Annotated in this window: 53 protein-coding genes, 1 pseudogene and 1 riboswitch (2 of these 55 running past the window's edge); of the genes and pseudogenes, 23 read left to right on the top strand and 31 right to left on the bottom strand. The window is 55.5% G+C overall.

Features of this window, described 5'->3' with window-relative positions; genetic code table 11:
* Positions 1-509 (top strand): annotated as a pseudogene (locus ABLV04_RS20500) (iron-containing redox enzyme family protein); it begins 590 nt to the left of the window's first position.
* Here the strand turns inward: ABLV04_RS20500 and ABLV04_RS20495 are convergent.
* Positions 485-1,063: a TetR/AcrR family transcriptional regulator gene (locus ABLV04_RS20495; RefSeq protein ID WP_180265921.1), complete on the bottom strand. Its 579-nt coding sequence runs from the start codon at positions 1,061-1,063 to the stop codon at positions 485-487. The pseudogene ABLV04_RS20500 and the gene ABLV04_RS20495 overlap by 25 nt on opposite strands.
* A gap of 154 nt (positions 1,064-1,217) precedes the next feature.
* On the opposite strand from ABLV04_RS20495, the gene ABLV04_RS20490 reads away from it, so the two are divergent.
* Both ABLV04_RS20490 and ABLV04_RS20485 read left to right on the top strand, forming a co-directional pair.
* Positions 1,218-1,826 carry an HAD-IB family hydrolase gene (locus ABLV04_RS20490; RefSeq protein ID WP_180265922.1) on the top strand — a complete coding sequence of 203 codons (609 nt, stop codon included), beginning with the start codon at positions 1,218-1,220 and terminating at the stop codon, positions 1,824-1,826.
* 24 nt (positions 1,827-1,850) lie between these two features.
* Positions 1,851-2,423, top strand: coding sequence for a GNAT family protein (locus ABLV04_RS20485; RefSeq protein ID WP_165453638.1), 573 nt, complete (start codon positions 1,851-1,853; stop codon positions 2,421-2,423).
* A 37-nt stretch (positions 2,424-2,460) separates the two neighbouring features.
* Here the strand turns inward: ABLV04_RS20485 and oxlT are convergent, their stop codons facing one another.
* The gene (gene oxlT / locus ABLV04_RS20480) at positions 2,461-3,717 is read right to left on the bottom strand and encodes an oxalate/formate MFS antiporter (protein ID WP_050534108.1); all 1,257 of its coding nucleotides are present in this window, start codon (positions 3,715-3,717) and stop codon (positions 2,461-2,463) included.
* A 710-nt stretch (positions 3,718-4,427) separates the two neighbouring features.
* Between oxlT and ABLV04_RS20475 the strand changes: the two genes are divergently transcribed.
* On the top strand, positions 4,428-4,859 hold the full coding sequence (locus ABLV04_RS20475; protein ID WP_032452906.1) for a DUF4354 family protein: 432 nt from the start codon (positions 4,428-4,430) through the stop codon (positions 4,857-4,859).
* A 169-nt stretch (positions 4,860-5,028) separates the two neighbouring features.
* Here the strand turns inward: ABLV04_RS20475 and ABLV04_RS20470 are convergent, their stop codons facing one another.
* Together ABLV04_RS20470 and ABLV04_RS20465 are read right to left on the bottom strand one after the other, a co-directional pair.
* Complete coding sequence (locus ABLV04_RS20470) at positions 5,029-5,313, bottom strand: hypothetical protein (RefSeq protein ID WP_348816136.1); 285 nt, start codon at positions 5,311-5,313, stop codon at positions 5,029-5,031.
* Between the two features lie 42 nt (positions 5,314-5,355).
* A complete protein-coding gene (locus ABLV04_RS20465) occupies positions 5,356-5,706 on the bottom strand; it encodes a hypothetical protein (protein WP_044523307.1) in 351 nt (116 codons plus the stop codon).
* Positions 5,707-6,247: 541 nt separating this feature from the next.
* Positions 6,248-6,346, top strand: a riboswitch (guanidine-I (ykkC/yxkD leader).
* Positions 6,347-6,402: 56 nt separating this feature from the next.
* On the opposite strand from ABLV04_RS20465, the gene ABLV04_RS20460 reads away from it, so the two are divergent.
* The 7 genes from ABLV04_RS20460 (at position 6,403) to atzF (ending at position 16,018) form a co-directional block, all read left to right on the top strand.
* On the top strand, positions 6,403-7,461 hold the full coding sequence (locus ABLV04_RS20460) for a putative urea ABC transporter substrate-binding protein (RefSeq protein WP_032452903.1): 1,059 nt from the start codon (positions 6,403-6,405) through the stop codon (positions 7,459-7,461).
* A gap of 24 nt (positions 7,462-7,485) precedes the next feature.
* Positions 7,486-8,301, top strand: coding sequence for an ABC transporter permease (locus ABLV04_RS20455; RefSeq protein WP_023289736.1), 816 nt, complete (start codon positions 7,486-7,488; stop codon positions 8,299-8,301).
* Positions 8,298-9,074 carry an ABC transporter ATP-binding protein gene (locus ABLV04_RS20450; protein WP_044523302.1) on the top strand — a complete coding sequence of 259 codons (777 nt, stop codon included), beginning with the start codon at positions 8,298-8,300 and terminating at the stop codon, positions 9,072-9,074. Before ABLV04_RS20455 ends, ABLV04_RS20450 begins: the two co-directional genes overlap by 4 nt.
* A 4-nt stretch (positions 9,075-9,078) precedes the next feature.
* Positions 9,079-9,807 (top strand): urea amidolyase associated protein UAAP1, encoded by a 729-nt coding sequence (locus tag ABLV04_RS20445; RefSeq protein ID WP_032454968.1) that lies wholly within the window; start codon positions 9,079-9,081, stop codon positions 9,805-9,807.
* Between the two features lie 10 nt (positions 9,808-9,817).
* A complete protein-coding gene (locus tag ABLV04_RS20440) occupies positions 9,818-10,453 on the top strand; it encodes an urea amidolyase associated protein UAAP2 (protein WP_023289733.1) in 636 nt (211 codons plus the stop codon).
* 166 nt (positions 10,454-10,619) lie between these two features.
* The gene (gene uca, locus ABLV04_RS20435; RefSeq protein ID WP_180265924.1) at positions 10,620-14,225 is read left to right on the top strand and encodes an urea carboxylase; all 3,606 of its coding nucleotides are present in this window, start codon (positions 10,620-10,622) and stop codon (positions 14,223-14,225) included.
* Complete coding sequence (atzF, locus tag ABLV04_RS20430; protein ID WP_101995706.1) at positions 14,222-16,018, top strand: allophanate hydrolase; 1,797 nt, start codon at positions 14,222-14,224, stop codon at positions 16,016-16,018. The genes uca and atzF overlap by 4 nt, the downstream gene beginning before the upstream one ends.
* Positions 16,019-16,060: 42 nt before the next feature.
* Here the strand turns inward: atzF and ABLV04_RS20425 are convergent, their stop codons facing one another.
* A complete protein-coding gene (locus tag ABLV04_RS20425; protein WP_110237706.1) occupies positions 16,061-16,699 on the bottom strand; it encodes a hypothetical protein in 639 nt (212 codons plus the stop codon).
* A gap of 124 nt (positions 16,700-16,823) precedes the next feature.
* Complete coding sequence (locus ABLV04_RS20420; RefSeq protein WP_180265925.1) at positions 16,824-17,489, bottom strand: SDR family oxidoreductase; 666 nt, start codon at positions 17,487-17,489, stop codon at positions 16,824-16,826.
* A 104-nt stretch (positions 17,490-17,593) separates the two neighbouring features.
* On the opposite strand from ABLV04_RS20420, the gene ABLV04_RS20415 reads away from it, so the two are divergent.
* The 3 genes from ABLV04_RS20415 (at position 17,594) to ABLV04_RS20405 (ending at position 20,292) form a co-directional block, all read left to right on the top strand.
* Positions 17,594-18,460 (top strand): LysR family transcriptional regulator, encoded by an 867-nt coding sequence (locus tag ABLV04_RS20415; protein ID WP_180265926.1) that lies wholly within the window; start codon positions 17,594-17,596, stop codon positions 18,458-18,460.
* Positions 18,461-18,681: 221 nt separating this feature from the next.
* The gene (locus tag ABLV04_RS20410; protein WP_085551845.1) at positions 18,682-19,473 is read left to right on the top strand and encodes an HAD-IIB family hydrolase; all 792 of its coding nucleotides are present in this window, start codon (positions 18,682-18,684) and stop codon (positions 19,471-19,473) included.
* A gap of 198 nt (positions 19,474-19,671) precedes the next feature.
* Entirely contained in the window at positions 19,672-20,292 is a 621-nt protein-coding gene (locus ABLV04_RS20405; RefSeq protein WP_105490613.1) for a LysE family translocator, read from the top strand.
* Positions 20,293-20,352: 60 nt separating this feature from the next.
* Here ABLV04_RS20405 and ABLV04_RS20400 read toward each other — a convergent pair whose 3' ends face one another.
* The 9 genes from ABLV04_RS20400 to ABLV04_RS20360 form a co-directional block, all read right to left on the bottom strand.
* Positions 20,353-21,354, bottom strand: a complete 1,002-nt coding sequence (locus tag ABLV04_RS20400) for an HAD family hydrolase (protein ID WP_023289725.1) — start codon at positions 21,352-21,354, stop codon at positions 20,353-20,355.
* A complete protein-coding gene (locus ABLV04_RS20395) occupies positions 21,351-22,364 on the bottom strand; it encodes a BatD family protein (RefSeq protein ID WP_085551847.1) in 1,014 nt (337 codons plus the stop codon). The genes ABLV04_RS20400 and ABLV04_RS20395 overlap by 4 nt, the downstream gene beginning before the upstream one ends.
* The gene (locus ABLV04_RS20390; protein WP_147733452.1) at positions 22,361-23,875 is read right to left on the bottom strand and encodes a tetratricopeptide repeat protein; all 1,515 of its coding nucleotides are present in this window, start codon (positions 23,873-23,875) and stop codon (positions 22,361-22,363) included. The genes ABLV04_RS20395 and ABLV04_RS20390 overlap by 4 nt, the downstream gene beginning before the upstream one ends.
* A complete protein-coding gene (locus tag ABLV04_RS20385) occupies positions 23,872-24,849 on the bottom strand; it encodes a VWA domain-containing protein (protein ID WP_180265927.1) in 978 nt (325 codons plus the stop codon). The genes ABLV04_RS20390 and ABLV04_RS20385 overlap by 4 nt, the downstream gene beginning before the upstream one ends.
* Positions 24,842-25,282 carry a DUF4381 domain-containing protein gene (locus ABLV04_RS20380; RefSeq protein WP_180263413.1) on the bottom strand — a complete coding sequence of 147 codons (441 nt, stop codon included), beginning with the start codon at positions 25,280-25,282 and terminating at the stop codon, positions 24,842-24,844. Before ABLV04_RS20380 ends, ABLV04_RS20385 begins: the two co-directional genes overlap by 8 nt.
* Positions 25,283-26,188, bottom strand: coding sequence for a DUF58 domain-containing protein (locus tag ABLV04_RS20375; RefSeq protein ID WP_165458201.1), 906 nt, complete (start codon positions 26,186-26,188; stop codon positions 25,283-25,285).
* Complete coding sequence (locus ABLV04_RS20370; RefSeq protein ID WP_348816130.1) at positions 26,188-27,192, bottom strand: MoxR family ATPase; 1,005 nt, start codon at positions 27,190-27,192, stop codon at positions 26,188-26,190. The genes ABLV04_RS20375 and ABLV04_RS20370 overlap by 1 nt, the downstream gene beginning before the upstream one ends.
* On the bottom strand, positions 27,189-28,484 hold the full coding sequence (locus ABLV04_RS20365) for an anaerobic sulfatase maturase (RefSeq protein ID WP_032452881.1): 1,296 nt from the start codon (positions 28,482-28,484) through the stop codon (positions 27,189-27,191). Before ABLV04_RS20365 ends, ABLV04_RS20370 begins: the two co-directional genes overlap by 4 nt.
* 96 nt (positions 28,485-28,580) lie before the next feature.
* Complete coding sequence (locus ABLV04_RS20360; protein WP_049014088.1) at positions 28,581-30,170, bottom strand: arylsulfatase; 1,590 nt, start codon at positions 30,168-30,170, stop codon at positions 28,581-28,583.
* A 619-nt stretch (positions 30,171-30,789) separates the two neighbouring features.
* On the opposite strand from ABLV04_RS20360, the gene ABLV04_RS20355 reads away from it, so the two are divergent.
* Both ABLV04_RS20355 and ABLV04_RS20350 read left to right on the top strand, forming a co-directional pair.
* Positions 30,790-32,415: a mechanosensitive ion channel domain-containing protein gene (locus ABLV04_RS20355; RefSeq protein WP_117137008.1), complete on the top strand. Its 1,626-nt coding sequence runs from the start codon at positions 30,790-30,792 to the stop codon at positions 32,413-32,415.
* A gap of 60 nt (positions 32,416-32,475) precedes the next feature.
* Entirely contained in the window at positions 32,476-33,663 is a 1,188-nt protein-coding gene (locus ABLV04_RS20350) for an outer membrane protein transport protein (protein WP_117137006.1), read from the top strand.
* A 252-nt stretch (positions 33,664-33,915) separates the two neighbouring features.
* Here the strand turns inward: ABLV04_RS20350 and ABLV04_RS20345 are convergent, their stop codons facing one another.
* From ABLV04_RS20345 to ABLV04_RS20320, 6 genes are all read right to left on the bottom strand, one after another.
* Positions 33,916-34,539 (bottom strand): LuxR family transcriptional regulator, encoded by a 624-nt coding sequence (locus tag ABLV04_RS20345; RefSeq protein WP_147733449.1) that lies wholly within the window; start codon positions 34,537-34,539, stop codon positions 33,916-33,918.
* A gap of 131 nt (positions 34,540-34,670) precedes the next feature.
* On the bottom strand, positions 34,671-35,183 hold the full coding sequence (locus ABLV04_RS20340) for a fimbrial protein (protein WP_032452877.1): 513 nt from the start codon (positions 35,181-35,183) through the stop codon (positions 34,671-34,673).
* A gap of 10 nt (positions 35,184-35,193) precedes the next feature.
* Positions 35,194-36,252: a fimbrial protein gene (locus ABLV04_RS20335; protein WP_257394955.1), complete on the bottom strand. Its 1,059-nt coding sequence runs from the start codon at positions 36,250-36,252 to the stop codon at positions 35,194-35,196.
* Positions 36,236-38,770 (bottom strand): fimbria/pilus outer membrane usher protein, encoded by a 2,535-nt coding sequence (locus ABLV04_RS20330; protein ID WP_180265930.1) that lies wholly within the window; start codon positions 38,768-38,770, stop codon positions 36,236-36,238. Before ABLV04_RS20330 ends, ABLV04_RS20335 begins: the two co-directional genes overlap by 17 nt.
* A 28-nt stretch (positions 38,771-38,798) precedes the next feature.
* On the bottom strand, positions 38,799-39,476 hold the full coding sequence (locus ABLV04_RS20325; RefSeq protein ID WP_180265931.1) for a molecular chaperone: 678 nt from the start codon (positions 39,474-39,476) through the stop codon (positions 38,799-38,801).
* Between the two features lie 57 nt (positions 39,477-39,533).
* Positions 39,534-40,064 (bottom strand): fimbrial protein, encoded by a 531-nt coding sequence (locus ABLV04_RS20320; protein WP_023289719.1) that lies wholly within the window; start codon positions 40,062-40,064, stop codon positions 39,534-39,536.
* Positions 40,065-40,503: 439 nt separating this feature from the next.
* Between ABLV04_RS20320 and ABLV04_RS20315 the strand changes: the two genes are divergently transcribed.
* Positions 40,504-41,163, top strand: coding sequence for a winged helix-turn-helix transcriptional regulator (locus tag ABLV04_RS20315; protein ID WP_032452874.1), 660 nt, complete (start codon positions 40,504-40,506; stop codon positions 41,161-41,163).
* A gap of 66 nt (positions 41,164-41,229) precedes the next feature.
* Entirely contained in the window at positions 41,230-41,859 is a 630-nt protein-coding gene (locus ABLV04_RS20310) for a helix-turn-helix domain-containing protein (protein WP_032452873.1), read from the top strand.
* A 101-nt stretch (positions 41,860-41,960) separates the two neighbouring features.
* On the opposite strand, the gene ABLV04_RS20305 is transcribed toward ABLV04_RS20310, so the two are convergent.
* Positions 41,961-43,169 carry an MFS transporter gene (locus ABLV04_RS20305; protein WP_105490606.1) on the bottom strand — a complete coding sequence of 403 codons (1,209 nt, stop codon included), beginning with the start codon at positions 43,167-43,169 and terminating at the stop codon, positions 41,961-41,963.
* Positions 43,170-43,272: 103 nt separating this feature from the next.
* On the opposite strand from ABLV04_RS20305, the gene ABLV04_RS20300 reads away from it, so the two are divergent.
* Complete coding sequence (locus ABLV04_RS20300; protein WP_072420183.1) at positions 43,273-44,178, top strand: LysR family transcriptional regulator; 906 nt, start codon at positions 43,273-43,275, stop codon at positions 44,176-44,178.
* A 187-nt stretch (positions 44,179-44,365) separates the two neighbouring features.
* On the opposite strand, the gene ABLV04_RS20295 is transcribed toward ABLV04_RS20300, so the two are convergent.
* From ABLV04_RS20295 to ABLV04_RS20265, 7 genes are all read right to left on the bottom strand, one after another.
* Complete coding sequence (locus tag ABLV04_RS20295; RefSeq protein WP_023289714.1) at positions 44,366-44,794, bottom strand: cell envelope integrity TolA C-terminal domain-containing protein; 429 nt, start codon at positions 44,792-44,794, stop codon at positions 44,366-44,368.
* 142 nt (positions 44,795-44,936) lie between these two features.
* Positions 44,937-46,049, bottom strand: coding sequence for a M20 family metallopeptidase (locus ABLV04_RS20290; protein WP_085551856.1), 1,113 nt, complete (start codon positions 46,047-46,049; stop codon positions 44,937-44,939).
* Positions 46,049-46,804 (bottom strand): glutamine amidotransferase, encoded by a 756-nt coding sequence (locus tag ABLV04_RS20285; protein ID WP_023289712.1) that lies wholly within the window; start codon positions 46,802-46,804, stop codon positions 46,049-46,051. Before ABLV04_RS20285 ends, ABLV04_RS20290 begins: the two co-directional genes overlap by 1 nt.
* Positions 46,805-46,818: 14 nt before the next feature.
* Positions 46,819-47,898 carry a phosphotriesterase-related protein gene (locus ABLV04_RS20280; protein ID WP_180265932.1) on the bottom strand — a complete coding sequence of 360 codons (1,080 nt, stop codon included), beginning with the start codon at positions 47,896-47,898 and terminating at the stop codon, positions 46,819-46,821.
* A gap of 3 nt (positions 47,899-47,901) precedes the next feature.
* Positions 47,902-48,903 carry an ABC transporter permease gene (locus ABLV04_RS20275; RefSeq protein ID WP_023289710.1) on the bottom strand — a complete coding sequence of 334 codons (1,002 nt, stop codon included), beginning with the start codon at positions 48,901-48,903 and terminating at the stop codon, positions 47,902-47,904.
* 18 nt (positions 48,904-48,921) lie between these two features.
* On the bottom strand, positions 48,922-49,668 hold the full coding sequence (locus ABLV04_RS20270; protein WP_072199055.1) for an ATP-binding cassette domain-containing protein: 747 nt from the start codon (positions 49,666-49,668) through the stop codon (positions 48,922-48,924).
* Positions 49,669-50,048: 380 nt separating this feature from the next.
* Positions 50,049-51,071 carry a LacI family DNA-binding transcriptional regulator gene (locus ABLV04_RS20265; RefSeq protein WP_348816124.1) on the bottom strand — a complete coding sequence of 341 codons (1,023 nt, stop codon included), beginning with the start codon at positions 51,069-51,071 and terminating at the stop codon, positions 50,049-50,051.
* Positions 51,072-51,416: 345 nt separating this feature from the next.
* Here ABLV04_RS20265 and ABLV04_RS20260 point away from each other — a divergent pair, with 345 nt between their 5' ends.
* Positions 51,417-52,370, top strand: a complete 954-nt coding sequence (locus tag ABLV04_RS20260) for a substrate-binding domain-containing protein (protein ID WP_023289707.1) — start codon at positions 51,417-51,419, stop codon at positions 52,368-52,370.
* Between the two features lies 1 nt (position 52,371).
* Here the strand turns inward: ABLV04_RS20260 and ABLV04_RS20255 are convergent, their stop codons facing one another.
* Positions 52,372-53,244, bottom strand: coding sequence for a PfkB family carbohydrate kinase (locus tag ABLV04_RS20255; protein ID WP_180265933.1), 873 nt, complete (start codon positions 53,242-53,244; stop codon positions 52,372-52,374).
* A gap of 26 nt (positions 53,245-53,270) precedes the next feature.
* On the opposite strand from ABLV04_RS20255, the gene ABLV04_RS20250 reads away from it, so the two are divergent.
* The 3 genes from ABLV04_RS20250 (at position 53,271) to lysM (ending at position 55,566) form a co-directional block, all read left to right on the top strand.
* The gene (locus ABLV04_RS20250; RefSeq protein ID WP_110237689.1) at positions 53,271-54,116 is read left to right on the top strand and encodes a BtpA/SgcQ family protein; all 846 of its coding nucleotides are present in this window, start codon (positions 53,271-53,273) and stop codon (positions 54,114-54,116) included.
* Positions 54,116-54,760 (top strand): TenA family protein, encoded by a 645-nt coding sequence (locus ABLV04_RS20245; RefSeq protein WP_044523237.1) that lies wholly within the window; start codon positions 54,116-54,118, stop codon positions 54,758-54,760. The genes ABLV04_RS20250 and ABLV04_RS20245 overlap by 1 nt, the downstream gene beginning before the upstream one ends.
* 356 nt (positions 54,761-55,116) lie before the next feature.
* Positions 55,117-55,566, top strand: coding sequence for a peptidoglycan-binding protein LysM (lysM, locus tag ABLV04_RS20240; RefSeq protein WP_023289703.1), 450 nt, complete (start codon positions 55,117-55,119; stop codon positions 55,564-55,566).
* Positions 55,567-55,710: 144 nt separating this feature from the next.
* On the opposite strand, the gene pgtP is transcribed toward lysM, so the two are convergent.
* A protein-coding gene (pgtP, locus tag ABLV04_RS20235; RefSeq protein ID WP_044523233.1) for a phosphoglycerate transporter PgtP crosses the window boundary here: on the bottom strand, positions 55,711-56,233 show its 3' portion. The gene runs 869 nt beyond the window's last position; the window shows 523 of its 1,392 coding nt (coding positions 870-1,392); its start codon lies beyond the right edge, outside the window — the gene reads right to left on this strand; its stop codon occupies positions 55,711-55,713.

Here is a 56,233-nt window from a genome sequence, read left to right as displayed (position 1 = left end):
AAATCTGTGGGATGAGATAGGCCAGGGCAGCACTGAGATCACCCACGTCAATCTGTATAAGGATTTACTGAAGCGGCGGAATATCGCCTTACCGGACAATCATTTTGCCCATCTTTATGAGTGGCAGGGGCTGGCCGGGTATAACGCCTTTATGCTCGGCGGCGTAAATCGTCAGCATTACTACAAATCGCTGGGGGTGATGGCGATGACCGAACTGCTCGACCCGCCGCAGTATGAAAAACTGGTGGCGGGCTGTCGGCGGATTGGGCTTAGCGATCGCGACGTGCATTACTATGCCGAACATATCACGGTCGATATCGGCCATGCGGACGGTTGGCTGAACAATGTGATTGTGCCGATTGGCAAAAAACATCCGGCGGCGATGGAGGAGGTCTACTTTGGCGCCGCGCTGCGCCTGCAAACCTGCAACGATTACTATGATGGTCTGCTGGCGGCGCTGCAGTCGCTGGACGGCAGCATGAGCTCACAGCATACCGCCTTCTGAGTAGATCAGCGCTTTGGCCGCGCTCCAGGCGGTCGTCCCCGGCGGGATCTCCCGGCATTCGGCGGACTCGGCCTGCTGGGCGGCGATGGCGCCATCGATGAGCATCACCATCATCATGGCGACCCGTTCGGCAGGCTCTGGTTTTAATACCCGAGTCAAAATATCGCGGAAGAACTGCCACAGGCGCGATTTGAACCGGGAGCACTGCTCCCGGATCGCTGGCGATGACGCGCCATATTCAAACAGCGCGCGGGTAAACATGCAGCCGTGGAACGTTTCGCAGGTCAACCAGCACTGATAGTAGTCGAACACGGCGAACAGCTTCTCCCGCGCGGTGGCTTTATCCGCGGTGATCTGCGTCAGATCCTGCATAAACTCGCTCTCTTTCTGCCGGAGGATAGCCAGAATGAGCGCCTCTTTATCGGCATAGTAGCGGTAGAAGGTCATTTTGGAGATGCCGGCATGCTCAGCAATCCGCTCGATGCTGGGCGACTGATATCCTTCGCGATTAAACAGCGCGCTGGCGTGGCGGAGAATGTCCGCTTGTTTTGGCTTCATGCGTTTTCCTGTCGAATGGTTCGCTGTCATGACTGCCGGTGACCCGGTTGTCCTGCGACAGCGGTGCATTATGCCGGATCTTGCCGCCAGGCGGGCAAAAAGTAAATCAGCCGCGCCTCGCGCGGCGCCGGTATTGGTGTATAAGGTGACAAGGATGAAGAAGAACATTGCCTTTTTTGACTTCGATGGCACGATAACCCACGAAGATACGTTTACCCCTTTCATTTATCATTCCCTCGATGCGAAAGCCATTCGTCGGGGCAAACTGCGGCTGTTGCCCTATATTCTCGCCTGGAAAATGGGCTGGCTTTCAGCCTCTGCCATCCGGCAAAAAGTGTTTCATTATGCTTTTGCCGGGAAATCGCAATCTGAGATCCTGCAGCGTGGGAACGATCATAGCCTGGCGTTTATTCCCCGCACGCTGCGGGAGAACGCGATGCAGCGTATAGCCTGGCATCAGGCGCGAGGGGACACCGTGGTGGTGGTCTCAGCCTCGCTGGATGTCTACCTTCGACCGTGGTGCCAGCAGCATAATCTTGAGCTGCTGTGCAGCGAAGTGGAATTTCAAAACGGGGCAGCGACCGGAAAGTATCAGGGTGGAGACTGCAGCGGCCTGGCCAAAAAGGCGCGTATCCTGGCGAACTACGCCCTGACCGATTACGAAGCGATCTTCGCTTACGGCGATACGCCGGAAGATTTCGCCATGCTGGCGCTGGCCACCACTCAAATCTATCGCTGGGAGGAGGCACCGCCATGCGGCTAGCGGCGTCAGGCTGCGCAGGTTAAGATGGCGCGCTATTGCCCCTCTCACCAGGAAGAAGAGATGTTGCTACCCCTGACCACCCCCCGGCTGCTGCTGCGCCGGTTCAGAAAGGAAGATCTGCCGTCTTTCAGCCGCTATCGCAACCTGCCGGAAGTGGCCCGCTTTCAGAGCTGGAGCCATTACGGTATGGCAGAGGCGACTGCCTTCTATGAACAACAGCGTTCCCTGGCCTTTGCTGAGGATGAGAGTTGGTTCCAGCTTGCCGTAGAGATCCAGGCCAACGGTGCGCTGGCGGGAGATGTGGGGATCCACTTTTTCGATCAGGGCAGACAGGCCGAGCTGGGGATGACCTTTTCCCCGGCGTATCAGCATCAGGGGTATGCCCGGGAAGCCATACAGGCGGTGATAGCCTTACTCTTTGAACCGTTGGCCCATCACCGGCTGATCGCGGTGGTAGACACCCGCAATACCGCTGCGATCAAACTCCTGGAAGGGCTGGGCTTTCGTCGCGAGGCGCATTACCGGCAGAATATCTTTTTTAAAGGCCAGTGGGGCGATGAGTATCTGTACGCGCTGCTGCGCAGCGAATATCAGTGAAGTGACGGCCTGGCCGTCACTTCTGCCAGGGTTGTCGTTAGCTATGCTGGCGGATAAAGCGCGCGCGCCACGGTTTTAGCACCCACAGCGCGAGGGCGGCGGTGACAAAATCCAGGCCAATGGCGCAGCTGAAAACCACATGCCAGCCGTGGGTGTACTGATAGAGCAACGCCGCCAGCGGGCCGCCGAAGATTGACCCGATGCCCTGAGAAATATACAGCCAGCCATAGTTGCTGGCGGCATGTTCGCTGCCGAAGGTATCGGTGAGCGTCGACGGGAAGAGGGAGAAGATTTCCCCCCAGCCAAAGAACACCACCCCGGAAAGCAGGACAAACAGCAGCGGATCTTCCCGGCACGCCAGCCAGAGCGTCATCGCCACCCCCTCCAGCGCAAAGGCGATAAACATGGTTTGCTCGCGGCCGAAGCGGTCGGAAATAAAACCAAACAGCGGCCGGGTTAAACCGTTGGTGAAGCGGTCTATCGTTAACGCCAGCGGCAGGGCCGCCATGCCAAACACCACCGCCTGGCTAATGCCGAAGTCCTCGGCGAACACCGCCATCTGCGAAGTGACCATCAGCCCGGAAGTCGACATCATCGCCATCATGGCAAACATCAGCCAGAACAGCGGTTGACGCAGCATTTCCCGGGAGGTAAACGATCTGCTGCTCTGCGCCACCGTCTGGCTGACGGGCAAAGAGACAGCAGGCGGCGGCAGCTTCAGTCCCTGACTGGCGAGGAAGCCGACGAGCGCGAAGAGGACCCCGAAGGTCGTCATCGTGTGTTCAAGGCCGTTGGTGGTCAGCGACAGGGAGATGGGGAAGGTGGTTATGATGGCCCCCATCCCGTAGCCCGCCGCCACCGCGCCGGCGGCGAAACCCCGCTGCCGCGGAAACCATTTGACCATCAGGCCGACAACGCCGATGTAGACGATCCCGGTTCCAAGGCCGCCCATGCAGCCATAAACCAGCCACAGCGTCGCCAGGCCATTTACCTGTGCGGAAAGCACCCAGCTCATTCCCGCCATCACCGTGCCGATAGCGATTAGCCGCCGTGGGCCAAATTTCTCCACTAACCGCCCCTGAAAGGGCGAAAAGAAGGTCTGGAGGATGATCAGCAGCGAGAAGGTGACCTGCAGCTCGGGCAGACCGACGCCCAGCTTTGCGGCCAGGGGTTTCGTCAGCAGCGTCCAGACATATTGCGGACTGGAGATGGCGGCCATACAGATCAGGCCCAGCACCAGCTGGCGCCATTTGCCATATTTCGGGGTAACCAACGGTTCGCTGAGTGTCGTCATGTTGTTCTCCGTTTTCAGTTAACAGGTTTCCGTGAAACGCATCCGCCCTGGAGGCTTCACGGAGAGAAGAAGGCGTTGGCGTCGCGACCGCAGGTGGCTATGGGTTGTCGCCTCCTGGCCTGAGATCTTGTCAACATCGCTGTATACAACCGCAGAGCATTAAACGTGCCAGTTAAAATAGTGCTTTATATACAAACAGTTAACATGGAAGTGTGGGAGGGGATGGGATTCAGTATGGTGAACAGGCGGCACTGAGTCGGTGCAAATGGGTCATCGCTGTGCGCTTCACTTATTGATTGGCTCAAGGCCGATGGTAGGTCCAATGGAAAAAGAGGCATGGCATTCAGGCGGGGGACAGGCACCCACCTGTTTATCCTCTTCCTGATCGCTGATTATATTCACGCTATAGATACAGGAGGCGCTAACCTGGTCGGTGCGAACGGCTTTAAATCGCATGCTGATGAAGTTGAAGATAAACCCTGCTTAAACATGACGCAGAAATAAGTGAAAAATAAGTTACAGTTAACAATTTATTAAATTCACATTGGAATTATTTTAATGGTTATTTTCTCAATGCGCTGATTTATAAGTTTAAATATAATGACAGGCTGGATTTTCATCAAATAGTGATGACGGAGAATATCATTGATAATACCAATATCATGATCTATGGTAGCGTTCACTTAATAGTAAATTGAATGAGGTGGGAAATGCATAATTATATTGCCAAAGGTATTGCGCTGGCTGTAGCCATCGCTGCCTCAGGAACGGTGCAGGCTATTGATAAAAAGAATCCTGATCCTTATTTTTCAGGGGTCAAGATTTTTGCCCTAAAGGAGGCCGCCGGAAGTGAATGGGATAGCGTGACCGGCGAGGCGAAGTATCTGGTGACCTATAAAGTTACGCTTGATAACTTCTCTGATAAAAGCATTGAACCTGGCAAAGATAACAAAATGTGCTTCTTTTTGTATGATAAAAATGGCAAGTCATTTATGAGCACGGGTATTGAAATGGAGATGCTGAAAAAATACAAACCCATTGAAAGCCGAACAGGTAACGTGTTCTTCAGCAGCGCCGATCCTGAAATACTGAATATACCTTTTGTCCGTCTCGCTTTCGGTAAAGACTGCTTAACAAAATAACCACCATCCCGAGCGTGGATGATCTGCATTATATGACATTAGCGTAACACCAGGCGTCCGTCAGGTGTTACGAGATGAACATAACATCTGGATGATGAGGGGCGTGCGCGGCAGACATCAACCGTGTCAAGCACTACGCTCATCTGAAGTAGGTCACTCGTATTTCATTTTACGGGGGAGGTGCGTCTGCCGGGAGGGGGATACACTGGCCAGTTATTGGACAATCTTTACGCGTCTTTTTTGCGTCGCTATCCGTGACGCTCCTGATGATTTTTCTCAGTTGGCAAATACCAAAACTCATCGCTAATTTATTATGGTGCTTCGCTTTGCTTACGGTGCCTGTAAAAAGAGAGTGCCCGACAAAACGGCTATCCTGATAAAAAACAGTATCAGCGTGTAACTCGCCAGAAATCACCAGCACTGCTATTAGCAAAAGGTGAAAGGTTTTCATCATTCGTTTCTTGTCAGCTTAACTCTGTCTCTGGTTATCCGGGCATTATGTACACCGTTCAGCAATGGTAGTGACCGACCGATGTATATCCGGGGCATGCGGCGCATAATAAAATTCTACTGAAGTCTGCCTGCCGTTGAAGTTACTGATTTCCACCCACGCGACAGTCGTGTTTTCAGTATTCATCAGGTTGTACTTATCGATGTTTTCAGGAAGGGTGTCGTCATATTCCAGCGATAAATTCGCTTTAGAAGCGGCATAATGAAGGCAATCAATCACCTGATTTTTTCCCTGATTAACGTAATAGGTTTCTTCTTCCGGGTGTATGCCCACATCCCCCAGATCCACACAACCACTTAACAGAAAAAGGGGGGGCAACATCAGCAATATTTTCATGGAATCTCTCTGTGTTAAATAACATTGGCGTGATTTTAACTTGTATTTAACAGGCCAAGCATTCTGAGTTAACGAATGGTGAATTTATTCCACCCCTCTACTTAACGTGGCGCAATATTATCACTGTGCGTTAAAACGCACAAGCCTGCGATTTAGCGTTAGTATGTATTCAACATTTAAATGCTTTACCGTCAGGCGGGTAAAACAGGCGGTAAAAATATGATCCCCGCCTGGCGACGGGACAGGGGAGAAGCGCCTGCGTCATCCCCTCATGTCGAAGCGGCGTAATGGCAAACATTTACCCCGCGCCATGATAATCAGCTACAGGATTCATCCCCCATGATCCCCGGCCGGTTGTTGTCCAGAACGCGGTGGGCTTTCCCTTTGCACCAAAGCCATGCAATGCCCCACTTTTACTCCCCATTTTTGGGAGGCGATGCGCCGGTTGGCGGTAAATTACTGAAAGCACGGCTGTCTGGCTCCTGGCATGACGCTTGCAAGACCATCGGCAGAAAGCAGCGCAACAGACAATTTAGATCACACAATAGCTGGCTAGGGTTCCGGTTCACCGCGGTGAACGTCTGGTCCGAGAGCTGGCGACCTCGGCGAGGTTACACGGCGGGATAAAAGCCCGGGAGACAGCAGCACCGTTGGGTGTCGCGCTGCTCCGTTTCTCGTGCTAACCAGAGGTCCACCATGAAAACATCGCCGCTCCTCCGCTCACTTGTCCTGTCGCTGACGCTATTGACCAGCGTCCCGTCCTTTGCCGCCGTCAAGAAAGAGTTCAACGTCTGCTGGACCATCTACGCCGGCTGGATGCCCTGGGGCGCCATCAGCAATGAAAAGATCATCGATAAATGGGCCAGCAAGTACGGCATCAAAATCAATATTGTTCAGCTCAACGATTACATCGAATCCATCAATCAGTACACCGCCGGGCAGTTTGACGGCTGCACGATGACGAATATGGACGCCCTGACCATTCCGGCGGCCGGCGGTGTCGACAGCACGGCGCTGATCACCGGCAGCTACTCCGATGGTAACGACGGGGTGGTGCTGAAAGGGGCGGATAAAAAGCTCAGCGACCTGAAAGGGATGTCGGTGTATCTCCCGGAGCTGTCGGTCTCCCACTATCTGCTGGTGCGCGGCCTGGAAAAAGCCGGGCTGCAGGAAAAAGACGTCAAGGTGGTGAATACCTCCGATGCCGATATCGTCTCGGCTTTTGGCACCAGCGGCGTGCGGGCGGCGGTGGCCTGGAATCCACAGCTGTCGGTTATCAAAAAGACCCCGCAAACCAGCGAAGTGTTTAGCTCCTCGCAGGTGCCAGGCGAGCTCATCGACATGATGGTGGTCAATACCCAGACCCTGAAAGATAACCCGGCGCTGGGCAAAGCGCTGACCGGCGCGTGGTTTGAAATGATGGCCAAAATGAAGGCCGGCGATACCCAGGCGCTGAGCGCTATGGCCGCCGACTCCGGTACCGATCTCGCCGGCTACCAGGCGCAGCTCAAAACCACTCATCTTTTCTGGACGCCAGCCGACACCCTGGCGTTTATCGCCTCGCCGGATCTGGCGAAAACCATGCAGCGTGTGGCGCAGTTCTCCTTCGATAAAGGTCTGCTGGGCGAGGGGGCGCAGAGCGCGGACTTTATCGGCATGACCTTCCCGGGCAATGTCACGCTCGGCGATGCCGCCAACCGCAAACTGCGCTTTGACGACAGCTACCTGAAGCTGGCCGCCGCGGGCCAGCTGTAATGATTGCCGCCGGGAGACCACGCCATGCGCCACATTAACCGATATCCCCAAAAGGGGATGCGCCTGACGCTGATGCTGCTGCCGTTTGTGCTGCTGATCGCCGCCTGGTTTATGGGATCGGCGGTGCGGCTGGAAGCCAATCCGCAGGACAAGTTGCTGCCAGGCCTGTCGCAGATGGCGGCGGCCATTGACCGGATGGCGTTCACCCCGGACAAACGCAGCGGCGAGTATCTGCTGTGGGCCGACACGCTGATCAGCCTGAGCCGTCTGCTGACGGGCCTGGCCGTCTCGTCGCTGATCGGCCTCGGCATCGGTATCGCCGCCGGCGTCTTCCCGATGTACCGCGCGGCGCTGTCGCCGCTGATGACGGTGGTGTCAATGATCCCGCCGCTGGCAATCCTGCCAGTGCTGTTTATCGTCTTTGGCCTGGATGAGCTGTCGAAAGTGATGCTGATCGTCATCGGCATTACGCCGATGCTGGCGCGCGACCTGGAGCAGCGGGCGCGGGAGATCCCGGCGGAGCTGTTTATAAAGGCGCAGACCCTGGGGGCTAATAGCTGGACGGTGGTGCTGCGGGTGGTGCTTCCTCAGCTGCTGTCGCGGCTGATCGCTTCTCTGCGCCTGCTGCTGGGCTCGGCATGGCTGTTCCTGATCTCCGCCGAGGCCATCTCCGCCACCGCCGGGCTGGGGTATCGCATCTTCCTGGTGCGGCGCTATATGGCGATGGACGTGATTATTCCGTATGTCATCTGGATCACGCTGCTGGCATGGCTGATGGATCTGGCGCTGCGTCAGCTGCACAAAGCCTGTTTCCCGTGGGCGGAAGGAGGCCGGGGATGAGTTTTATCGACATCAAAAACATCTGGCAGGAGTACGGCGACCACGTGGTGCTGGAGCGCATTAATCTGCAGGTGAAAGAGGGCGAGTTTTGCTCAATGGTCGGCGCGTCCGGCTGCGGTAAATCGACCTTTCTGCGTCTGCTGCTCGGTCAGGAGCAACCGACCCGCGGCGCCATCCTGCTCGACGGCCAGCCGCTGGCGGCGGAGCCGGACCGCAGTCGCGGCGTGGTTTTCCAGCGCTATTCGGTGTTTCCGCATCTCAACGTGCTGGATAACGTCGCCATCGGCCTGGAGCTGCCGGCGTCCCCGCTGCTGGGGCGCCTGTTTGGCGGCAGAAAGCGCGAGGCCCGGCAACAGGCCCAGCGAATGCTGGAGAAAGTGGGCCTGGGACACGCCCTGGATAAATACCCGGCGCAGCTCTCGGGCGGGATGCAGCAGCGGCTGGCCATTGCCCAGGCGTTCGTGATGCAGCCGCGGGTGCTGCTGCTGGACGAGCCCTTCGGCGCGCTGGATCCCGGCATTCGCAAGGATATGCATGCGCTGCTGCTCCAGCTGTGGAGCGAAACGCGCATGACGGTGTTTATGGTCACCCACGACCTGGCCGAAGGCTTCAACCTGGGCACGAGGCTGCTGGTGTTCGACAAAGTGCGCATCGACCCGCAGGCGCCCAACGCCTGGGGAGCGCGTATTACCTACGACATCCCGCTCAATGAAGCGCGGATGGCGCAACTGGCCGCCGGTAGCGACACCAACGTTTACGCATTAAGGAGATAAATTGATGACTGAACTGTTTCACTCCACCCCCAGCCTGCGCGAAGAGCGGCTTCCCGGCGGGGCGCACACCTCGCTGATTTTGCGCAAAGGGCAGATCCTGCGCCTGACCGATCTCGACGGCGGGGCAAACGTCAGCATGATGATGCTCAATCCCCATGAGAAAAGTGAGCGGCTCAACCTGCCGGATACCCTCAAAGGACAGCATACCGCGCGCCTGACCGCCGGGCACTGTTTCTACTCCGATATGGGCCGGGTGCTGGCCGGGATCGTCGCCGACAGCTGCGGCTGGCACGATCCGTTCGGCGGGGTCCTCAACGCCGGGGAGACGCACGACAAATATGGCGCCGGACGCTACCAGGAATTACGCAATGGCTTTTACCGCAACGGCGTCGATAACCTGCTGGTGGAGATGGGGAAATGGGATCTCGGTCTGGAAGATCTGCTGATGGTGGTCAACTTCTTCAGCAAAGTGACCGTCGATGACGAGGGGCGCTTTCACTTTGTCTCCGGCAACAGCCGCGCCGGGGACTATGTGGAACTGTATGCCCCGATGGACGTCCTGCTGGTCCTCACCGCGCTACCGCATCCTCAGGATCCGGCCACAGAGTATGCCCCCCGTCCGGTACAGCTGAGCTGGTATCAGGCCGACGATGAAGACGCGGCCACTCAGGCGCTCCTGACCCGCGATGAGAACCTGCGCGCGTTCCGCAATACCCAACTTTTTGCCCTGTAAGGAGGCGTTTATGACCCTTATCACCAGTCACCGACGTCCGGAAGAGGCCGTCTATCGCCATGTGATCCCCGCCGGGGAGCCGTGGCTGTTCGAGGTTAAACAAGGGCAAACCCTGCGTCTGCTCGATCTCGAAGGCAACCAGGCGATTGATACCCTGTTTTACAACGCCGACAACCCGCGCGAGCGCTACGATGCGCAGCGCACGCTGCGCCGCCAGGGTAACGCCTACCTCACCGCCGGCAGCGTGCTCTATTCCAACCTTGGCCGTCCGCTGATGACCATCGTGGCCGATACCTGCGGGCGGCACGATACCCTCGGCGGCGCCTGCGCCCAGGAGAGCAACACCGTCCGCTACGCCCTCGACAAGCGCTACATGCACAGCTGCCGGGATAATTTCCTCTGCGCCTGTCTGCATGATGGCCGTCTGCATAAGCGCGATATCGGCGCCAACATTAACTTCTTTATGAACGTGCCGGTGACGCCGGAGGGCGGTCTGACCTTCGCGGATGGCATCTCGGCGGCGGGAAAATACGTGGAACTGCGCGCGGAGTGTAACGCCATGGTGTTGATCTCCAACTGCCCGCAGCTCAACAATCCCTGCAATGGCTGGAACCCGACCCCCGCCGAGGTGCTGGTATGGAACTGACCCGCTGGCAGCGCTGGCGTTTGCTGGCCTTTCGGCTGTTCGCCGTTCGCGCCGACCGCCTGAACCACACGCCGACGCGCCACCTTTAAGCGCCGGTTCTCCCGGGGACGACCTCAGGGGAAGACGAATTGTTGCGGGACGACCCGCTTCGCTGTGAGTTCCGCTTATGTTTGATACCTTACTGATTGCCAACCGCGGGGCGATTGCCTGCCGCATTCTGCGCACCCTGCGCGCCATGCAGGTGAAGGGCGTCGCCGTTTACGCCGAAGCCGACCTGAGCAGTCTGCACGTCCGCGAAGCGGATGAGGCGCTGAGCCTTGGCGAGGGGCCGGCAGCGCAAACCTATTTAGTCGTAGAGAAGATCATTGCCGCCGCGCGGCAGAGCGGCGCCCGCGCCATCCACCCCGGCTACGGCTTTCTGTCGGAAAACGCCGCCTTCGCCGAGGCCTGTGAGGCGGCGGGACTGGCGTTTGTTGGCCCGACCCCGCAACAGCTGCGAACCTTCGGCCTGAAGCATACCGCCCGCGCGCTGGCCAAAGCGGAGGGCGTTCCGCTGCTGGAAGGCAGCGACCTGCTGGCCGACAGCGAAGAAGCCTGCCGGTCGGCAGAGGCGGTGGGCTACCCGGTGATGCTCAAGAGCACGGCGGGCGGCGGGGGGATTGGCATGCGCGTCTGCCGCGACGCCCGCGAACTGAGCGAGGCGTTTGCCACGGTGCAGCGGCTGGGGCAAAACAACTTCAGCGACGCCGGGGTGTTTCTCGAAAAATATATCGAACGCGCCCGCCATCTCGAGGTGCAGATCTTCGGCGACGGGAAGGGGGCGGTTATCGCCCTCGGCGTGCGCGACTGCTCGCTGCAGCGGCGTAACCAGAAAGTGATTGAAGAGACGCCGGCGCCAAATCTGCCGGACGGGATGGCGCAGGCGCTGTGTAGCGCGGCCATTGCCCTCGGGAAAGCGGTGAACTACCGCAGCGCCGGGACGGTGGAGTTTGTCTACGACAGCGCGGCGCAGCGCTTTTATTTCCTCGAGGTCAATACCCGGCTGCAGGTGGAGCACGGCGTCACGGAGCAGGTGTGGGGCGTGGACCTGGTGCGCTGGATGATCGCCCTGGCGGCAGGGGATTTACCGCCGCTGAGTGAGCTCTCCGCCGGGCTACAGCCCCGGGGGCATGCCATTCAGGCGCGAATTTACGCCGAAGATCCTGGCCGTCAGTTTCAGCCTTCGCCCGGACTGTTAACCGACGTCTGGTTTCCGCCGGCGGACGGCGCTACCCTGCGCATCGACCGCTGGGTCGAGGCCGGCTGTGAAGTGCCGCCGTTTTTTGACCCGCTGCTGGCGAAAGCTATCGTCTGGCGCCCCAGCCGCGATGAGGCGATCAACGGCCTGGCGCAGGCCCTGGCGGAGACCCGCCTGTACGGCGTCGAAACCAACCGCCAGTACCTGCAGCAGATCCTTGGCTTTGCGCCGTTCACCGCCGGGGAACCCTGGACCCGCTGTCTGGAGCAACTGCGCTACCGGGCCGATACCGTGGAGGTACTCAGCGCCGGCACCCAGACCAGCGTCCAGGACTACCCGGGACGTCTGGGGTTCTGGGCGGTGGGCGTACCGCCCTCAGGCCCGATGGATGACAGGGCGCTGCGCCTGGGCAATCGTCTGCTGGGCAATGCCGAGGGCGACGCCGCGCTGGAGATCACCCTTAGCGGACCCACGCTGAAATTTAATACCGCGGTGCAGGCGGTAGTCTGCGGCGCGCCGCTGCCCGTAACGCTCGACGGCATCGACCAGGAGATGGACGGCGTCTTCTCTGTTCCGGCGGGGGCGACCCTCAGGCTGGGGGCGATAAGCGGGCCAGGCGTCAGAAGCTATCTCTGCCTGCGCGGCGGCATTCAAGTGCCGGACTACCTGGGTAGTAAAAGCACCTTTACCCTCGGTCAGTTTGGCGGCCACGGCGGACGGGCGCTGCGCGCCGGCGACGTGCTGCATCTTGCGCCTCCGGCTGAGACCATAGAAGGCGCGGCGCTTCCCGCAGGGTTGCGCCCTGAACTTGCGGAAGTGCGAGCGCTGCGGGTGATTTATGGCCCCCACGGCGCGCCGGAGTTCTTTGCCCCGGCGTATATGGCGACCTTTTTTGCCACCGACTGGGAAGTGCATTTTAACTCCAGCCGCACCGGCGTGCGCCTGATCGGGCCCAAGCCGGTCTGGGCCCGCGACAGCGGCGGCGAAGCCGGGCTCCATCCGTCGAATATTCACGACAACCCCTACGCGGTGGGGGCGGTGGATTTTACCGGCGATATGCCGGTGATCCTCGGGCCGGACGGCCCAAGCCTCGGGGGCTTTGTCTGCCCGGTCACGGTGATCGAAGCCGATCTCTGGCAGCTGGGCCAGCTTAAGGCGGGGGATAAGGTGCGCTTTGTGGCGGTTGACGTCCCCACCGCCCGGCGGCTGGCGGCAGGCCGTCGCGCAGAGCTGGCGACCCTGCAGGCGCAGGACGTTGCCTGGCAGCCTGTGCCGCTCACCTCGCCGGTGGTGATGACCTGCGGCGACGCTGACAAACGCCTGGTGGCGCGCCTCTCCGGCGATACCCATCTGCTGCTGGAGGCCGGTGAGGCGGAGCTGGATCTGGTGCTGCGCTTTCGCATCCATGCCCTGATGCAGGCCCTTGAGGGGCAATCCCGGGACGGGATCATCGATATCACGCCGGGGATCCGCTCTCTGCAGCTCCATTTCCAGCCGGAAACGCTGGCGCTGGAGACACTGCTGGCGTGGGTCCGCGAGGAGTGGGCCACGGTCTGCATGAGCGACGATCTGCAGGTTCCGACACGGGTGGTGCATCTCCCGCTCTCCTGGGACGATCCGGCCTGCCGCAAGGCGATCGACAAATATATGACCACCGTCCGCCCGGACGCCCCCTGGTGCCCAAGCAACCTCGAGTTTATTCGCCGGATAAACGATCTCCCGGATGAGCAGGCGGTGTGGCAAACGGTGTTTGACGCCAGCTATCTGGTGATGGGTCTCGGCGATGTCTATCTCGGCGCGCCGGTGGCCACGCCCCTTGATCCGCGCCATCGGCTGGTCACCACCAAATACAACCCGGCGCGAACCTGGACGGCGGAAAACTCGGTGGGCATCGGCGGAGCGTATCTATGCGTTTACGGCATGGAAGGCCCGGGCGGCTATCAGTTTGTCGGCCGCACCCTGCAGATGTGGAATCGCTATCACGAGGTGGCCGATTTTGCCGGCAAGCCCTGGCTGCTGCGCTTTTTCGACCAGCTGCGTTTCTATCCGGTCTCGGCGGAAGAACTGCTGGCTATTCGCCGCGATTTCCCGCTCGGACGCTACCCGCTGCGCATCGAGCACAGCACGCTGCGGCTGGCGGAGTACCAGCAGTTTCTCTCTCGCGAGGCGCAGAGCATTAGCGCATTTCGCGACCATCAGCAGCGGGCGTTTAACGACGAGCGCGAGCGCTGGATCGCCAGCGGCCAGGCCCATTTCGACAGTCAGGAGAGCGCGACAGAAGAGGCGGGCGATGCGCCGCTGCAGCCGGGGGAGCTGGGGGTGGAAAGCCCGGTATCCGGTAATCTGTGGCAGGTACAGACCGCGGCCGGCAGCCAGGTACGCGCCGGCGATGTGCTGGTGGTGCTTGAGTCGATGAAAATGGAGATCCCGCTGCTGGCGCCGTGCGATGGCAGGGTTCAGCAGGTCAATGTGCAGCCAGGCAGCGCGGTGCGTGCCGGGCAGCGGGTGGCAGTGATTATTGAGGAGAAGGCATGATGCAGCAGACGTTTGATTTACGCCTGGCGACTCTGGCGGCGAACTATCGTAACGGCCACACCACCCCGCGCGCGCTGCTGGCGGAGATCCGCCAGCGGGCGCAAGCGCTGGATCCCGAGTTTAATCTGTTTATCCATCTCCTGAGCGAAGCGGAGCAGGCGCCGTTTCTGGCGGCGCTGGAAGGCCATTCGCCAGACACGCTCCCGCTGTACGGGGTGCCGTTCGCCATCAAAGATAATATTGACCTTGCGGAGATCGTCACCACTGCCGCCTGTCCGGCGTTTGCTTACCGGCCGACGCAAAGCGCGACCATTGTCGCACAGCTGATTGCCCTGGGGGCGGTGCCGGTGGGCAAAACCAATCTCGATCAGTTTGCCACCGGCCTGAACGGGACCCGTTCGCCGTATGGTCGCTGCCGCAACGCGTACCATCCCGCTTATCCCTCCGGCGGCTCCAGCGCCGGCTCGGCGCTGGCGGTAGCCCTGGGCGTCGCCAGCTTCGCGCTGGGGACCGACACCGCCGGCAGCGGTCGCGTCCCGGCCGGGCTGAATAACCTGGTGGGCCTGAAAGCGACGAAAGGGGTGATCTCCACCGCCGGGGTGGTACCGGCCTGCCGCACGCTGGACTGCGTGACCTTTTTCAGCGCCACCGCCGACGAGGCCAGCCAGCTGCTGGCGCTGGTTGCCCGGGCCGATCCGCAGGATAGCTACAGCCGCCGCAATCCCCAGTGGAACAGTCGTCAGGCCTTCGGCAGGCCGTCCGCCGGGTTTCGCTTTGGCGTCCCGCGGGAGCTTAACTTCCTCGGCTGCCGCGCCAGCGAAGCGCTGTTCGCCCAGGCCGTGCAGCGGCTGACGGCGCTCGGTGGGGAAGCCGTGGCAATCGATTTTGCGCCTTTTCTCGCCGCCGCCCGCCTGCTGTATGACGGGCCGTGGGTCGCTGAACGCTATGCGGTGGCTGGCCCGTTGATTGAGCAGCAGCCGGACGCCGTGCTGCCGGTCATTCGCGACGTGCTGGCGAAAGCGCCTGATATCGACGCGACGGCGACCTTTAAGGCGATGTATCAGCTGCAGGAGTATAAAGCGCAGTGCGATGCTATCCTCGGGACGCTGGACTGCGTGCTCACGCCAACCTTTCCGCGGCCGGTAACGCTGGACGAGCTGGCGGCGGAGCCCATCGCCCGCAACGCCGACCTGGGCTACTACACCAATTTTATGAACCTGCTGGACTATGCGGCGGTGAGCGTGCCGTGCGGGTTTATGCCCGACGGACTGCCCTCCGGCGTCACGCTGTTCGGCCGGGCCTTTACCGATCAGTATTTGCTGAGCCTGGCCGACGCCTTCCAGCGCGCGGAGCGGCTGCCGCTGGCAGGCGGCGCGCGGCTGGAGAGCCCGCCGCCTGCGCGCCCCGCGGGCCATGATCGGATGGCCCTGGCGGTATGCGGCGCCCACCTGACCGGCCAGCCGCTGAACGGTCAATTGCTGGCGCGGGGCGGCCGGCTGCTGCAGGCGACCCACAGCGCGCCGCGCTATCGGTTGTATGCCCTCCCGGATGGCAAGCGCCCGGCGATGGTGCGTGACGAGCCAGAGGGGGCTGCGATAGCGGTGGAAGTCTGGGCGATCCCCAGCGCTGAGGTGGGGTCGCTGCTGGCCGCCATCCCCGCGCCGCTGGGGCTGGGACAGATTGAGCTGGCGGACGGCCGCTGGGTGACAGGCTTTATCTGCGAAGCCGGGGGGCTGGGCGCGGCCACCGAGATCACCGCCTGGGGCGGCTGGCGTCAGTGGCTGGCCAGGTAAACGGAACACCCTCTGCGGTAGCGCCGCAGAGGGAACCCTCGCTTATAGCGGGCTGTTCTCATCGAGCCGGGTGACGCTCCAGACGCGGGCGTGCGTGTCATCAATGCGATAGTAGCTTTTCACGCTTGCCGTACCGCCGATGGCGTAGCCCACCAGAGCCACAATGTTGAGCTGATGCCCCTGCTTATCGGTAAACGCATAATATTCATCCAGCACATAGCCGCTGGCGCTAGCCGCTGATTCCAGACGATCGTCCCTGGCTTTCAGGTCCGGGGTATAGTCCGCGATGGTTTTCCCCACAAAGTTTTTGGCGACGTCCTGCTTTTCGTCAACGCTGACGATAAACGCCGCGCTGGCAGGAAAGTGCTGAACCACGTCAGCCAGGGGCGGTTTCGGCGCGGCAGAGGGGAATAACGTGTGATCGATAGTGTAGGCCTGTAGCCAGCAGGAGAATAACGCCGCTTCCGCCGCACGGCCATCCGGGTCGGAAAGTCCGGGCAGCGCATCGACGGTCTCTCCCGCTTTACGCAGCGCAATGAAATCGGCACAGGAAGAGACCCGTGCCTGATTCTGGTCACTCAGCACCAGCGTCAGAGGAGACTGGTTTATCTCAAGCTCGCCCGCCGCCAGCACCGGCGTGCTCAACAATAACGTCACCGCCATACCGATAAAATATTTCATCACATAGCCTCCATGAATATCGACGTATCCTGATCCGAGGTGACAGGGAAAGCAAGCGATGGATGATGTCTTTTCCACATGTCCGGGCGATGCCTCCCGGACGCCGAGCGACGGCCGGGGAAGGTTACTGATGGTGTGGGGCGGGATAAAACGCTTCCGCTGTCCATTGCGCTGATGGCTGGCGGTATTGCTGCCAGAACAGTTCGGCAATCTCCCGGGCTTCGGCGGAACCCGGCGTGACGTACGCCCCCACCGTCACGATGGAAAGATGAATATTCTGCGCTTTTAATAACGGAAAAAGGCCATGCGTCAGGTTAAGCAGCCCGGCTTTGCCGACGCTCAGCGTCAGATACTCCGGATGAGGCTGAGTGGCAAACATCCCGCCAGTCAGCAGGATCGCGCCTTCTCCACGCGCGGCCATCAGCGGAGTGACCGCTTTGATGGCGGCATATACCGCGCCAATATTGGTGGTGAGATCCTGGATGAAGCCTGCCACCGACTGGGTCTCCAGATTACCGTCATGCATGGCCGCGGCGTTGAAGTGCAGCACATCCACGCTGCCGGTCTCCACCTCTACCTCGCGAATGAGTTCCACGATAGTGGTGATATCGCTGGCGTCCGCCACGCGGCCTTCCGCGGCTAATCCAGCCGCTCTCAGTTGGTCGGCCTGCGCCGCCACATAGTTTTTATTTCGTGAGGACAGCACCACCCGGAATCCCTCACCAGCAAATCGTGAGGCCGTCGCCATTCCCATCCCAGGACCGGACCCGATACTCAAAAACGTTTTCATGTGCTTCTCTCACTGTAGTTTGCAGAGCCGCTATGTTAATACCCTGGCAGATCGCTGATAATCAGCCTTATTTTCAAATGATTAATGTGCTGGGTGCAGGAATCATGTTCGATGATTTTGAAGAGCTGATGGCGTTTGTCTGTGTGGCCGAGACAGGGAGTTTTATCGGGGCCAGCCGCAGGCTGGCTCGGGATGCGTCGGTCATTTCCCGCCGGGTTAGCCACCTCGAGAAAAAACTGGGCGTCCGGTTGCTGGTGCGCACTACCCGTAGCGTAACGCTTACCGAAGCCGGAACCTGGTTTTTGCAGCGTGCCCGCGCGGCGCTGGATGAGCTCAGCGCCGCCAGCCGGGAGGTGGGGGACTTTGCTGCCACCCCGCAGGGAACGTTGCGGGTTTCGCTGCCGGTGACCTTTGGCCGGGAGCTGATTGCCCCGGTGTTTCCTGATTTCCTGCAGGCGTATCCGGATATTCGCCTGGATGCCCATTTTCTCGATCGACGGGTCGATATTGTCGCGGAGGGGTTTGATGCGGTGGTTCGCCTGGGGAGCGTGCGGGACAGTACCTTAACCGGGCGCGAGCTGGGGGCGTTTAGAAGTCAGCTGATTGCTTCGCCGGCCTATCTGCAACGCTTCGGTGAGCCGACTCATCCTGAGCAACTGGCAGCCCATCGGTGTCTCGGCTTTACCCACCATCCGGACTGGCCCTACTGGATCCTCGAAAATGGTCGCGAGCATATCCAGGTGACGCCAGCCGGCCCCCTCACCACCAATATCAGTGAAGCGCTGCTGACGGCGGTCATTCGGGCAACCGGGATCGCACTGCTGCCCGACTGGCGTAGCGCGGCGAAGGTCAGCGTTTATGCCCTGATGCCGCCCGGCACGCTTGTTCCCGCCAAGACCCGGGTATTTATCGACACGGTATGCCATCAACTGGCGTCATCCCCGCTGTGGCAGGACGAATTGAAGCGATAAGCAGGGGGGCCGATTGCGCAGATCGTTGATGGAGAAGGGCCTCGAAGTGTTCCTGCTGAATGTACGGAGCAATAAATTTATCCTCGGACAGATAATGCCCTGGCGGACTTTCTTCGTGCAGTGAGAAGGTTTAATCACTCGAATTAATAGTGAATATCAAATGCCAAATTGATATTAACGTTTATCAAGAAAGCCATTAATATCACCAGTATGGAGGGATTATGAATTTAATTGATAGCGCTAAGAATGAAGAGCTACGGAATATTCGTTTTGTTTTAACTGATATGGATGAAACGCTGACCTATAAGGGCAGACTGCAGGCCAGAACCTATCAGAGTCTGGAAATGCTACAACATGCGGGCATTAAGGTTATTCCGGTAACGGCGGCCTCTGCCGGGTGGGCCGATCAGATGGCGAGAATGTGGCCTGTTGATGGGGTCATCGCTGAAAATGGAGGATTATTTCTTATCAGAAATAACGTCGGTGAGGGTATTAACAGGTATTTCTGGCATGAAGACAACTATCTTCTTAATCGAAAAAACATCAGCCATATTCTTTTCAAGATTCGCCAGAAATACCCCTGGGTTGAGGTTTCTGACGATCAGGATTTTCGCCTGACGAGTATTGCTTTCAAACTTCCCAAAAATCATGAGCAGACCAAACAACTTATTGACGAATTAGTGGAAAATAAATGCAGCTATACCATTAATAATTTATGGGTACTGGGGTGGTTAGGGGGATATGACAAACTCGTCATGAGCAGAAAGGTGTTAAAGCAGTTTTATGCACTGGAAGAATCTGATGAACAAGCATCGGTTTTCTACAGTGGTGATTCGCTCAATGATGCACCTATGTTCAGTTACTACAGCAAAACGTTGGGAATGAACACGATCAATGACATAGCGCAAGTTATACCATCATTGCCTCGCTGGATAAGTCAATTTCCAGGTGGTGAAGGGTTTGTCGATGGCGCGAACAGAATTTTAAATGCTAAAAGGGCAAGCATCAGTTAAGTTGCCTTCTCCGCTCTGACAGTATTAAACCGGCTCCGTTCGTTGCAACAGGTCCGGTTGTTGTATGCGTTAGATAGAGAGCTTCATGTGGGGTACTTCCCGTTATCCAGGCGGAACGCCATTCACCTTGAATGGCTCATCATTCTTGTTGCAAAAATGTGAACACTTCAGTAGCCTTGTCTCTTTCGGAGACAGGAAATGCTCGTCACTGATTCACTTCTGGCTTACACCCTCGCTGCCACTCTGCTTACCCTGACGCCAGGTCTGGATACCGCGCTTATACTGCGCACGGCGACCGCTGAAGGCGGGCGCAAAGCCTTGCATGCCGCGTTAGGTATCGATCTCGGGTGCTTTATCTGGGGGGCGCTGGTGGCCTTCGGTTTGGGCGCGCTGCTGGCGGTTTCTGAGCTGGCTTATACCTTGTTGAAATGGTGCGGCGCGGGCTACCTTTGTTGGCTGGGCATCCAGCTGCTTCTGCGTCCGCGCCAGAAATTTAACAGCAATCCGGCATCGGCAACCGCCACGAGCAACTGGTTTCTGCGTGGGATGCTGGGAAATGTGCTTAATCCCAAAATGGGCGTCTTCTACGTTTCGTTTTTACCTCAGTTTATCCCGGCGGGGCATTCCCCCATCACATGGACCTTTCTCCTGGTTACTATCCATGTATTGATTGGTACGCTGTGGTCGTTAACCCTGATTACCGCCACTCGCTATGCCGCGGGTATCCTGAAAAAAACGGCGGTAGTGAAATGGATGGATCGAACGACCGGCTGCCTGTTTCTGCTTTTTGCGGCGAAGCTGGCGATGAGCCGCCGGTAATAAAACAGGGGCCTTTGCCCCTGTTTTTGCGCTTTGCTCAGCTATCTTGAAATACAGGCTCTACGATCCCGGCTGGGTCACACACTGTGCCGGATCAAACACCGTTTTCCAGTCTTGCTTCATATCAACGACGGTCCAGCCATGCGCTTTTGCCTGCGTTAATCCATCAACCAGCTTTCCGCTGGCTGGAGGATGACTATCATAGGCATATTCACGCACGGGATCCGTATGATGCACCAGAAGGCCAAAGGGTTTGACGTCAGGATTGGCGGCGGTGTATTGCAGCATGGCGAGATCGCCATCGCTATTGCCAAATGCCGCGACAGGGCGCTGGCCCATGAAAAGGTGGATCGCCACGGGTTTATTGGCTGCATCGTCATTGAAGGCCCCCGACATTGTCTTGGTAATTTTTGTCCCTTCATCAGATAACGCGAATTCGCCAAGCGAAAACGACCCGATCACTTGTTCAGGTGGAATACCGTACATCTTTTGCGACAGTACGCGCATAAAATCGATACCGCCGCCGGAGACAATCCAGGTTTTGAAACCGTTGGCCCGCAGATATTCCAGTAGCTGACGCATCGGCTGATATCCCATCCGATCGTACTGGCAGCCAAAACGCGGGTCCTTATGCGATGAAACCCAGTTAGCAACGCGCTGATTAAAGTCATCTGTCGTCATGCCGCTGTGCGTCAGCGATAAAAGATGAATAAGCCCTTTTTCGCCGGAAGCGGCGACAGTTTTGATATCGTCTTTCAACACGGCCTGCACCAACGCGTCGCTAGACCACTCCTGGTGTTGCGGGGCCAGACGTTTGATCTCATCCAGCACGAACCGGATCTGAAACGTCAGCGGCGCTTCTGGCCAGAGGGTGCCATCATTATCAAATACGACGTAGCGTTTTTCGGCCGGAATAAACGTTGAGCGGTCTGGGTTGGTGGCACCTTGCACCCATTCTTCAATGGCGCGCTTGGCTGCCGTATCGTTCCATGCTGAGAGTGGATCTGCCACTGCGTTGCCGCAGAGGGCGAATAAAGTCAGAGCGATTAACGTACGCTTCATCGTGAACTCCTGTTATCCGGGGTCTGTCCCGGTAGCGAAAGTGGCTGCCAGAATCGGCGCCAACGGTGAGATAAGTAACGCGCGCTACGCAGCAAAGTGCGGCGGAAAATAAACATCAGCATGAGTAACGCGAGGCCGCCTGCGAGCATTAACGCATTCTGCCGAGTCAACGTGCCACGATCGCCCTTTAACGAGGATTCCGCACCGGCCGAGCGCGAAGCGGCAATTCGGTAGGTGCTGCCGGGGAGTTCAGCGGTTTGCCACTGCTGATGGGTTGTATCCCACCACCGCAATTTGATCGGCGGCAGCGTGACTTCCCCCGCAACAACAGGCAAATAGCGGAGCGTTTCCACGCGTTCCGCGCCTTCAAGATCCCCCCGACCCGAAGTCAGCAGACGATTTTCAGGCGGCAGACGCTGGGTATGGGTGCCGCTGATGGCATAGAGCAGCGGTGGGATTTGGGCGGGCATCACCTCCGTGGCTCGGACGGTGACGACGCGTTCAATAACGTCGCCGGCACGCAGCGTTTTATCTTTACCACTACGGTAAATATTGACCTTCTGGCTGAGCGAGAGACCTGAAGCGGGCAGGAAACGGTCTGGCTGTTCAATTCCTTGCGGCCAGTTAACCTGCGTTTCCAGCGCCGGTAGTTTGACCGTCACGGGCGCCTGTCCGGAGGCGGTTAACGTCATTTCAAAAGCCGGTAAACGCAGCTTACCTGCATCCCAGGCAGTGAGCTGGCGTTCCATGCGCACGCCGCTCCAGCTGGTTCCCTCGGCGTGACGGGTCAGAAGCTGATTGGGTTCGGCTTTGCTCAAGATATCGCCATTTTCGACCGGGAAACCGGGCCACTGCGGCGGCGGATTAAACCATGAATCCGTCCAGAACGTCACCGCCACGCGCACCGGTTGGCCTGGGACAACGTGTTCGGGAGCGACCAGCTCGCGCGTGACCGTCATGGCTGCCTGACAGGGAAGCGCCGCTACCAGAATTAACCAGATAAGTTTCATTGGCCTTCTCCTGACTGAGTCCGGTAGAGACTTTCCAGCAGCCCCGAAGGCGAAACGGTCAGATTTTCGTACCACTGATTCACCTGCGGATTCCCTCCAGCAATGGGCTGAATGTCCTTTTGTTCAACGCCATCGTCGGGTTTCAAATCATGCTTAATTTCATCAGGTTTGTAATCGGCTTCTTCACCTTGCGCCGACTTTTTCTCGCGTTCTTTTTGCCGCAGTTGCATGATGATCGCGGCGATTTTGGCGCGGTTCCCCTGGGCCAGCTTCCAGTCCGGGCGCAGACTTAACGCCCGGTCATAGCTGTTTAGCGCCTGCTGCCACTGTTTTTGCTGGGCATAACTATTGCCTGTCCAGAGCAGGGTTTCCGGGGTTTGTTGCGCCTGGCGGAACGCGGCGGTAGCGGCGGGGTAATTGCCCGCCCGATACCATGCAATACCTTGCCGGAGCGGGTCGCTATAATGCTGGGCCGCGCGGGCATAATCCCCCTCGGCAAAGGCACGCTGACCCTGCACATCGGGGCTTATCCAGGCATCCAGCCAGGCGGCATGGCCGGATGGCTGCCAGAGCAGCAGCGGCGCGATTAAAATCCAGCAAAAGAGCTGGCGTCGCCAGATAAACAGCATGACGAGCATAGGTATCGCCAGCATCCAGCCATCGTTACGCCAGTGTAAATCACTCCGGGCATTGTTCTGCGCGGTGACACTTTGTTGAATATGGCTCTGTATCACGGGCAGATCGTCATCATCGGTGGTCACCAGCGTGACGGGGATCCCCTCGTCTCGCACCTGCTCAAAGCGTTTAACATTCAGTCGCGTATCGGTTTCACTGGCGGCATATTTTTCAGGCAGCGCGCCCCCCTGAGCGGTTCCCGGCACCCAGATCTGCAGCGGTGTCTTTTGTGTGCCTAGCCATCTGGCGTCATCCGCACTAAGGGTATCCGCCACCAGAATAATGCTGCGCGGGGCGGTGGGCATATTACGCATGGCCAGTGAGATGGCATGCTGAAGTCCGGAACCCTCGCCAGACGGTAATAACGCGGGGGTTTGCGCATGCAGGAATAGCGAATAAAACGCCGTATCGACAGTGAGCGGGGTGGTTAGCCAGGCACCGGAGTTATACACCACCAGGCCAAATCGGGTACCCGGCATGCGCTCCATGAGGGACAGGATTTTGGTCTGCATCCTCTGATGGCGGCTGGGAGGCAGATCGCTGGCAAACATGGCGGTATCCTGTTGCAAAATCACCATCACGTTACTTTCCGTCGTCAGCGCGGCGGGAAGCTGACGCTGCCAGCTTGGGCCAGCCAGCGCGATGAGGCCAAGCATCGCCAGCCATGGCAGTACGCGGGTGAGCTTGCGCTGCCGCCCGACGATCAGCGCCTTCGCCAGCGGCTTGTCCATGATGCGCGACCAGGCGCTATGCCCGGCGGAGGGTAACCACCACAGCGCGATGGCCGGGATCAGCAGCAGCAAACGCCAGGGGTATAAAAAGTGAAAATCACTCATGCCGCTCTCTCCCTGAACGCGCGATACAGATTACAGGTCAGCAACAGAAGCAGTGCGGCGGCAAGCGGCCAGGCAAAAAGCGGTATACGCCACGACCAGCCGATGCTTTTTACCTGCACTGGCGTAATCGCGTCAATTTCTTGCCAGACCGCATCCAGCGAAGCCCCGCTATTCTCTGCCGTCCAGGCGCGCCCACCGGTGGTGCGAGCTATATCCTGTAAAAGAGCGGCATCCACTTTGTCATCGCCGTCGCTGTTCACGTCGCCAAAGGCGATGGTGTGAACCTGTACGTGATGACGGGCCGCCAGCTGAGCGGCGAGGCGAGGGGTCAGTTGTGACGCGGTGTCGTTACCATCGGTCAACAGGATGGCTAATTTACTGGCGTCAGTATCGCCGCTGGAATCCAGCAGTTTCACCGTGACGCCCAGCGCGTCGCCTATCGCCGTCTGTTGTCCCGCCATGCCAGGCGCAAGCTGATTGATACGGGTTTCCAGCGCCTGTTTATCCTCACTGACGGGCGCGAAGGGCCAGGCGCTGTTGGCAAAAATCACCAGCCCGATACGATCGGATTTACGAGCCGCTACGAATTTTTTAACGGAGCTTTGTACCGCCTGCAGACGGGTGATACCGCCCGTGACGTCGTTCTTCTCCATAGAGCCGGAAACATCAAGAATCAGCATAATATCGCGCATCGGTTTTTCAGTATGCTGCGGCGGGGCAAGCAATTCCGGGCGGGCGAGGGCGCAGACCAACAGCGACCATACCAGCCAGAACAGCCAAGTGGATAGCTTCCCGCCATGTGCAGGTTGGTTGTTAAGCTGGAGTTCATTAATCAGCCCAGGCAAAAAAGGAACCCGGACATACTCTTTCAACGAGCGCTCTTTGGCCATCACAAAGCGACTTGCCAGCGGCAGGATCAGCAGCATCCAGGCCCACGGCCAGGCGAACGCCAGACGTGAGAAGAAGTCAGACATGGGGTAATCCTTCAAGCCAGGAGCGAAGCTGCATACGCAGCCGTTCGGTATCGCCATCACTGAGCTGGTTCTCTGGCTGACAGTAGCGTTCGCACAGCTGCTGGCGTAACGCGTCATCCAGCGGGACGTTTTGCAACCATTGGGCAGGATCCAGCGCGCCGCTCACTTGCTCCCGCGGCTGATGCACCAGCAAAATACGTTTCATCAGCAGCAGCCAGCTGTCTACCGTTTGCGGTTGAGCGAGAGCCGACAGCGCCTGGCGACGCCACAGGTTTCGCCGCCATCTGGCGATGCGGATGATGAGATAAATGAGCAACAGGGCGAGCAGGATACCGCCCAGTACAAACCATCCCGGCGGTAGGGGAAACCATGACGGTGAATCGGGAAGAACCGGTTCCGCCAGTTCGGGTACCGTAAATCCTTTCTCCAGCATCTATACCTCTTTTTGAAGCTGTCTGACTAGATCCCCGGCGACGACAATCTGCTTCACCTGCACGCCAAGTCGCGTGAGACGAGACGCCTGGGCTGAGAGTCGCGCCGTGATGCTTTGTTTGATGCCGTCCTGTAGCGCAGGCGAGAGCGAAAAGGCCGCCTCTTGCCCTTCATACCGGGCGGCCAGCCGCCCGTGTGCAGGCAGGCGCAAATGCAGATCGTCGAGGATCACGAATGCAGTCACTTCCCCTCGACGGCGCAGGGCTGCCAGCAGCGCATCGCACTCGTTATCCAGATCGTGAAAGTCGCTGATTAACGCGACCCAGCAGCCGGTTGGAATTAACGGCAGAGAGTGGCGCAGAATGGTGGCCAGCGAAAGTGGGTCAGGCGTTTCCCGCGGATAATTATCCGCCACGGCGTGGTTGTACTGCACAATATCGTCGAGAAATGCGGGAAGCGTACCGTTTGGCGCGCGGCATTTACGCAGAGAAAAGTCCCGATCGCCAAAGACAATGCCGCCTAAACGATCGCCGTCGTGCCAGCTGCGCCACGCCAGCAATCCGGCAGTTTTCGCTGCCGCGACGGATTTTGTCTGAACGCGCGTGGAAAAAAACATATCCCGTCGTTGATCAACCAGCAGAAAGACGGGGCGCTCTTTTTCTTCGTTATAAAGTCGGATCCACGGCGTACGCATGCGGGCAGTAGCCTGCCAGTCAATCAGCCGGACGTCGTCGCCGGGCTGATAACGACGCAGGCTGTCAAAGTTCAGCCCGCGGCCCTGCTGGCGTGATGTACGTTCACCCCCAAGCGCGCCAGGCGGGATCTGCCCTGGCGGATTGGCGATGGCTCGCGCCTCTGCGGCGAGCTTCAGCAGCGTTTCCCGGTCAATGCGAACGGCGCTACTCATTATGCCACCACGGCATCAAGCAGCATCCGCACGGCATCGTCCGGCGTGCAGTTATCCGCGCTGGCCTGGTAGCTGAGCATCAGACGATGACGTAATACCGCTGGGGCGATCTTTTTAATGTCTTCGGGCAGCACCGCGTCCCGGCCTTCCAGCCAGGCCTGCGCTCGCCCGCAGCGCTCCAGGGCCAGCGTGCCGCGAGGACTGATGCCAAACGTCAGATAACCGGCCAGCGTATCGCTCACCGACTGTGGATGACGACTTAAGTCTACCAGGTTGACGATATAATTTTCGACGGTCGGGGAGACGTGAATAGCGGAAATAGCCTGCCAGCATTCAGCGATTTCCTGCTGACTCAGCATGAGCGTATCGGTCTGTTCTGGCTGTGCTGATGCGGTACTCGTCAGTTGTTGATACTTTTTCTGCTGCTCGGCGCGCACCAGTTGCATCACTTTCTGTTCATTGTCTTTTGACGGATAGTGCACCAGTACCTTCATCAAAAAACGGTCCAGCTGGGCTTCCGGCAGAGGCCAGGTACCTTCCTGATCCACTGGGTTTTGCGTGGCCAGAACCATAAAAACACCGGGTAAAGGCCAGCTTTTGCCCGCCACGGTGACGTGACGTTCTTCCATAGCTTCGAGCAGCGCGGACTGCACGCGGGCCGAGGCGCGGTTGATTTCATCGGCGAGGATGATATTGCCGAACACCGGGCCGGGACGGAAGCGGAACTGATCCTCTTCACGGATGGCGTTTTGCTGATAAATTTCGCTGCCGGTGATATCTGAGGGCAGAAGATCAGGCGTGAACTGAATACGACGGTAATCCCCCTCAACGTGGCGGGCAAGTTCGCGTACCGCGCGCGTTTTCGCCAGGCCCGGTAATCCTTCAAGCAACACGTGTCCGTCGCACAACAGGGCGACTATCAACATGCGCACCAGTTCTTCCTGACCGAGAACCTGTTCGTTCATGCGTTGCTCAAGCTGCAATAACTTCTCTCGATTTATCATCGGCGTAGCCCTGCAAAATCACGTTTAATTAAAGTGGCGATGCCCACCAGGATCGGCTCGGCATAGTTGAAAAAGGCCTTAATGCCCGGGCAAAGATAATTCAGTCCCAACTCGCCGTCCGGTGCGCGCACCAGGCGGTTTTTCGGGCATTCGCCCCAGCACAGCTTCAGATAAGGGCAGGCTTTACAGTAGTTGGGCAGCGTGTCGCGCTTGCCCATACCAAACGCTTTCTGCCGTTCGGAGAAAGCCAGATGCGAAAGCTGAGCATGCTCAATGTTGCCGATCTGATATTCCGGGTAGACATAGTGATCACAGGAATAAATATCGCCGTTTTTCTCAATCGCCAGCCCTTTTCCGCAGAATTCTGAGTGGGTGCAAATTTGCGCCGGCATTCCCATTGTCTGGGCGACCGCCGTTTCAAACAGATTGACCTGCACGCGGCCCAGGTCGTTATTCACCCACTCTTCAAAAACGGCAATCAGAAACGTGCCCCAGTCTTCCGGGTCAACCGACCAGTCGGTAACAATGGAGTCGAGGTCGCCGGGACGCGCGCGGCGGCTACCGGTGAGCGGGATGGCGTCATCCTGCCAGAATTGCGGCGCGGTTTGTTTGAAATCAACAGGTTCGACGCAGGGATTAAACTGTACATAGGTCGCACCCAGTTCGCGGGTGACGAAGCGGTACACTTCCAGCGGAAAGCGGGCGTTGGTCCGGTTTACCGTTACCAGCGCGTTAAATGGGACGCCGTGACGCTTCAGGGCCTCAACGCCCGCCATCACTTTGTCAAATGTCGGTTTGCCGCTACGGGTCACGCGATAGCGGTCATGCAGTTCTCGTGGGCCATCAATCGAGAGTCCCACCAGAAATTGATGTTCTTTTAGAAATTCAGCCCATTTATCGTTTAACAACACGCCATTGGTTTGTAAATCATTCTCGACACGCTGTCCGGGCTTCTGGTACTGCTTCTGAAATTTCACAACCTTCTGGAAAAACGCTAACCCCATCAGCGTGGGTTCGCCGCCTTGCCAGGAAAATACCACCTGGTCACCGTCCTGACCGTCAATATACTGGCGAATGAAATTCTCCAGCACCTCGTCACTCATTCCGGTATGTCTGTCCTGATGCAGAAGCTCTTCTTTGTGCAGGTAAAAACAGTAGGAACAATCGAGGTTGCAGGTTGAGCCGGTTGGTTTAGCCATGACATGAAAGCGGCGCTTGTATTCTGGCCCTTTGCCGTCATATTTTTCCGCCGACGGAAGCGCCTTAACGGGTAGTGTGGTGCTGTACTTCATATAGCAGACCCCTGAACAGAAAAACAAACAAAGCGCAGATTGACTGCTCTTCAAAGCACGAACAGACTGCCGGGGCAGCCTGTCCGCAGGCTTTCATCATTTATTGATATTTGAGCCTTGTTCCAGCATTGCCGAAGCATCAGAGATCGTGAATGAACCTGGCTTCTGACGTGGTGGGAACTCCTTAAAGGTGGCCAACATTTCTTTGGCGTACTTCTGCGCGCCGCCCATCAGGAACATACGATCGTAGAACCAGGAGTTGTATCCCATACCGTCGCTGCCTTTCTCCAGCGGGTCAACTTCGAGATCAAAGATCATTGGCGCACGCAGTTTGGTGAACGGATAACGCCACAAATCAAGACCGGTATGCTCCTGAATCATGAAATGCGCTTTCCAGCGTCCATAGCGCATAGCCAGCAGATCGCCGTCATCGCTCCAGTAGAAGAATTCTTTACGCTGATCCTCGCCTTTGCCCTGCAGGAAGTCGAGCTGGTTATAGCCGTCGAGATGAACTTTATAAGTAATAGATGGCGTTTTATAACCTTTTAAAAGCTCTTGTTTGATATTAGGGTTACCCGCTGCGGCAATAAGGGTAGGGAACCAGTCGTAGCTGGCAAAAATATCATTAATTAGCGTGCCTGGTTTAATATGACCTGGCCATTTGATCATCGCAGGGACGCGGAAACCGCCTTCCCAGCCCGTATTCTTCTCGCCACGGAACGGTGTGATACCGGCATCTGGCCAGGTCGCGGTCATGGGGCCGTTGTCAGTGGTATAAATGACGATCGTATTGTCTTCAATGCCGAGATCTTTAATTTTCTTCAGCACTTCGCCAATCATTTTATCGTGTTCAACCATGCCATCGGCATAGGTCCCAAGGCCCGTTGCACCAATGCTGGCATCTTTCAGGTGGGTTTTATTGTGCATCCTGGTGGTATTGAACCAGGTAAAGAACGGTTTGTTGGCCTTAACCTGGCGCTCCATGAAGTCATTATTCGCAGCCAGGGTCTCTTCATCCACGGTGCCCATACGCTTCACCGTTAATGGACCCGTATCTTCAATTTTGCCGTCTGCGGTACTCTTAATTACGCCGCGCGGACCAAATTCCTTACGGAAGGCAGGATCTTTCGGATAGTCTGAGTTTTCTGGCTCTTCTTCGGCATTCAGGTGGTAAAGGTTACCCAGGAATTCATCAAAGCCGTGAGCGGTCGGCAGGAATTCATCGCGATCGCCCAGGTGGTTTTTACCAAACTGACCGGTAGCGTAGCCCAGCTGCTTAAGGATGTTCGCAATGGTTGGATCTTCTTTTTGCAGACCCTGAGGTGCGCCCGGCATTCCGACTTTACTCATCCCGGTGCGGAAAGGCATCTGGCCGGTAATAAACGATGAGCGTCCTGCGGTAGAGCTTTGCTCAGCGTAATAAGAGGTGAACTTGGCGCCTTCGGCAGCAATACTGTCGATATTTGGGGTTTTATATCCCATCATGCCCTGGTTGTAGGTACTCAGGTTCCAGTAGCCGATATCATCGCCAAAAATTACCACAATATTTGGTTTAGCGGGATCTTGTTTCGGGGCATTCTCTGCGGCGGTCGTTGCGGGTGCTGCATGGACAGTGGAAACCACGCCAGCCGCTAACGTCAGCATGCTGGCAATCACGGTCCTTCTAAAGGGGACACTTTTTTGCATTAGGGACACTCCAGTCTTTATGATGGCAAGTTGAGTATAGACGGGTAAAAACGCTTACATTAATTTTAGTAATAAAATTAATAGGCTTGACGAAAAATCACGTATCGTCAATGAAATATTACTAGCGGTTATAGTGAATTCTCTGTCACTCATCGGAAAACCAGATTAATTCAAAAGCGCGACTATATAAAAGGAAATGTTGTTTATTAATAAATTAGCGGCGCTACGGCATCCCGCGTCAGTTACGAAGCATCACTTCCATCGTTGCGTCAAATAAATGGAAGGAAAATCCGAATATCCCTTTAACTTATTATCATGCAAAAGTTTAGTGTATTCATGCTGAATCGATTAAATAATCGTATTATTTTATAGACTACGTATTATGCATTACTGGTGAAAAATGTTATCTTTTGGGCAATATTGATGTGAACTCACTTTCAACATCGAAATAGTCGGTTGTATCCGTTAGTCGGCGGGGGGAGAGATATAAGATAGGCGAACAATATCTTCTGGTGCGTATTGCAGAAGTGAACGGCTAGTCTATGCTCAATTATTAAAGAGAAATAGTTCAAAACTTTTCAGAACAATAACAACAATGTTTCGTGGGTTGAGGGTGGAAATGAAGCAAATTCTGTTCATTTGTCTGGCGAGCTTGTTCACGATAACAAGTTTCATTTCGCATGCCGCAGAGCCACGACAGGAGGCGACGCCGCAAGAGCGTGCCCGTACAGTATATATCTTTCATCAGCCGATAGTCATGCTGCAGGCTAAATTTGGACTTACCACGCCGGAAGAGCGGGTATTGCGAATTAGAAATACGCTGCGGAATTTCACTGAGGAGGATGTTCGCCAACCTCTCAAACTGGTATCTGTTACCCGTTATAACCAGCCTGGAAAACTCATCGTGATGAACGGTAAGCCAGTTATGCTGCTTACCGAAGGTGATCTTGACGAAGGGGATGACCTCACGCTCGATCAGGCCGCGCAGCGGGTTATGGCGCGTATGGAGGCGCAGAGAACCGCTCTGCGCGACCAGTATAACCGCAGCTGGCTGGTGCTTTCCGCCATAAAAGCCGTTGGAGGTCTGCTTGGGCTAGTCGCGCTTTGGTACGGTGCATACCGCTCATGGCGCAGGGTAAAACAGCTATTTCGGCGACGTATCATCGAGAATCGTAGCTGGATCCCCCAAAGCTGGCGACGCTTTATCGGTGCTATCGAAGCGCGACTTTATGCCATATTCATGCTCTTGCTGGGCGTCATAGCACTGTATGTCTGGCTGAGCTGGGTATTAAGCCTGTTCCCATGGACACGCGTATGGGGAGCCTCACTGGGCGATTGGTCTGTGCGCGCTTTTCAGGGCATAGCGCTTGCTGTGGTATCTGCCTTGCCGGGCCTGATGATCGTGCTGATTATTTTTATGCTAACCGCTGTGATTTTGAAACTGCTTAAAGTGGTTCTCAATCAGGTGGCAGCAGGGCGTTTGCAACTTCCTGGCATTCATCCGGAAACGGTCGGGGCGACTCGTAAACTGATCGCTGTGGTGGTATGGCTGTTTGCGCTGTCAGCAGCGTACCCCTTTTTGCCTGGCGCTAACTCGCTCGCGTTTAAAGGGATCAGCGTCTTCTTTGGTCTGATGTTGACGTTAGGTTCCGCCGGGGTGATGAACCACGCCATGAGCGGTCTTGTACTGATTTATTCCCGTGCGCTGCGCAAAGGCGATGTCATACGCGTGGCCGATAACGAAGGGCTGGTGAGTGAAATTGGTATGTTGGCCACCAAGATCATTACCCGAGAAAATTACGTGGTCACGGTGCCTAATGCGGTGGTTGTGAGTGGAAAAATCACCAATTTGAGCGCACATGCTCACGGTGGCGGCATCAACCTGACCATCAGCGTGACGATTGGTTATGACACACCCTGGCGACAGGTTCATGCCATGCTAGAGCTCGCCGCCAAACGGGCAAGCTCAGTCGATCCGGCTCAACCACCGCTGGTACGCCAGCTCAGTTTGATGGACTGGTATATCGCCTATGAATTACAGGTACAACTGAAAGCAGGGCAATCATTAGCCGCAGCACGCAATGAGCTTTATAGCCATATTCAGGATGTATTTAACGAATTCAATGTACAGATTATGTCTCCGAATTATGTTATGCAACCTGAGGGTTCAGTCACTGTTGCCAAAGAAAACTGGTATTCAGCCCCGGCGGTTCCTCCTGATGGCAATAAAAATGTGAGTGCGTAACTTATTTCCGTCCTTCCTGACAGAGAGGGACATTTTGTAATATAAATTGGCAGATAGCGCATGAAAAAATTGATACTGGTATGTTTTGGGCTCCTTATTTCGCAGACCACGCAGGCGAGCGCACTCTACTTCTACGAAATTGGCACAGAAGATACGGCACTGGCAGGCGCAGGGCAGGCTGCTCGCGCTCAGGATGCATCAACGATTGTCACCAACCCGGCCGGGATGACTCGTTTGCCTGACCATATGTTTACCGGGGGAGTTCAGGCGATGGACGGTGATGTATCTTATTCACTTAACGATGACGCCGGACGTAAGAGCCCTGGGGATATTATGCGCTTCTTCCCTAATGCCAGCGCATTCTATGCGCAAAAAATCAATGATGATCTCTATGCTGGCCTCGGCATTTACGGCAACTATGGCCTGGGGATTGACTTTGGTCAGTGGGCTGGGGACAGATTAATCAAGAAAAGCACCATGGTGGCGATGACACTCAGCCCTTCAATAGCTTACAAATTAAGCGATAGAGTGTCTGTGGGCGGCTCTGTAAACATCAACTATGGCTTCCTGTCATTAACACGTAACGTCGATAATACTGATGAAACGCAGAAGGATCACGACTGGGCGTTAGGGTATCGTCTTGGCTTGCTGATGCAGCTGACGGAACAGACCCGGCTTGGTATAGCATGGACGAGTAAGACAGAATACGATTTTGATATTGATGGTAAGGCGCGCTTGCCGAATTTAGCCAACGTTGAGTACGAGCTTCCTGTCTCAGCGCAGGTACGCGCGCCTCAGCAAATTATGCTGAGCCTGGTGCATGATATCAATAAACAATGGTCGGTGATGGGCGATCTCGGTTGGCAGGACTGGAGCCAGTTTGGCGCCCCACAAATTGCCGTGGCGGGGCAGGAACTGGATAAAAAGAGCCGTCTGAAGGATTCCTGGCATACGGCATTAGGCGTGCAGTACCGTCCTACCGAACAATGGCGTCTCAACGCTGGTGTTGCCTTTGACAGCACGGTATACAATTCGCAGAGTGACGTAGCGCTCACCTTACCGACGGGTGATGAATGGCGTTTTGCCACAGGCGCCCAGTACCAGATTACACCGCAGAGTAATATTGGCGTCGCCGTCTCCTACTTGCATATGCAATCGTCTCACGTTCAGTCGCCTGCTATCTATAGCGGTAGCTACAACCACCCATATTTATGGTTTGCTAATGTAAACTATAGTTATCAATTCTAATGGGCTGATGTCTTTGCCGTGCAATGCGCGGGGAGGGATGCACAAATGATTTTTTGTGCCCTCGTAAAGGGACATCACCGCCTTTGTACGGTGGGTGTGGCGTTTATCCTGAATCAGTTTGATTAATTCGCCTGTATATCCTGAGCGCTGGTTATCCACGATCCCTCGGGTCTTTCTTTGAGACCCGGGGGCGATGGTAAGTGGCGCTGGGAAGACGTTCGACGGTCTGTTTCTGTGACTTGCCAGCTATCATTAATTTACATTTATAAAGCCCTTGGGCCAGTCGCTATTTATTGTCAGTTTATTGAGCAGGAGCATTAACTCATAATCGCTATGTAAGTTAAATTTCCTCATCACCATATATTTATGCGTATAGACCGTTTTCTCACTCACCATCAGTTCTTCGGCAATTTGCATGACTGACATTCCCTCATTTAAATAGCTCATGATGCGGATTTGCTGTGGCGACAGTTTGGTAAGCTGGCAATCACAACATGACCCGGTTGAGTGCCGATAATTTGTCTGCTGCAGCCGGTGCCAGGCGGTATGCATTGCTGTACGTAACTGCGTCACGGAATGTCGGCGAGAGAGAAAGATAATATCCTGAAAGCAAGAGGGTAGCGCTGAGACACGCATGTCATCATCAACAATACCAATCACAATGCTTTTTTTTCGACTCCGCAGCTCAGGGCGGCAAATAAAACATTCTCCTGGGCATAATGCCAGCACAATAACGTCCGCTACCTTCACGCTTTCTGAGGTAAAGTTAAAGCTGAAATTAACTTTACTGTTGTGCTGAGAAAAGAAATCATTAAAAAAAAAGGTCAGCCCACGCCTGAAGAGGGTATCCCACTCTTTTATTACAATGTTAACCATTTACTATACCGAAACATAATTATTAAGCGCAGCTGCATTGGGGAAGTAATAGACGCAGCTTTTTTACCCTGTTAGCTTCCAGAAGGGGATGACGACTCACGTGCCTATGACCCGCTATAGCCAGCGACCCGTCAGTTGTATTGCATTGTCAAAACGACAACGGCATGAATGGAACCTGGCGTCGGCCTTCCCGCCACTGAGGTCACCATGGCGCTCATCGGAATCGTCGCCGTTCTGTCTGCGGCAATATTTTGCGTGATGCTGGATCCGCTGCCCATCAACAAACCTGTAGTAGCATCAGACATCGCAATGGCCACACGGGTTGCCGTGCCACTGTTTTGGTAATAATTCATGCCCGCTTCCGGGTCAGGCGTTCCGCTAAAACGGGTTGTCACGCTTAGCGTACCCGGCGGACAGCGGGTAAACAGGAGATTAAAGGTAACCGGATCGGAAGATGACCCGGGGGTGAACATGTTTGTTGCCTGGATATTACCAAGATCAACATTCATATTTTCACTCCCCCCGTTAAAGACGCAGGGCGCTGCGATAATACGACCTGTGACTTTGATATCGACGTTGTCTGCCGACAACGCAGGCAATACTATTGCGCATGCCATCAGCAACACGAGTTTATTGATTTTCATTTAACAGCCCTTATTGATAGGTAAGACTCAGCGTTGCGGACGCATTGGCGATGCCGGTGGTTACCGTTGTATTGGTCTGATAGTAGCGTGCGGTTAACGGAAACATCTCCTGGCCGCCATTGGTTCTCTTCAGAACAAGATTATTGCCAAGGATGAGAGGGGTATTGTTATAAACCAGCTGCACGCCAACCCCCTGTGCGACGCCTGCGCTTCCCTGACCGGTTAACGCCAGCACGGTATTATCGCTGACGTCTGGATTTTGTGCCCCGGAGAGCATGACGTTAATATTGGCTCCGGCATCACAGTCCAGAATGAGATTCTGCGTTTTCTGCGCATTAGCGGGGGTTGATCCCACCGCAGTACCAAACTCGCTGACCAAAACGTCCCCCAGTTCAAATACCATATTCGACGTTGTCACCGCGCATGCCACCTGGGTAATAGATCCGGCCCCCGCATTGACGGGGATCTCAGGAGCTTGTTCTCCGCCAAGATATTGCATCGTAAAGGCGACAAACGATGCCAGTTGCCCCGTTACTGAGCCAGATGTAATATCACCAATCTTCCAGAATTGTATAACCGGCTGATAATCATGAATAACCAGCTCGCCTGGGTTTGAAGACCAACTGGACATTGAAGCGTTACCGCGGTCAATATAATCGGTGCCGCTAAATGTCGACGCGCCTGCTTTGGAGTTCATGTAAAAGCCAAAAGAAATACCCACCCCAGGCACATTGGTTTGATAAACACGCCGCGCGCCGTACGTCGCGACATAGGGTAAAATAGCGCTTTTCATTCCTGAGCTAGACCCTTCATTGCCGGTTGTGACGCAGGTATAAGCATGTGCTAAAGAGCCATATATCTCATTGCTTATCGCCTGGCCAACGGGAACATCGCGCTGAACGATAATATTGCCATAATCCACGGTATAGGGAGAGCCGATGTAAGTATAATCACAACAGAAGCCACTCAATGGAAACAACACAGCCAGCATTAATAATGCAGATCGGAAAAGTCGCATACCTATGCACCTGATATAAAAATTCATTTCAACGTTATCGGCAAACAGCATTATCGATAATCACATCGTTATTCAGCTTCGTCATGTTTATCGAGTAATGAACCCTGCAGGTGTTTGCGGATTGATTTCCCCATTTCACGGTCAGGTTTACCTCGGGATCGAGACCCGTCAAATAGACCTGTCCGCTATCACCCACGATAAAACTGTTATGATCTGTTCCATCAACGCTGGCCATTGCGCCAAACGGCACTACCTGGCCGTTTCGCTGGCTCAAGGTCATCAACATGCGAACGCCCACGCTTGCCCGATAATTCGCCCTGACAATCGCGCCACGCGTAGGAACCACGGTTTTAACCGTTTGCTCTAACTCAACGTTAGCCGGTAATGTATCGGTGATTAATGACACATCATTTTTGCGATAAGGCATTAAGTTAGAGGCAACCGTATATCCGCGATAATCGGTTGTCGCTCCGGTCATATTCTGGATGCCTACGCCGGCAGCCCCGGGGGCGGCAATCAGCACGTTGGTTTCACCCAGGGGCTGAGAAAACGTCACGCCATTGGCATGCGCAACCACACCTCCCTGAATCCCATAATTCAGACGATCGGTATTTTTGTCATAGCTGTACCCGGCTGTGATTTCGCCATAGGTGCCGCGATAATCACCATTCATATTGCCGGTGTAGGCCGCATCGTGAGTGCCGAAACCCTGTTGAATATTCCAGTTGAGCGCATTATTCGGCAAAGCAACGCCATTTAACCCAGCGCTGTGTGTCGTACCGTTATTCTTGCTGGTATTCATGCCATAGTTTGCCCATGTCTGCGGCAACAGTTTTTCCAGGGGAATGCTGATATTCAGCGCCAGCATCTGGTTTTTATCGTCGCTCTGGGGTGAGCTGTACGATCCCGCGCTCCCATTCTTACTCAGCGTCCAGGTCAGGCCATAACTGATACTGTGCCAGTAGTTGTTATACCCAACGCTCCATGATTCCATCGCCTTACCCGAATTCCAGTAATCTTCACGCGCGGCGTTCAGCATCAACGATCCCAGATGGTCTCCCAACCCCTGGCTCAACGTCAGCTCAGCACGGTTGCGGCGTCGGTCCTGAAGCGCCTGACTGTCACCGTAAGAATCCAGGACCTCTTGCATGCCATAGTAGCCGCTGGTCGAATAGCGGTAGCCGGCAATCGCGAAGTTGGTGCCCGTTGCGGCAAAATTTTTACTGTATCGAGCCCGCCATGATTGCCCCCTGGATTTCGGCATATTTTGCGGCGTGGACCAGCCCTGGGTGATATCGCTGGAGATTGCGCCAAAGTTACCCATGTTTTTACCGACGCCCGCGGCGAGGGACTGGTACTTACTCGACTCCTGTAATCCGCCGTAAAACGTAAAGCCATAGGGCAAGCCGAGAATAACGCTCATCTGAGCAAAGGGCGTTTTGTCCACGCTGCCGTTGTAAGAACGATATTGCCCGCCCGTTAACGCATATTTAATTCGGCCTTCACGCTGTAATACGGGAAGGGAGGCAAATGGCACGCTAAAGTGCTGCTCACTGCCATCAGCCTCTTTAATAGTGACATCAAGATCGCCGGCGCCGCCGGTAGGATACATATCCGTGATTTCAAAAGCCCCCGGCGCCACAAAGCTCTGGTATATCTGATAGCCATTCTGGCGAATTATCACCTGGGCATTGGTCCGGGCGATACCACGCACCACTGGGGCATAGCCCTTGAGGGAGTCGGGCAGCATGTCATCATCGGAGGCAAGTTGTCCTCCCCGAAAAGGCATGCTGTCGAAGACATCTGCCGGGGCAGAGCTATCACCCAGCGTGAGCTGCGACTGTAACGGGATTATCGTACGCTGAGCATAGGTATAAACCGTCTTCCAGGCATCGTGACCCTGTGAATCGCGCGACCAGGTGGTGTAATTTCTTAACCGCCAGGGGCCAATATTCACGCCAGGACGCAGGTTGGCATACTGATTATCGCTGGTGCTGCTGTTGCTATTTTTTGCCCAGTTATTGGCCCCACTCAGACTGTAGTTGAGCAGGGCGGCGTTAATCCCTTGATCCCAGCGATCCGGCGACACCGCTCCGCGCGCTTGCGCTGATAGTGCCGCTTGCGGAATGCTCAATACCAGACGCTGCATGGCAAACTGGAAATCCGTACTGGCCTGAGGGATCGCTGACAGGTTCGCACAGGATGTTTCGCCTTTTAACGCGGGAAAAAGTCCAGTCTTCACTCCCCAGCTTTCTAATTGCTTAATGGATAAACAGGGGACTAATTTGTCATCACCGCCAGGCTCTTTCAGCAACACAAACCTGATATCGCGGGTATCAACTAACCGATCGTCCAGGACGATATCAACATGATAATCCCCGGGAGCTTGCGCGCCCGATTCAAAACCAGAAAGATCGACTTTTTCTGTCCCCGGATTATCCAGTTCAACCAGTTCTGGATTAAAAAAATCGCGACTATAGCTATTTTGCGTATTACTGAAGAGCGCGATGGTTATCAATAATGCCAACCGTGGAGAACGTGCTTTTATATAATCCATTGCCATCATCATAAATCCCACTCAGTGTCTTTTCGCCGGTCTACAGACTGGCTTTGTGTTCTGCCCCGGGACTGCCATAATCATTGATAATTTTGAATGTCACTGGCCCGCCCGTTACGCCGGAGGGTAAATCAAACGTCGCTGTGCTACCGGGTAATACATAACTGACATCGGGTAATTTTTTACCTGATAGTGAAATTTCGTTAAAATTCATGACATGCCGAGTCGGATTGTTTACCTGTATCTTATTACCGACGCGTTGCCAGCGTAATTTATCGACCTGATCTTCAGGGGATGCGCCTTTCATCGCCGCCGGACGGTAGATGAGCTTGATTCTGGTTTTAATGGCAATTTGCAACGTATTGTCAACTTTAGCTGCAGAGGGTATGGCTTTTATATTAAGCCAAAATAAGCTCTCTTTATCCTGAGGTAATGCTCCGGTGGCAACAATGCGCTCGACGTTTTGTTGGCCATTATTCAGTCGATATAACGGCGGCGTAATGATGAAAGGCGCCTTTTCGGCACCGCCATCCGGCTTTTCGATCCAGGACTGGATCAGGTAGGGGGTTTTATCAGGATTATTTATGCCAATTGAGGCTTCTTTTTTATTACCATCAAAAATGACCCGCGTACCACCAATAACGACACCGGCCTGAGCAGCGGATAAGCCAATACTCAATATCGTGGTGGTAAGCAAGATACTGCGAAGAACATTCATTTTAGACCTCTGAAACATGGGGCCGTATCGACCCCATCAGCTTTTCTGGACAGAAAATCAGTTATATACAATGGAGAAGTTAGCAACAGAGTTGGCCGTACCCGGCGTTACTGATGCCGTGGTGGAGATATATTGCGCGTAGAATTTCAGCGTATTGTCCTGGGTGCTGCTAAGGGTGTAGTTATAGCTGTTCTCACCGTGTAAAGGCAGGTCGACTTTATCGGCGGTCATCAGGTTAATCGCCACCCCTGACGCCGCACTGGAGGTTGAGGTATCAATAGCCAGCAGGTTAGGGTTGGTCAGATCGGGGGTGCCATCAAAGCGTACTTTTGTCGAAGTCACTGTGGTTGGGCAGTTTTTAAGCACGATATTAAAATCCTTTGCAGCCGCTTTTGCGCCACTGTTCGGAAATTCAGTTTTATAAAAGTTACCGAGATTGACCTGCTGGTTTTGCGATGCCACATCGACTTCACAGGCAGTATCAAGAATATTGCCGACGAAATTCACGGTGCCAGCGGCAGCAAAAGCGTGAGACATAGACAGCGCTGCAGTTGCGGTCAAGGCAACTAAAACAAGACTTTTTTTCATTACGTTGTTTCCTTATTAACTTGGTTTGCCACTTATATTCAGGCAATAGGGTGCCGATGAGCGTTACACTCTTTTTGTACCAGCGCCTTATTTATTACTGTGCAGCATGGCAGCCATAATTAATTACGGTAAGATCATGAACTGTTCTGCTGGCTGGCTAAAATTTATCTAATCACTTCCTTAAACTCAAATGATTTGTGGGTCTATAAGTAGACTCTCACTTAACGAATAAGTAACATTCCTTTTTTTATTGTATTTATTAAGGCCCGGTCTATTTTTAGACTCAAAGTTCATGAGGCACAAAATCAATTACTTAGGGTACATCTTTAGCACGGTCTACTTTTGGACCCTAAACCAATATTTCGCAGTTTCTTCATTTTTAAGATAATTCGTCGGGTCGATCAATAAAGCGATCACCGTAGAGGAATTGAGGCAGCATATGAACACGCGCTTAACCACCCCGGAAAACCAGGACAAATCAATTGCCCTGGAATTAAAACCATTTCGGCACATCGAGACTCTGATAAATCATGTGTTGCCAGCAGCAGAAAGAGTAGTGATCGGCAGAGGTGAGGTCGTGCATTATTATAAAGATGATATCCGGCAATGTTTTTTACTATTGCAAGGTAGCGTCGCGCTGCACCGTCGCGGCGATGGCATTGTTTTAAATTCTGAATCATCACCCTTTATTCTGGGCGTCAGTAGTCAGTTTTCCTCAGAGCATCTCTATGTGAGAGCGCTGGAGACGTCAGAGATCGCCCGGGTGTCACTGGATTGTTTTAATCACATCGTGGCGCAACTGGATCTATGGGAGCATTTTTCGAAACTCCTGATTTACACGGCCTCCCGGGTGTATGAGCATTGCGCACAGATCTCGCAGATGTCGGCTTATGACATCATCCGCTTTCAGCTTGTTGAACTGATGCAAGAGCCGGATGCGATACGGCAACAAATTACGGCTGCAGCCTATATTAAGAGCCGAACCTATCTTTCACGGAGCGGGATTATGCGAATTCTGGCAGAGCTGCGAACCGGGAACTACATCACCATGGAACGGGGTATACTTCTTGATATCAATCATTTGCCTCGAAAATACTGACGATGAGGATACCCGCATCAGGAAGCCAGGCTATAATCAGACAGGTCAATCTAAAGGTTATCGGTTATGTCCTCTTCAGCAAAACCTCACAGAGGTTCACCCTACGCGCAAGAGTTGATGACGCATTTACAGCCGTATTGCACGCCACGTAAAACTGAAAGGGGGGAGCAACTGGATTTCAAGGTAAATGGCCAGGGGATGTGTTACCTCATCCTTGAGGGAACCGTAGCGGTTTATCGCCGAAACGATAATATGATGCTGTCCACTGCGCGCAGTCCCGCCGTGTTTGGTCTTGCCAATCTGACGGATATTTACTTCGATGATTACATTAAAACTATCAACTCCTGCGTGATTGGCGAGATCTCCACCGCTCGTGTTCATGACATCATTAAAGAAAAGTCGTTATGGGGGCTGCTCTCAAAGCAACTGATGTTTGTGTATGGCCGACTTTACAACAATGTGATGCCGCAGGGCGCACCGACGGCGTACGAGATGATCCGCCAGCAGTTGCTCAATTTAATCGAAGAAGATGAGAGTTATCGCGCCGCAGTCACAGCGGAACTCTACATCCGTGAGAAAACCCATCTTTCTCGCAGCGGCGTCATGCGCATTCTTGCAGATTTAAAAACGGGTGGTTTTATCGAAATGGAAGAGGGAAGACTCATTAAAATCCATAAGCTTCCCGCCAGGTACTAAATTCAGACACCGTCAGACAAAAAAACGCCCTTCATCTCCATTTAGCGCCCACACCAGGGTCAATGATAATTTTTAATGCCCAGGGCAGGGCGCGCCATGTTCTACCCAGTGGTGCACCGATCGGGCGGGATCGTCCGCTTAGCCAGTTTCTTTTGCAAAATGATGATAATAATTGGGGATCCTGATGCGGAAATTGCACATAGCGCCAGCAACGTGTCCATATTCTGGAGCGCCATGCGATGGTCAGGTAACAGAAAAGCGGACAGGAAAAATGCGGCAGTCGTCATCAGATACATCATGGACGTCTGTAATGAAGAGAATCCCGCTCGTTGGTTGTTATCAGGAAACTGAATCGTAACCGCCGAAGATGAAACCAGACGACTGTAAGCTGCCCCGAGAAATAACGTCATAAACAGCGCCGGATGCGGATAGCCCAGGAAGGGTATCAGCAAGCTCAGAATAAAAACGAGGGTTGACCCGGTCGCCAAACTCAATGCAGAAAAACGAGAGGTTAATGCCCCTGTCATTCTTGTAGACAAATACCCCGCCAGTCCCCCGCCGAAGAACAGCCAGGGCAGCAGGCCTTCAGAAGCCCCCAACAGCTGCGTCATTAATGGCGCCAGAACAGGAATGATCAGCATTGGACTAAACTGTACCAGTGCATTACCGGAAGCAAACAGTAAAGTATCAACATCGAGGGGCAGCGCGTGAGACGTGTCGAAAGTGACGGGGTCCTGAGGAATGACAGTGACGATCAATGGCAATGCCAACAAACAGAGCGTGCTGATTAACCACAACGCGACATGCCAACCGTAATGAGTACACAAAAATAATATAGCGGGCATCCCCACAACGCTTACCAGCGAAAATGACGCAATCACCGTCGCCAACATTTTTCCGCGCAAGTCAGCCGGCGTGTGGTTTATCAAAATACCGATCCCCACACCCATTGTCGTCCCTCCAACCAGCCCTGCGAAGAATCGCAAGGTAAGAAGAAGAGGAAAACTGGTTATGAATGTTGTCAACAGTGTCGCTATGGCTAGCAGCACCATATTAGCGATAAGAAAACGCTTCTTATTGCAACGGTCAACCCAGTAAAAGGCGATAATTCCCGACAGGACGGCTCCAGAGGTGTACATACCGGATACATAGCCTGAGAAGGAGACGGGAACAGCGAAATCCGCGGCCATAAATGTAAAAACAGGACTGAACATCATATATTCCAGCGCATTAGTAAACTGCACAAAAGCGATGACCAGCGCTATCCGTATCAGCGCCTTTTGATTAAATGTTGTGGTGACCCGTGGCATAGCAAGCGACCTGATGATGAAAGATAACCTAGCTTAACTGCTATCAAACTTATCGATTAGATGGTAAAAATGGCACTCATTATTATCATATGTGGGATAGTTGATGCGGCCAGTTCTTGATTTTAATGCGCTGAAAGTCTTCATCGCTGTAGTTGAAAGAGACAGTTTTGTGGGGGCTTCGAAAGCCCTTGAAATGCCGGCATCAAATGTCAGCCGTTGCATTGCTCAGCTAGAAGATAAACTGAATCTACAGCTTATTGAACGCAGTACCCGACATATGAAACTCACTCAGGCGGGGCATCTACTCTATTCCCGGGCGAAGCCATTACTGGAAGCGCTTGAGCAAACTGAAACCGAATTAACGTTGCGGCAAATGCAATTCAAGGGGCCACTACGTATCTGTATTCCCAATGAAATCGGTCCTGCACTGCTGGGCGCTATTGTTGCCGATTTCGCCTGTCAGCATCCGGACCTGGAGATAAGTTGCGTCACCAATTTGTCTGGTTATGAATCCCTGCGCGATGATCTGGATCTCGCTGTCATTGTGAGTCGTGGTCAGATGGATGACAGTGACTACATAGCCCGTCATCTGGTGACCATCCCTTGCACCATCGTTGCGGCCCCCTCCGTTATCCAGCGTTATGGCACGCCTTCTCGTATACAGCAATTTGAAGAATTGCCCTGTATTACAACGGTAAATGCGCTTAAAGGCGCTCCCTGGCAGTTTGTGAATAAAAAGGGCGGATTCGAGACGATTAAAGTGAACGGTCGTTATCGGGTCAACAGCGGGGAGATGGCAGGGCGAGCGGCCATCTCAGGCGTCGGTTATGCCATCCTGTCGAAACAAGCCTGCCAGCCCTATATTGACGATGGCCGGTTAATCGAAATTGAATTTGAACAATCGGCGGCCCCCTTGCAATTGTTCGCCCTGTATTCCGATCGGCGTTATTTGCCGGCAAAAACAAGAGCGCTTATTGATTTCATGCATCAGAGATTGAGTCATGAATAAGAGGCCATCATCAGCGCACCTGGATGCGCTGTCCCGTTCAGCCGGCGCTCTTGCCGCTCATCACCTCGACTCAAGCACCATTGAATCATTCCTCGCTGATCGCCAAAAAGCGTCTGTTAAGCAGGCTGTCAGCTTATCTTTTTAGCCATTGCCCTGGCGATGACCGGGGCGCTTTCTACGGACAAGCTCAGGCCTTCAAGTCCAGAACGACATGGCTGAATGTTTGATAGGTTTTTTCATCTGGCGCAGGCGGAATTTTGGCGGCTTTCAGCGCGGACATCACCTGCGCGCAGAATGGCCGATCGCCGTTCTCGACCGCCGGATCCTGCACCGTCCCGTCACGCTGCAGGGTAAAGCGCACCGAGCATTTTTGCCCTTGCCAGGAGTCCGGCTGGTCTATGTTAGCGAAGATAGCCGCCTGGATCCGCGCCAGATAGCGTGAGGCATTGGCCTGCGGTGACGTATCTGCACCCGTTTGATAATCGCGAAGTATCTTATCCACTTCTGCCGATATTTGAGCGTCTTCGGCGCTGTCCGGCGCAGAAGCATGACCCGAACAGGCGGAAAGGAGGAAAGAGAGGGTGCAAACGAGCACGGCGTTAATTTTCACGGACATGGTAAGCCTCCTTGCTGGTGGTGAAACATTTCGTGTACGAGGCGGTTATCCTCTGTTATTCCGCGAGATTATTCAAACGCTGAATGCATCATGTTCGTTTTAAGTGACACTGTCACACATTTTGGGCTTTCGTCGCGGACGGTTAGGCCATCCAGTCGCGGATCAGGTCACCGTATAGCCGTTCTGCCTCCGCCAGCCGGCTGAGCAGGCAGTACTCGTCGGTTTGATGAGCCATCGACGGCTCCCCGGGGCCGAGAATAATACAGGGCGGGTCGCCCAGGGCAGGCAGCAGCAGCGAGGCGTCGGTAAAGTAGGGCACCACGCGCGGCGTAATCGGCTCAGCGTGCAGCGGCTGACAGCGTTGGTAAACCTGCTTAATCCATGCGTGATCCTCCCGGCTCAGGACCGCAGGCAGGTCGACCAGCGTGGTGACCGTAACGCTTTCGCCCAGCAGCGTCGTCAAGCGCTCCCGGATAGCGGCGTGCTGTAAATTGGGCGCGCTGCGGATATCGACATCAAAACGCGTGCGGTCCGGTACGGAATTAATATTGAGTCCGCCCTCTATGCGGCCGACGTTGAGGGTGGGTTGCTTCATCAGCGGATGCGGCGCGCCCGGCGAAAAATGCTGGATCTTACCCAGCGCATCCGCCGCAAGATAGATAGCATTGATCCCCAGCTCCGGCATCGCGCCGTGGGCGGTTTTTCCCCGCGTTTCGCAGCGTAGCCAGAGGGCGCCTTTATGGCCGATAACCGGGTAGTTGGCGGTGGGCTCACCGACGATCAGCGCGCCCACCTCTGGCAACGTCTCGGAGGCGATCAGCGCCCGCGCGCCGTCGCAGCCGGTCTCTTCTCCGCCGGTGATCAGCAATAGTGCGCCGCGCCCGGCGCGAATCGTTTGCCGCTGATGAACGCAGGCGACGGCAAATGCCGCTATCGCCGCTTTCATATCGCTCGACCCGCGGCCATAAAGACGCCCGTCTTCCATCTGCGCACCGAAAGGATCGTACTGCCAGCGGGCATTTCCCAGCGGGACGGTATCCAGATGTCCGGTAAAAGCCAGCGGTTTACCGCTCTTCGACCCGGGCAGCCTGGCGATAAGATTGCAGCGTCCCTCGCCGAATGACGACAGCGACACCTCAAAACCGCTATCGGCAAGCCAGTCGGCGAAGAACCGCATGCAGTCAGCTTCGCTGCCCGGCGGGTTGATGGTGTTAAAGCCCAGCAGTTGCCGGGCGAGCTCAAGGGTAGCGGTCATCAGCGGCGTTCCGTCAGCCAGTCGAGGCAGTTAATCCACAGCTGGCGATAGCCGGGCCATTTGGCAAACTCTTCCGGCAGCCAGTGTGCCGACATGTCGCTGGTCCACACCAGCGAGCGCCCCCGCTGATATTCGCGAATGGCCAGCAGAGGATGATCGGTACCGGCCACGGTCGCCAGCAGTTTACCTTCCGGATGCATTTCAACCTCGTTATAGCCCAGCAGCCACGGCCATTCACCCGGAATATCGTTAAACAGGGGGTGAGATCCCGCCACTTCAGCAAAGCAGCCTTCCGGGGTTTCAATGCGATCGTCCCAGGCCAGGCAGCGAACCGGCAGCACTTTCTCCACCGCGGTATTACGGTAGCGTGCGCCGCCGTTGATCCCCTGGAAGCTGTAATAGCCGCCGATCATCATCAGCGCCCCCCCGCCGGCCACGTAATCATGCAGGAGCGTTAGACGGTTGGCGGTGCGGCGGCTCTTCAGCCAGGTGTCCGGATGCAGCAGCAGCGTATTGGCGCCGATATCCGAAAGGATGATCGCATCCCAGTGTTCCAGCGCTTCCAGCGTCAGCGGAAAGTCTGTCGCCGCCGCGTGGGCGGGCATATAGGTAATGGCGTAGGGACTGTCGGCGAGCGCGGCCAGAAAATCCGTTGCGCCGGTGTGCCAGGTGGCGGTGGCAAACTGGTCGAAGCCTTTAACGTGCGTTGAGGTGCTGGTCCAGGACTCACCGACCAGTAAGATTTTTTTCTGCATGATGACGTTTCCTTTTATCCGCCAAAGACCCGCTGGGGGTTTCCAATCATTAAGGTTTCAAGCTGTTCGCCGCTGACGCCGTGGCGCCGCAGACGCGGAACAAAATGCTTGAGTATGTAGCCGTAACCGTGGCCGCCGTAGCGGGTGAGCATGGTTTTCAGGAAGACATCCTGCGACAACAGAATGTGCTGGATATAGCCGTCGTCAATTAACTCGCGGATCGCGCGGGCGTTCTCCTCGTCGGAGGGCGACTGCGCTGACTCGTCGGCGTAGTAATAGCTCATGCCAATCATGTCGTATTCGAGAAATGCTCCGCGCTGGGCCAGTTCGCGCTGGTAGCGCTTATCGGCAAAGCTGGGGTTCATATGGCACAGCACGGTATGGCGTAAATCGGCGCCTTCCTGCTCGAGAATATCCAGCACCCGATGACCCAGCCGCTCCCAGCCCGGCAGATGGACCTCGATCGGCACGCCGGTCGCGGCGCTGGCCCGACCCGCAGCGCGCAGGGATTTCTCCTCATCCGGCGTAAAACGGCTGGAGATACCGATTTCGCCGATAAGCCCGGCGAGTACCTCCGGTTTCTCCTCCGCGCCGCCAAGATCGTAAATCAGCCGTTCGGTCAGCTGTTCAACGCTGCTGGTCCTTACCCACTCGGGGTGCGAAGGCTCCAGATAGAGGCCGGTACCCATAATAATGTTCAGACCGGTCAGACGCGCGATGCGCGCCAGCGCTTTCGGATCGCGGCCAATACCGATATTGGTCGGGTCGACCACGGTTTCGCCGCCAAGGGCGCGATATTTAGTGAGTTCCTCAATCGCAACGTCGACATCAAACAGCTGACAGTTATCGCGGCTCATCAACGGATTCAGCGACAGTTCGCCAAGGTTTTCCATTTTCACCGGCATTTCGGCAAGATGGCGATCGCTACAGTAGCAGGGCGGCACCCATTTGCCGGAGGCATCCAGCAGAATATGCTCATGCATCAGGGTGACGCCCATTTCGTTAATCGGCAGCGGGCCAAGCACTGTCATCACGTAACCGCTGCTGACGCCAACCGGCAACGGTGAGGGATGACGAAAAATTGAACCGTTCATCAGCTATCCTTTTGCCGCGGAGCGCGTGGGGTTGAGAATGCGGGTGTTCAGCCAGATAGCCAGCAGGATAATGGTGCCGGTAGCTATCTGGGTGTAAAACGGCGAAATATGCGACAGGATCAGCCCGTTCTGAATGACCGCAATCGACAGCGCGCCCAGCAGCGTGCCGATAATGGTACCGAAGCCGCCAAACAGGCTGGTACTGCCGAGCACCACGGCGGCAATAACCTGCAGTTCAAAGCCTTCACCCTGGTTGGAGGAGCCGCTGCCGAGGCGAGCGGTAATGATCATTCCCGCCAGCGCGGCGGCCATGCCGCTGAGGATATAGACCTTCATCGTGACGGCTTTGGTGTTAATCCCGCTGCGTCGCGCGCCTTCAGCGTTGGCGCCGATAGCGGTCACGTAGCGACCAAAACGCATGTGATTAAGAACGATATGCCCGATCAGCAGAATCAGAATGCCGAGCAGCGCGGGCATGGGGATACCGACTACCCACGCGCGTCCGATAAAGGTAAACAGGCTGTCAGCCGGAACCGGAATCGAATAACCCTGAGTGATCAGCAGCGCGATGCCGCGAACCACAGCCAGAGTGGCGAGGGTGACGATAAACGCCGGAATCCCTTCATAGGCAATAAAGAAGCCGTTGATGGCGCCAACGACGCCGCCGAGCAGCAGGCCGCCGAGCAGTACCACCGGCCACGGCAGCCCCCAGCTATTCAGGGCGATAGCGGAGAGTGCGCCGACCAGCGCCAGGGTAGAGCCCACCGACAGATCGATACCGCCGGTGGTAATCACCAGGGTCATCGCCGTCGCGACGATCAGCAGCGGGGCGCTCTGACGGATGATATTCAGCCAGTTGGTGCCGGTGAGAAAGTTGCTGGTGATCAGCGAAAACACCACGCAGCAGAAGACGAAAAAGAGCGCGATGCTGACCACGCCCGAGTGGTTATGCAGCAGGCGGCGCGGCAGCGAATGCTGGATCATGCGGGAGCTGCTTAAGTTCATGATACTCATCCTGTTACCTCAATGTGCAGCCGCAGAGCGGGCGGTGAATTTTTCGCCCACAATCAGGTTAACGATATCGTTCAGGCTGGTGTCGGACACCCGTCTGTCAGCGACATTGGTACCTTCATACATCACCATGATCCGGTCACACACCAGGAACAGGTCCTGCAGGCGGTGGGTAATCAGAATCACGCTCACCCCGCGAGCGGAAACGCGGCGAATGAGTTCCAGCACCGCTTCGACCTCCGCGACGGCCAGCGCGGCGGTGGGTTCGTCCATAATCAGCACTTTCGGGTCAAAGGCCGCCGCGCGGGCGATGGCAATAGCCTGGCGCTGGCCGCCGGAGAGATTTCGCACCAGCAGGCGGGTATCCGGAATAGAGATCCCCAGCCCTTTAAGCATCTCTCTGGCATCGGCGTGCATTTTGGCCTCGTCGAGAAAGGGAATACCGAGGACCGATTTCATCGGCTCACGGCCCATAAACAGATTGCCCGCGACGTCGACCGTGTCGCAGAGCGACAGATCCTGATAGACCATCTCGATATGGCAGCGGCGCGAATCGGCCGGATTGGTAAACTGCTGCTGTTCACCGTCGATACGAATCGTGCCGCTGGAGGGGATCACCGCGCCAGAGAGCACTTTGGTGAGGGTGGATTTCCCCGCGCCGTTATCGCCCACTAAACCCAGCACTTCGCCCGGGGCCAACTCGAGGTTAACGCCGCGCAATGAACGTATCGACCCGTAGGTCTTGGTGATATTGATCATCTCCACCCTTGGCGGGGTAGTTTGTGGCTGCTGCATCTGATAACTCCCATCGCTATTGCCGGGAAAATGTTCGCCATCCTGCGGGAGAGACTCTATCCGACACGGTTTACAATCTAGTAAACCGGTTTACCTGCGGAACAGAGCCCTCGCCAGTACAGTCAGGACAAACGCTATGTAAGATATTTGTTCGCCAGTAAGAACATTGCAGCATCCGTGCCAGGGCAGGAACAACACAGCAGCCCTGTGACTTAACCTTATGTATTCAATAGATTTTATTGATTACGATCCGGTAAACCGGTTTACTGATTATAGTGAATAAATTGTTAATTGAGCGTTTTTTGCGCCAAAACCGGGCGCTTTTGCGTCATTATGGGACATGCTTAACAGATCTTGATCGAGTCGCGACCAATCCATTCAACCGGCAGGAGGGTTTCCGCAGGGATATCCGGATCGTCGTTTAGCAGGCGCATCATGATGTGCACCGCGGTGCGCCCCAGTTCCCGGGCGGGCTGGCGGATAGTGGAGATCCGCGGCTGGGTAAAATCGGCGTAATTGGCGTCATCGAAGCCGACTAGCGAAAGCGCCTCCGGCGCCTGGAGCCCGCTGGCGCGTAGACCGTCAAGCAGACCGAGCACCAGATAGTCGCTGGCCGCGAAGACGGCGGTAGGGCGAACCGGTTGGCTGAAGAGGTGCCGCAGCGCCTGCTGGCCAAACTCGCGCTGATAGTCGCCGTACATCACCCATTCGGGCGGCCAGCTCAGGCCGGCTTGCTCCATCGCGGTGCAAAAACCCTGATAGCGCTCACGGACGCTCATCAGTTTGTCCGGGCCGCCGACGAAAGCGATATGACGATGCCCGGCGGCGATCAGTTTTTCGGTGGCGATGCGCCCGCCCTGAACGTTATCAGCAAACACTTTTGGAACCTGACTCCCGGGAATATCTTCATCCAGCAGGACAATGCGTTCGTGACGCTGGATCTCCTTGCGCAGCAGGCCGTTATCGGGGCGGTTGGTGGTGAACAGCAGGCCGTCTACCTGGCAGGTATCCAGCCAGCGGATGAACTGGCACTCTTTTTCCGGGTTGTTGCGGGTGATACACAACACCAGGCTGTAGCCGCTGGCAGAAGCGGCCTCTTCGGCAGCGTCGGCCAGCTCGGCAAAGAAGGGGTTGGTAATGTCGGGGAGCACCAGGCCAAGCGTCTCGCTGCCGCCTTTGCTCAGACGGCGCGCCAGGCTATTGCCGCGATAGTCCAGTTCGCGAATGGCGGTTTCGATACGGTCGATGGTGTCCTGCGGCAGCACAATACTGTTGTTCATATAGCGCGACAGGGTCGCTTTCGACAGTCCCGCCAGCTTTGCCACATCAGATAACAATACGCGTTTTATACTCATTTCCTGCGCCATCTCTGCCAGAATCGGCTATCTGTAACATAGTTAAGCGCGGTGGATACAGCAATTTCTCTGTGCGTAATAACCGAAAATAAATGCTTGACAAATTTTAATCAGCAGAGAATTGTATAGACAGTTTACCGCATCATCCGGGAAGTCATTCCCAAACCCGTTTAAGTCATTCCAGTCGCGCACCGACACGGACCGGTTGCCGGGATGACATTAAGCAGGTATCCGCCGAACGATCGATGATTGTTCTGGCCATATAGACGATATTTGCCCGCCAAAAAAACAATCCTTCTGCGTTCGCATGCGGCGCGGAACTCTGCTGGCTATCAACTATTCCCGACGAGGATACTGATGATGTTATTTCACACCGGAAAACTGCGTTTACTTGCTGTCGCCACGACGATGCTGGCATCGATGAGTTTTATTTCTGCCGCCAGCGCTGCCGGTCCGACTTATGCGCTGGTGCAAATCAATCAGCAGGCGCTGTTCTTTAATTTGATGAATAAAGGCGCGCAGGATGCGGCTAAGGCCAGCGGCAAGGATTTAGTTATTTTCAATTCTAACGATAATCCCGTGGCGCAAAACGACGCGATAGAAAACTATATTCAGCAAGGCGTTAAAGGCATTCTGGTCGCCGCTATCGACGTTAACGGAATTATGCCAGCGGTAAAAGAAGCCGCCGCCGCTAACATTCCGGTGATTGCGATTGATGCCGTATTACCGGCCGGACCACAGGCGGCCCAGGTCGGCGTGGACAATATTGAAGGCGGCAGAATTATTGGTAAATATTTTGTGGACTACGTGCAGAAAGAGATGGGTGGCAAGGCGAGGGTGGGGATTGTCGGCGCGCTGAATTCGGCCATCCAGAACCAGCGGCAGAAAGGGTTCGAAGAGACGCTGAAAAGCAATCCGAACATTACCATCGCTAACGTGGTCGACGGGCAGAACGTGCAGGATAAAGCGATGACCGCGGCGGAAAACCTGATCACCGGCAACCCGGATCTGACAGCAATCTATGCCACCGGCGAACCCGCGCTGCTCGGCGCTATCGCCGCCGTAGAAAACCAGGGGCGGCAGAAGGATATTAAAGTGTTTGGCTGGGATCTGACGGCGAAGGCGATTTCCGGTATTGACGGCGGCTACGTGACCGCCGTCCTGCAGCAGGATCCGGAAAAGATGGGCGCCGAGGCCCTGAATGCGCTGAACAGCATCACGTCGGGAAAAACCGTGCCGAAAACCATTCTGGTTCCGGCGACGGTGGTGACCAAAGCGAACGTCGATGCTTACCGTCCGCTGTTTAAGTAGGTCAACGCGCGCCGTCCTGGGTTAACAGGGCGGCGAGCTCATGGCTGCCGGGAAACGCGCTGAGCGTTCCCCGGCGGCTAACGGTTATGGCGGCAGCGCGGCTGGCGTGCGCCAGCGCCAGGTCATCCGGCGCGACGCCGCGCATCAGGGCGGAGGCCAGCATGACGGCGAGGAACGTATCGCCTGCGCCGGTCGTATCGAGCGCCTCGGCGGGCACGGCGGGACAAAACTGGCGCTGTCCCGCCTGAACCAGCCAGGCGCCAGCGGCGCCCTGGGTTATCACTAAGGTTTTCACCCCATAGGGCTGAAGCAGCTCGGCCTCGGATTCATTGACTACCGCGATGTCGATGAGCGGCCACAGATGGCAAAAGTCAGGATTGACGGGCGAGGGGTTGAACACCGTGGTCATGCCGAGAGTTTTGGCGTACCGGAACAGCGCCCGCGTTTTATCGAGGGAGAAATTGCCCTGCTGCAGCAGAATATCGCCGGCGGCGGCATCCGCCATATGCGGAATAATATCCTCAAGGCTGAAGGCGTCGGCAGCCGCCGTCGTGGTAATGATGGCATTGTCGCCATCAGCGCTATTTAAAATAATCGAGGTGTCGCTATGTTGATTGAAAGGGTCGTCGGGAAGTAAGGTCAGTGGTTCATTTTTTATCTGCTGGCGGATCCAGGCGCCGTTGCTGTCATTTCCCGTGGCGGCAATTAAACGCGTCTCTATTCCACAGCGGGATAATATAATCGCCTGATTCGCGCCTTTACCGCCGATATCCTGCGAAACTTTAACGCCGTGAATGGAAGTGCCTTTTTTCGGTATATCCGGAATAGACCAGGTTTCATCGACAGCAATATTACCGGTAACGTAAACACGCATAGTGTTCCCTTAACAGGATGGATAAGATGGTTGCTATCTCAGCAGAAAAAACCAATGCAATACAAGCTATTTTTTCACGAAGCAAAGCCGTTATTGGCGTTATTCATTGCGATCCTTTTCCTGGTGCACCTAAATATCGAGGAAAATCAGTCTCCGATATTGTTGAGCGTGCGCTTCGCGATGCTGAAAATTATATTTCAGGCGGTGTTCATGGTCTGATTATTGAAAACCACGGCGATATTCCGTTTTCCAAACCTGAGGACATCGGCCATGAAACCTCCGCGCTGATGGCGGTCATTACCGAGAAAGTTCGTGAGCGGTTTGCGGTCCCGCTGGGTATTAACGTCCTGGCTAACGCGGCGATCCCGGCGATGGCCATCGCGCTGGCGGGCGGCGCCGATTTCGTCCGCGTCAACCAGTGGGCCAACGCCTATATCGCCAACGAAGGATTTATCGAAGGGGCGGCCGCAAAGGCGCTGCGCTACCGCAGTATGCTGCGCGCTGAGCATATTCGCGTTTTTGCCGATAGCCATGTCAAGCACGGTAGCCATGCCATCGTCGCCGATCGTTCGATTCAGGAGCTGACGCGCGATGTCGATTTCTTCGAGGCCGACGCGGTGATCGCCACCGGCCAGCGCACGGGCGATAGCGCCACGATAGCGGAAATTGACGAGATCCGCGCGGCGACGGCGCTACCGCTCCTGGTGGGCTCCGGGGTAACGCCGGCTAACGTGAGGCAGATCCTCGGGCGGACCCAGGGGGTCATTGTGGCCAGTACGATGAAGGTCGATGGCGTCTGGTGGAACGATGTTGAGCTGGCCCGGGTGAAGCATTTTATGTCGGTCGCTCAGGCCGCGCTGGAGGAAGCCTAATGGAAGCGTTTAGCGAACGCCTGTTGCGCGAACATCAACCGGCGTGGCAGGCGATGCAGCAGCACCCGTTTGTCACTGATATTGAACAGGATCGACTGCCGACAGCCGTCTTCAACCGCTATCTGGTGTTTGAGGGCAACTTTGTCGCGACGGCCATCGCGATTGTTGCCCTCGGGGTCAGCAAAGCGCCGGGTATTCATCAGCAGCGCTGGCTGATTGGCGTGCTGAATGCCCTGGTTGATACGCAGATCGCGTGGTTTGAGCAGGTGTTGTCAGCGCGACAGATCGATCCCGCTGGGTACCCGGATGATTTGCCCGGGGTACGGCGCTTTCGCGACGGTATGCTGCGAACCGCCCGCGAGGGCAGCTATGAGCAGATCGTGACCCTGATGTTCGGTGCGGAGTGGATGTACTATCGCTGGTGCCGACGGGCGAGCGAACATCGACAGAGCGATGCTGATTTACGACGCTGGGTGGAAATGCACGCGGAGGACGAATTCTACCAGCAGGCGCTCTGGTTAAAGAACGAACTCGACCGTTGCGCCATGGCGCTGAGTGAAAAGGAAAAGCAAGCGCTGTCGGCGCTTTACGGTGAAGTACTGCAGTGGGAAATTGATTTCCATCACGCTGCATACGAGGAATAGCCGCGAGGTGACTCACAGGAGGCGCCGGAAGCGGCGTCTCCTGAAATCTTGCTCAGGTAGTCCGCGTCTTATCCGGGCATTGCCTCTCCAGCCATTGTACGACGAGGGGCCATCATTTCTCTGCATGGCTGGGGGCTATGTCCGCTTCCATTTCGTGTCGCCTTGCCGGAATACAGACTTTCCTGCCGTAGTGGGGCAAATATCCTGCACTTTGACGCTTATTGATTATACTTTGATGGTGGCTTGTGCTGCTTCAGGCAGTTGACGCGAGGGCGGGTAGCAAACCAGCCCCCTGACATTGGGTCAACAGGTCCGATGATGATGTGATCATGTAACAGTCGAGGAGGTATGGAAAGATGGGATTATTAAGTTTTGTGAAAGAAGCGGGCGAGAAAATATGGGACGCCGTCTCCGGCGACAGTAAAGAAGAGCGGGCCGATAAACTGAAAAAACATATCGATGGTCTTAATCTGCCTGGCGCCGAAAAGGTCAATATTGATGTTGCGGACGATGGCACCGCCACGGTCACTGGCGATGTCGCTTCGCAGGAGGATAAGGAAAAAATTCTGGTAGCGGTCGGGAATGTCACTGGCGTAGGTCAGGTCAGTGACGGCGTTAAGGTGACGCAAAGCGGGGCGGAAAGTCGTTTTTACACGGTCAAATCCGGTGACACCCTGAGCGCTATCTCCAAAGCGATGTATGGCTCTGCCAATGATTATCAACGTATTTTTGAAGCCAATAAACCGATGCTGACGCATCCCGATAAAATCTATCCGGGTCAAGTGCTGATTATCCCGGCGAAGTAGGCCGTTCATTCCACTCAGTAGTAACATCAGTGATGGCAGGGGTACTTGCTTTATACCGTCGTCGGGAGCAGCTGCGGACATCAATTCCTCTCTCAACGGCAAAAGAGCCAGCAAGCTGGCTCTTGTTTCCCCGGGTTCAGGCGCTTACTGTGCGTCAGCCAGCGCCAGCCGGGCCTCTTCCTGCTCGCTGTTTTTACGCTGTTGCTCAAGCTCCAGCGCGCCGCGATGAGAAAGATAGCAGAACAGGATGCAGCAGACGATCCCGCCCATCAGCAGATAGAACCCGCCGTGCCAGCCCATTTTATCGACCATCACGCCGAACAGGCTGGTGCCTAACGAGGCGCCAAAGATATAGCTCATAAATCCGCGCAGGCCCACGGCGGAGCCAACGGCAAAGCTGGGGACGATCTCCATGGTCTGGACCGAGGCCAGAAACTGCGGGACGTAAATCAGGCAGCCCACAATCGCAGCAAATACCGTGACCATCAGCAGTGATTCGCTTTTCCAGTAGCCGATCAGACAGATGAAGATCAGCGCCATGCAGATCATGGCTAACGGCATCCGGCGGCCTTTGAACAGCTTATCGGAAAGCCAGCCGGCCAGCAGGGTTGACGGAATCGCCGCCCATTCAAAAAACAGGAAGGCGACGCTCATCTGCTCTTTAGAA

The sequence above is a fragment of the Klebsiella sp. JN_Kp127 genome (assembly GCF_040062505.1).
GTDB lineage: Bacteria > Pseudomonadota > Gammaproteobacteria > Enterobacterales > Enterobacteriaceae > Klebsiella > Klebsiella quasipneumoniae.
The sequence above is the reverse complement of the archived record's forward strand: the minus strand, read 5'-3'. Positions and strand labels throughout refer to the sequence as shown.

What these genes read in the sequence shown, in the direction of transcription:
- ABLV04_RS20490 (WP_180265922.1), top strand. Translation starts at nt 1,218, where the DNA reads ATGAAGAAGAACATTGCCTTTTTTGACTTCGATGGCACGATAACCCAC.
- ABLV04_RS20270 (WP_072199055.1), bottom strand. Translation starts at nt 49,668, where the DNA reads ATGATCAATATCACCAAGACCTACGGGTCGATACGTTCATTGCGCGGC.
- ABLV04_RS20495 (WP_180265921.1), bottom strand. Translation starts at nt 1,063, where the DNA reads ATGAAGCCAAAACAAGCGGACATTCTCCGCCACGCCAGCGCGCTGTTT.
- ABLV04_RS20420 (WP_180265925.1), bottom strand. Translation starts at nt 17,489, where the DNA reads ATGAAAACGTTTTTGAGTATCGGGTCCGGTCCTGGGATGGGAATGGCG.
- ABLV04_RS20275 (WP_023289710.1), bottom strand. Translation starts at nt 48,903, where the DNA reads ATGAACTTAAGCAGCTCCCGCATGATCCAGCATTCGCTGCCGCGCCGC.
- oxlT (WP_050534108.1), bottom strand. Translation starts at nt 3,717, where the DNA reads ATGACGACACTCAGCGAACCGTTGGTTACCCCGAAATATGGCAAATGG.
- ABLV04_RS20340 (WP_032452877.1), bottom strand. Translation starts at nt 35,183, where the DNA reads ATGAAAATCAATAAACTCGTGTTGCTGATGGCATGCGCAATAGTATTG.
- lysM (WP_023289703.1), top strand. Translation starts at nt 55,117, where the DNA reads ATGGGATTATTAAGTTTTGTGAAAGAAGCGGGCGAGAAAATATGGGAC.
- ABLV04_RS20445 (WP_032454968.1), top strand. Translation starts at nt 9,079, where the DNA reads ATGACTGAACTGTTTCACTCCACCCCCAGCCTGCGCGAAGAGCGGCTT.
- ABLV04_RS20355 (WP_117137008.1), top strand. Translation starts at nt 30,790, where the DNA reads ATGAAGCAAATTCTGTTCATTTGTCTGGCGAGCTTGTTCACGATAACA.
- ABLV04_RS20425 (WP_110237706.1), bottom strand. Translation starts at nt 16,699, where the DNA reads ATGAAATATTTTATCGGTATGGCGGTGACGTTATTGTTGAGCACGCCG.
- ABLV04_RS20465 (WP_044523307.1), bottom strand. Translation starts at nt 5,706, where the DNA reads ATGAAAATATTGCTGATGTTGCCCCCCCTTTTTCTGTTAAGTGGTTGT.
- ABLV04_RS20290 (WP_085551856.1), bottom strand. Translation starts at nt 46,049, where the DNA reads ATGACCGCTACCCTTGAGCTCGCCCGGCAACTGCTGGGCTTTAACACC.
- ABLV04_RS20380 (WP_180263413.1), bottom strand. Translation starts at nt 25,282, where the DNA reads ATGCTGGAGAAAGGATTTACGGTACCCGAACTGGCGGAACCGGTTCTT.
- uca (WP_180265924.1), top strand. Translation starts at nt 10,620, where the DNA reads ATGTTTGATACCTTACTGATTGCCAACCGCGGGGCGATTGCCTGCCGC.
- ABLV04_RS20330 (WP_180265930.1), bottom strand. Translation starts at nt 38,770, where the DNA reads ATGATGATGGCAATGGATTATATAAAAGCACGTTCTCCACGGTTGGCA.
- ABLV04_RS20470 (WP_348816136.1), bottom strand. Translation starts at nt 5,313, where the DNA reads ATGATGAAAACCTTTCACCTTTTGCTAATAGCAGTGCTGGTGATTTCT.
- ABLV04_RS20325 (WP_180265931.1), bottom strand. Translation starts at nt 39,476, where the DNA reads ATGAATGTTCTTCGCAGTATCTTGCTTACCACCACGATATTGAGTATT.
- ABLV04_RS20375 (WP_165458201.1), bottom strand. Translation starts at nt 26,188, where the DNA reads ATGAGTAGCGCCGTTCGCATTGACCGGGAAACGCTGCTGAAGCTCGCC.
- ABLV04_RS20305 (WP_105490606.1), bottom strand. Translation starts at nt 43,169, where the DNA reads ATGCCACGGGTCACCACAACATTTAATCAAAAGGCGCTGATACGGATA.
- ABLV04_RS20280 (WP_180265932.1), bottom strand. Translation starts at nt 47,898, where the DNA reads ATGAACGGTTCAATTTTTCGTCATCCCTCACCGTTGCCGGTTGGCGTC.
- ABLV04_RS20450 (WP_044523302.1), top strand. Translation starts at nt 8,298, where the DNA reads ATGAGTTTTATCGACATCAAAAACATCTGGCAGGAGTACGGCGACCAC.
- ABLV04_RS20285 (WP_023289712.1), bottom strand. Translation starts at nt 46,804, where the DNA reads ATGCAGAAAAAAATCTTACTGGTCGGTGAGTCCTGGACCAGCACCTCA.
- ABLV04_RS20485 (WP_165453638.1), top strand. Translation starts at nt 1,851, where the DNA reads ATGGCGCGCTATTGCCCCTCTCACCAGGAAGAAGAGATGTTGCTACCC.
- ABLV04_RS20295 (WP_023289714.1), bottom strand. Translation starts at nt 44,794, where the DNA reads ATGTCCGTGAAAATTAACGCCGTGCTCGTTTGCACCCTCTCTTTCCTC.
- ABLV04_RS20255 (WP_180265933.1), bottom strand. Translation starts at nt 53,244, where the DNA reads ATGCGTGTTTACGTTACCGGTAATATTGCTGTCGATGAAACCTGGTCT.
- atzF (WP_101995706.1), top strand. Translation starts at nt 14,222, where the DNA reads ATGATGCAGCAGACGTTTGATTTACGCCTGGCGACTCTGGCGGCGAAC.
- ABLV04_RS20455 (WP_023289736.1), top strand. Translation starts at nt 7,486, where the DNA reads ATGCGCCACATTAACCGATATCCCCAAAAGGGGATGCGCCTGACGCTG.
- ABLV04_RS20460 (WP_032452903.1), top strand. Translation starts at nt 6,403, where the DNA reads ATGAAAACATCGCCGCTCCTCCGCTCACTTGTCCTGTCGCTGACGCTA.
- ABLV04_RS20395 (WP_085551847.1), bottom strand. Translation starts at nt 22,364, where the DNA reads ATGAAACTTATCTGGTTAATTCTGGTAGCGGCGCTTCCCTGTCAGGCA.
- ABLV04_RS20245 (WP_044523237.1), top strand. Translation starts at nt 54,116, where the DNA reads ATGGAAGCGTTTAGCGAACGCCTGTTGCGCGAACATCAACCGGCGTGG.
- ABLV04_RS20370 (WP_348816130.1), bottom strand. Translation starts at nt 27,192, where the DNA reads ATGATAAATCGAGAGAAGTTATTGCAGCTTGAGCAACGCATGAACGAA.
- ABLV04_RS20365 (WP_032452881.1), bottom strand. Translation starts at nt 28,484, where the DNA reads ATGAAGTACAGCACCACACTACCCGTTAAGGCGCTTCCGTCGGCGGAA.
- ABLV04_RS20300 (WP_072420183.1), top strand. Translation starts at nt 43,273, where the DNA reads ATGCGGCCAGTTCTTGATTTTAATGCGCTGAAAGTCTTCATCGCTGTA.
- ABLV04_RS20405 (WP_105490613.1), top strand. Translation starts at nt 19,672, where the DNA reads ATGCTCGTCACTGATTCACTTCTGGCTTACACCCTCGCTGCCACTCTG.
- ABLV04_RS20385 (WP_180265927.1), bottom strand. Translation starts at nt 24,849, where the DNA reads ATGTCTGACTTCTTCTCACGTCTGGCGTTCGCCTGGCCGTGGGCCTGG.
- ABLV04_RS20345 (WP_147733449.1), bottom strand. Translation starts at nt 34,539, where the DNA reads ATGGTTAACATTGTAATAAAAGAGTGGGATACCCTCTTCAGGCGTGGG.
- ABLV04_RS20400 (WP_023289725.1), bottom strand. Translation starts at nt 21,354, where the DNA reads ATGAAGCGTACGTTAATCGCTCTGACTTTATTCGCCCTCTGCGGCAAC.
- ABLV04_RS20320 (WP_023289719.1), bottom strand. Translation starts at nt 40,064, where the DNA reads ATGAAAAAAAGTCTTGTTTTAGTTGCCTTGACCGCAACTGCAGCGCTG.
- ABLV04_RS20440 (WP_023289733.1), top strand. Translation starts at nt 9,818, where the DNA reads ATGACCCTTATCACCAGTCACCGACGTCCGGAAGAGGCCGTCTATCGC.
- ABLV04_RS20410 (WP_085551845.1), top strand. Translation starts at nt 18,682, where the DNA reads ATGAATTTAATTGATAGCGCTAAGAATGAAGAGCTACGGAATATTCGT.
- ABLV04_RS20415 (WP_180265926.1), top strand. Translation starts at nt 17,594, where the DNA reads ATGTTCGATGATTTTGAAGAGCTGATGGCGTTTGTCTGTGTGGCCGAG.
- ABLV04_RS20390 (WP_147733452.1), bottom strand. Translation starts at nt 23,875, where the DNA reads ATGAGTGATTTTCACTTTTTATACCCCTGGCGTTTGCTGCTGCTGATC.
- ABLV04_RS20315 (WP_032452874.1), top strand. Translation starts at nt 40,504, where the DNA reads ATGAACACGCGCTTAACCACCCCGGAAAACCAGGACAAATCAATTGCC.
- ABLV04_RS20335 (WP_257394955.1), bottom strand. Translation starts at nt 36,252, where the DNA reads ATGCTGTTTGCCGATAACGTTGAAATGAATTTTTATATCAGGTGCATA.
- ABLV04_RS20360 (WP_049014088.1), bottom strand. Translation starts at nt 30,170, where the DNA reads ATGCAAAAAAGTGTCCCCTTTAGAAGGACCGTGATTGCCAGCATGCTG.
- ABLV04_RS20250 (WP_110237689.1), top strand. Translation starts at nt 53,271, where the DNA reads ATGGTTGCTATCTCAGCAGAAAAAACCAATGCAATACAAGCTATTTTT.
- ABLV04_RS20310 (WP_032452873.1), top strand. Translation starts at nt 41,230, where the DNA reads ATGTCCTCTTCAGCAAAACCTCACAGAGGTTCACCCTACGCGCAAGAG.
- ABLV04_RS20350 (WP_117137006.1), top strand. Translation starts at nt 32,476, where the DNA reads ATGAAAAAATTGATACTGGTATGTTTTGGGCTCCTTATTTCGCAGACC.
- ABLV04_RS20260 (WP_023289707.1), top strand. Translation starts at nt 51,417, where the DNA reads ATGATGTTATTTCACACCGGAAAACTGCGTTTACTTGCTGTCGCCACG.
- ABLV04_RS20475 (WP_032452906.1), top strand. Translation starts at nt 4,428, where the DNA reads ATGCATAATTATATTGCCAAAGGTATTGCGCTGGCTGTAGCCATCGCT.
- ABLV04_RS20265 (WP_348816124.1), bottom strand. Translation starts at nt 51,071, where the DNA reads ATGGCGCAGGAAATGAGTATAAAACGCGTATTGTTATCTGATGTGGCA.